This window comes from Mesorhizobium sp. U510 (assembly GCF_059180695.1).
Genome location: NZ_CP180532.1, coordinates 6,756,074 through 6,810,992, shown reverse-complemented (window position 1 = coordinate 6,810,992; position 54,919 = coordinate 6,756,074). Strand labels below are relative to the sequence as shown.

Sequence of the window (54,919 nt, the reverse complement as noted above, 5' to 3'; positions counted from 1 at the left end):
ACATGAATGGTTTTCACGCCGGCCGGATCGGCAATGCTCACGGGACCGGAGACAAGGCGCACATCGGCGCCAAGCCTTGCCAATGCGGCGGCGATGGCGTGGCCCTGCTTGCCGGAGGAACGGTTGGCGATATAGCGCACCGGGTCGATCGGCTCATGCGTCGGGCCTGAGGTGACGATAATCTTGCGACCTGCCAGAGGCCTGGGGCCGGCATCGAGCCGCGCTTCGACCGCGGCGACGATCTCCAGCGGCTCGGCCATACGGCCTTCACCGGCTTCATTGCTTTCGGCCATTTCGCCTCTGGCCGGGCCGACGAAAGCGATGCCGTCCTTGCCCAAGGTCGCACGGTTGCGGCGGGTCGCGGCATGCGACCACATTTTCGGGTTCATCGCCGGCGCCATCAGCACCGGCTTGTCGGTGGCCAGCAGCACGGTGGAGGCCAGATCATTGGCATGGCCGTTGGCGAGCTTGGCCATCAGATCGGCGGTGGCGGGCGCCACGACCAGAAGATCAGCCTCGCGCGACAGCCTGATATGGCCGACATCATGCTCGTCATTGCGATCGAACAGTTCGGTGAAGACGTGATCGGCTGACAGCGCGCCAACCGACAGGGTGGTGACGAATTCCTGTGCAGCCGTTGTCATCACCACCCGAACCGCCGCTCCGCGCTCACGCAACCGGCGGATCAGGTCCAGCGCCTTGTAGGCGGCGATGCCACCGCCAATGATGAGCAGGATGCGCTTGCCGGAAAGCGTCCCCCGCGGAAGGATCTTGCCCGCAGGGGCCGCAACCGAGGTTGCCGCATTGTGCGTGCTGGTCAGTTCGCGCAAGGTCTTTTCGATCTGGTCGATGCGGGCAGGCCCGATCTGGCCGTCGACTGCGGCCCGGATCATCACGCGCGCCTGTTCTTCCATGGAACGGTTGTTTTCCGCCGCTAACCGGCGCAGCAACTCCTTGACCTCATCGTCAAGGTTGCGGATCGTGATGCTTGCCATGTGATTGCACTGTGCTCATGCCGACCGATAGCAATGATAGCAATGCAATCATCTCGCCGCAAGTTGTCAGCTCGAGCTTCGATTTCCAGGCCTAGAGAATCTTCCAGGCGATGTAGACCAGCGTCAATGCGATCACCCACAGCGCGACGCGGCCGGAGCGGCTGTAGCGCGCCTCGGCCTTGCCGATGGCACGCGCCGTGGTCTCGTCGAAACGCAGGCCGTGCTCGGCCATCAGGTCGATCTCGCGCGACAGCCGGTCGGTGCGCGCGGCAAGCTCCGGCGCCTGGCGGGCCAGTGTCAGCAGCGCCTTGGCGCCGTCGCGCGCATCGATCATCATGCTGCGCGGGCCAAGGTTTCCGGCGATCCAGCCGCCGACCACCGGCTCGGCGGTTTTCCACATGTTGAAGGCCGGATCGAGCGTGCGCGCCACGCCTTCGACCACCACCATGGTCTTCTGCAGCAGGATCAGCTCCGGCCGTGTCGCCATGTCGAAGAGTTCGGTCACCTCGAACAGCAGCGTCAGGAGCTTGGCCATGGAAATGGTCTCGGCCGGCTGGCCGTGGATCGGTTCGCCAATGGCGCGGATCGCTTGCGCGAAGGCCGCGACATTGTGCTGGCGCGGCACGTAGCCGGCCTCGAAATGCACTTCGGCGACGCGCAGATAGTCGCGCGTGATGAAGCCGTAGAGGATTTCGGCGAGGAAGCGGCGCTCCTTCTTGCCGAGACGTCCGGCTATGCCGAGATCGACGGCGACGATGGTGCCGTTGGCCTCGACGAACAGGTTTCCCGGATGCATGTCGGCGTGGAAAAAGCCGTCGCGCAGCGTGTGGCGCAGGAACGACTGGATGAGATTGGCGGCGATCGCCTTCAGATCGTGGCCGGCCTCCTCCAGGCCTGCGATGTTGTTCATCTTGACGCCGTCGACCCATTCCATGGTCAGCACGTCACGGCCGGTGCGTTCCCAGTCGACGGATGGCACGCGAAAGCCCGGATCGTCCTTGGTGTTCTCCCCAAGTTCGGAGAGTGCCGCCGCCTCGAGGCGCAAATCCATCTCGATCTTGGTGGTCTGCGCCAGCGTCTCGGTCACCTCGACAGGCCGCAGCCGGCGCGAGGAGGGGATATATTTCTCCTGCAGGTGGGCGGCGAGGAAATAGCTCTCGAGATCCTGGAAGAAGCGGCGGCGCACGCCGGGCCGGATGACCTTCACGGCAACCTTGGTGGCAGTGCCGTCGTGAATGGCTTCGGCGGCATGGACCTGGGCGATCGAAGCGGCGGCGACGGGGTCGCCGAACTCGGCGTAAAGATCGCCCACCTTGCGCCCGAGCGAGGCTTCGATGGCCGCGACCGCCTCGGCCTTCGGGAAGGTATGCATCTTGTCCTGCAACATTGCGAGATCGAGCGCCATGTCGTTGCCGACGACATCGGGCCGCGTTGCCAGGAACTGGCCGAGCTTGACATAGGACGGGCCGAGCCGGACCACCGCCTTGGCCAGCCGGTCGCTGCGCTCATAGGCGAGCGCGCGGCGGCGGGTGAACAGCCGCGCCAGCCGCCAGCCGAATTTCGGCAGGCCGGAGAGTTCCTCGCCCGGCAGGGCGGCGATAACGCCCTCGCGCACCAGCACCCAGCCGGCCCGCGCGAGCCTGAAACCGGCGCCGACGCTGCTCATGGCCGCACCCGGGCCGGTCCTTGAGACCGGCATGAGCCATATCGGGGATGAGAAATGCGGGCCAGCCTCAAAGCTTCCAGCCCGAATGAAGCGCGGCAATACCGCCGGAATAATTGCGGAAGGAAACGCGGTCGAAACCGGCGCGGGAAATCATTGCCGCAAAATTCTGCTGGTTGGGGAATTTCGCGATCGATTCAACCAGATAGGAATAGGGCTCGCCGTCGCCGGTGACCATCTTGCCGATCTTGGGGATGGCGTTGAACGACCAGGCTTCATAGGCCTTGTCGAGCAGCGGCATCTCGACCTCGGAAAATTCCAGGCACAGGAACCGGCCGCCGGGCTTCAGCACGCGGAACGCTTCTGCGAGCGCGACATCGATGCGCGGCACGTTGCGGATGCCGAATGCGATGGTGTAGGCGTCGAAGGTGGCGTCAGTGAAGGGCAGTTCCTCGGCATTGGCCTCGACGAAATCGGTGTTGCCGGACAGGCCCTTCTTTTCGGCGCGGTCGCGGCCGACACCGAGCATCGAGCCGTTGATGTCGAGCACGGTGGCGTGGGCGTTGCCATGGCTGGCATCGACGATCCGGAAGGCGATGTCGCCAGTGCCGCCGGCCACGTCCAGGACCTTCCAGCCCTGCCGCTTCGGCGGATTGAGCCAGGTGACCATGGCATCCTTCCACAGCCGGTGCAGGCCGGCCGACATCAGGTCGTTCATCAGGTCGTAGCGATTGGCGACCTTGTGGAAAACATCGTTGACCAGGGACTGCTTCTCGCCTTCCCCTACACGCTTGAAACCATAGGAGGTTTCCATGCCGCCCGCGGCCGTGGTTCTCTCAACTGACATTTTTTTGATCCGTCATAAAACCGGCGGGACCATAGCCGATCGATGCTGTGGGCGCTATTGTTTAAGGCGCGGTGTTCAGCCGCGCTTCCAGGTGGTGGGTTTTCAAGACCTGGACTGACCGACGGGATGTTTGAATGCCTTTGAAAGCGGAACTGCACTGCCACATTGAAGGGGCAGCGGCGCCTGAGCTCGTCATCCGCCAGGCGCAGAAATACGGCAAGGATACCGCGCCCTATATCCAGAACGGTTCCTTCGTCTGGCACGATTTTACGTCGTTTCTCGCGGCTTACGACTTTTCCGCCGATCTGTTCCGCACCGAAGAGGATTACGCCCGGCTGGCCGACCACTATCTGACCAGCCTTGCGCGCGATGGCGCCATCTATTCTGAAGTCTTCACCTCGCCGGACCATGCGACGAAAGCCGGGCTCTCGCCCAAGGCCTATACCGACGCGCTGGGCGAAGGCATGCTGCGCGCCAAGGCCAAGACCGGCATAGAGGGCCGCATGATCGTCACCGGCGTGCGCCATGTCGGCGTGGAATCGATCGAACGGGCGGCACGCTTCGCGGCGCGCTGCGGGAATCCGCTGGTCACCGGCTTCGGCGTTGCCGGCGACGAGCGCATGGGCGAGATGGAGGACTATGTCCGGGCTTTCGAGATCGCCCGCGAGGCCGGGCTCGGCATCACCATCCATGCCGGTGAACTGACGGGCTGGGAGACGGTCCAGGCGGCGCTTGACCATATCCGCCCCTCGCGCATCGGCCACGGCGTGCGCGCCATCGAGAACCCGGACCTTGTCCGCCGCATCGCCGACGAAGGCATCGTTCTGGAGTGCTGCCCCGGCTCCAACATCGCGCTCAAAGTGTTCGACAGTTTTGCCGACCATCCGTTTCCCGCCTTGCAGGCCGCCGGCTGCAAGGTGACGCTCAACTCCGACGATCCGCCCTATTTCTGGACCTCGCTGAAGCGCGAGTATGATCTCGCGGCGGAGCATTTTGCGATGAACGAAAAGGCGCTTGCCGCCGTCACCAAAACCGCCATCGAAGCCGCCTTTGTCGACAGGAAGACCAAGGCGGCACTTCTTGCCCGGCTGAACGGAGCGGCGCGCTGATTTTCTTCCGACAAAGCTGTGGTCGATGGCGGCCAAGCGGTTCCTTGGCCGGTCCATAGTCGCTAGGGTCGTTCCAGCTGCCTGAAGCGCGTCCGCGCGCCAGGTGACACGCATCAGGAGAACATCATGAAGGGCGTCACCGTCGTCGACCACCCGCTTGTCCAGCACAAGCTGACCATCATGCGCAAGAAGGAGACGTCCACGGCCGGTTTCAGGCGGCTGTTGCGCGAGATATCGCTGCTGCTCGGCTACGAGGTCACGCGCAATCTCGAGCTGACCACGACGACCATCGAAACGCCGATCGAGACCATGGAAGCGCCGACGCTGGAGGGCAAGAAGCTGGTGTTCGCTTCGGTGCTTCGCGCCGGCAACGGTCTGCTGGAAGGCTTGCTCGACCTGGTGCCGGCGGCGCGCGTCGCCCATATCGGCCTCTATCGCGACCACGAGACGCTGGAAGCGGTCGAATATTTCTTCAAGGCGCCGAGCGATCTCGCCGACCGGCTGGTGATCGTCGTCGACCCGATGCTGGCGACGGCCAATTCGGCGATCGCGGCGATCGACAAGCTGAAAGGGCGCGGCGCCACAAATATCCGCTTCCTCTGCCTTTTGGCGGCGCCCGAGGGCATCGAGCGCTTCACCAAGGCGCATCCGGACGTTCCAGTCTTCACCGCGTCCATCGACCGCCAACTCAACGAGAAGGGCTACATCATGCCCGGCCTGGGCGACGCCGGCGACCGCATGTACGGGACGAAGTAGTATCAGGCAAAGTTGCCTGGTACGATTTACCAAGCGTTTACGCAAAGACATGGTTTCGGCGCCCGTTAAAGCGGCGAACACCATCCGGCGATAATGAATCGGCTCTCACAAAGGCCGATCCATGCTGCGCAAGCTTCTCATCCTCAGCGTCTTTGCCGGGACATCGGCATCGATCCCGGTCATCTATCAGTCGAATCCGCAGATATTCGAAAACCTCCTGAAATCGACGGTGGCGGCCAGGCCCGAGGTCGAGGCACAACCGCAGGTCAGCCTGGCCTCGGTTCCCGACAGACCGGCGCCACTGCTGCCGACCGGCCGCAAGGTCGCCGTCACAGCGGACGGGCGCGGACATTTCTCGACCACCTTCAAACTCAACGGCCGTCAGGTCGACGGGATGATCGACACCGGCGCGACGCTGGTCGCGGTCAATACGTCGACGGCGCGCAGGATCGGGCTGTCGCTCAATCCGTCCGATTTCAGCCATGAGGTCAACACCGCCAACGGCTCGATCAAGGCGGCCGTGGTGATGATCGACCGGCTGCAGATCGGCAGCATCAGCGTCGAAGATGTGCAGGCCATCGTGCTCGACGACAGGGCGCTCAGCACCAACCTGATCGGCATGAGCTTCCTCAACCGGCTCGGCAAATATCAGGCCGAAAACGGTACGTTGCTGCTTGTCCAGTAGTCAACCGCGCGGCAGGATCCGCCGCATGACGGTTTTGTCCGCCGGTGGTTTCGAGGCGCCGATCGCATAAGCCGAAAGCACAGTCGCGGCCGCCGCCTCGGCATCGGCGGGCAAGCGGGCGTGGATCAGTGCCAGTGCGTCTCCGGCACGGACTTCAGCGCCTATGGGCATCAGCCTGGTGATACCGACGCTGGGATCGATCTTGTCGTCGGGCCTCGTGCGCCCGCCGCCCAGGCCAACCACCGCAAGGCCGATGTCGCGCGTGGCGATGCCGGAGACGAAGCCGTCCGTCGTCGCCCTCACCACCAATTCCGTTGGCGCCACGGCCAGATATTTCTCCGGCTTCTCGATGAAATCCGCCGGGCCGCCGAGCACCGCCACCATGCGCGCGAAGGTGGCGGCGGCGCGGCCGCTGATGAGCGTCTCTGTGGCGCGCCGCAAGCCGTCCTGGTTGGACGACACCAGTCCCGCCGACTGCAGCATTTCGGCGGCCAGCGCCAGCGTCACATCTTCCAGCCGCCGGTCGCGCAGGCGGCCGGTGAGGAAATCGACGGCGTTGCGCACCTCGACGGCATTGCCGGCGGCCGAGGCCAGCGGCTCGTTCATGCCGGTGATCAGTGCCGAGACCTTCAGTCCGGCGCCGCTGGCGACCTCGACCAGGCTGTTGGCGAGCGCGGTTGCGTCGCGCGACTTCTCCATGAAGGCGCCATTGCCGACCTTGACGTCGAGCACCAGCGAGCCCAGGCCGGCGGCCAGCTTCTTCGACAGGATCGAGGCGGTGATCAGCGGCACCGATTCCACGGTGCCGGTGACGTCACGGATGGCATAGAGCCGGCGGTCGGCCGGCGCCAGATCGGCGGTCTGGCCGATGATGGCGCAGCCGGTTTCCAGCACCGCCTGACGAAACAACGCGATATCGGGCTGGCTGATGTAGCCGGGGATCGCATCCATCTTGTCCAGCGTGCCGCCGGTATGACCGAGGCCACGGCCCGAAATCATCGGCACATAGGCGCCGCAGGCGGCGACGATCGGCGCCAGCATCAGCGAGACATTGTCGCCGACGCCGCCGGTCGAATGCTTGTCGGTGACCGGGCCGGGCAGGTCCGACCAGTCGAGCACGTCGCCAGAATCGCGCATGGCCAGCGTCAAGGCCACGGCCTCGTCGCGGTTCATGCCGTTGAAGAACACCGCCATGGCGAAAGCCGCGGCCTGGCCATCGGTGACGGCGCCCGAGGTAACGCCGCCGATGAAGGCAGCGATTTCGCTGGCCGAGAGCCTGTGGCCGTCTCGCTTGTGGCGGATGATTTCCTGCGGAAGCATCAGCTCTCCAGCAGTCCGTCGCGGAACACTCTGTGCAGGACCGTTGCCAGCCGCGACCCGCCGACTGGCGCCATGTCCTTGGTCTCCTGATGCGAAAGCTCGGCCCCGGTCATGCCGGCCGCCAGATTGGTGATGACCGAGCAGGCGGCGACGCGCAGGCCGAGGAAACGGGCGAGAATGACTTCCGGCACGGTCGACATGCCGACGGCGTTAGCGCCCATGATGCGCGCCATGCGGATTTCGGCCGGCGTTTCGAAACACGGGCCGGAAAACCACATATAGACGCCCTTGTGCAGCGCGGTGCCGGTCGCCTTGGCGGCGCGTTCGATCGCCTTGCGGATGCCGGCATCGTAGGCTTCGGTCAGGCCGACGAAGCGGCGGTCGCTGGGCTCGCCGATCAGCGGATTGCTGCCGGAGAAATTGATATGGTCGGTGAGCATCATCACCGAGCCCGGCGGCATGTCCGGGTCGACCGAACCGGCGGCGTTGGTGAGGATCAGTTTGGTGATGCCGATGCCGGCGAGCACTTCAAGCACCGGGCGCATCGCCGCCGCGTTGCCATGCTCGTAGTAATGGGCGCGGCCGGACAGCATCAGCACCGGCTTTCCGGCAAACAGGCCCGCCACCACTTCGCCGGCATGGCCGCTGACGCCGCTCCGGGGGAAACCGGGCAGGTCGGCATAGGGGACGCGGATCGGGTGCTCGATCCGGTCGACAAGGACGCCGAGGCCAGATCCCAGCACCAGCGCCGTCGACGGCGCCAGGCCGTCCAGCCTTTCGATCAGATGGTCCACGGCCTTTTCGGTCATTGCAGCCCGCTCTTCATTTGAGCCAATTCCTCATTTCAGGATGTCGCCGCGGAAACCATAGGGCAGCATGTCGCCCATGGTCACGGTCTCGGCCACGCCCGTATTGTCGCAGAGGTAGAGTTTTGTGTCCGGCTGGCAGAATTCGGCCAGCCGCTGGCGGCAGCCGCCGCAAGGCGAGCATTTGGCCATGCGTTCGGCAAGGACAGCGATTTCGACGATCTTGCCACCGCCGCCCATGATGTAGTGGCCAAGCGCGGTGGTCTCGGCGCACCAGCCCTCGGGATAGGAAGCGACTTCGATGTTGGCGCCGGTGAAGACGCGTCCGTCCTCGGTGCGCAAGGCGGCGCCCACCGGAAATTTCGAGTAGGGCGCATAGGCCTTGGCCATGGCGGTCCTGGCCGCTTCGAACAGATCATGCGACATTTCAGTTGTTCTCTCCGATGATCGTGTCCAAAACCCGGCGCGAGGCACACGCCGGGCCGTCAAACCTTAAAGCGCGTCGCGTCGAAACGGATTCAGGCGACGCGCTTTAACTCTTTGTTTTATTCATGTCGTTCTCCCAAAACCGAGGTCACTTTTGGGCGACATGCATCAGCGTTCCTTGACGTAGGGCACGCCGCCGGCGCGCGGCGGGATGGCCTTGCCGATGAAGCCGGCGAGCAGGATGACGGTGAGGATATAGGGAAGCGCCTGCATGAACTGCACCGGCACCTTGCCGATGATCGGCAGCGGCGAGCCCTGCAGGCGGATCGCCGCCGCGTCGAGGAAGCCGAACAGCAGGCAGGCGAACATGGCGTTGACCGGCTTCCATTTGGCGAAGATCAGTGCCGCCAGCGCGATATAGCCCTTGCCGGCGGTCATGTCCTTCACGAAGCCGCCATTCTGCACCATCGACAGATAGGCGCCGGCGACGCCGGTGAGAATGCCGGTGCAGATCAGGGCCCGGTAGCGCAGCCAGGCGACCGAAATGCCGGCGGTGTCGACAGCGGCCGGGTTCTCGCCGACGGCGCGCAATCTGAGGCCAAAGCGGGTGCGGAACAGCACCCACCACGTGAACGGCACCATCAGGAAGGCGAGGTAGACCAGCAGCGAATGGCCCGATATCAGTTCCGCATAGATCGGCCCGATGATCGGCACGTCCCTGACCGCCTCGGCGCCGGGCCAGACAATCGCGTCAAACCGCTCGCCCGGCTGCAGCGCCGGCGTGCGCCCGCCCTGCTGGAACCAGGCCTGACCGAGGATGATGGTCGATCCGGCGGCGATGAAATTGATCGCCACGCCGGAAACGATCTGGTTGCCGCGGTGGGTGATCGAGGCAAAGCCGTGCACCATGGCGAAGGCGACCGAAATCAGGATTGCCATGCCGAGGCCGATAAAGGCCGAATGGAACACGGAAGCAGCGGCGGCGCCGGCGAAGGCGCCGACCAGCATCTTGCCTTCCAGCCCGATGTCGAAGATGCCGGAACGCTCGGAAAAGAGGCCGGCGAGGCAGGCGAGCAACAATGGCACCGACAGGCGGATGGTCGAGTCCAGTATCTGCACGATGGCGATAAAGACATCCATCTCAGGCGCCCTTTCCCTTGACCGCTTCCATGCCCACCGACCTCGGACTGAACGAGGCGAACAGCGCCTGGATGTAAGGCCTGAACATGTGTTCGAGCGCGCCGGCGAACAGGATCACCAGGCCCTGGATGATGACGATCATGTCGCGGCTGATCGCCGGCATTTCGAAGGCAAGTTCGGCGCCGCCCTGATAGAGCATGCCGAACAGGACCGCCGCCAGCACGATGCCGACCGGATGCAGGCGCCCCATCAGCGCCACGGCGATGCCGACGAAGCCGGCGCCGGAGACGAAGTCGATCGCGACATTGTGCTGGTCGCCCATCACCGGATTGAGCGCCATCATGCCTGCCAGCGCGCCCGAGATCATCATCGCGGTGATGATGATGCGGGTTTCCGAAATGCCGGCATAGCGCGCCGCCTTGGGGCTATGGCCATAGGTGCGCATCTCATAGCCGAGCTTGGTGCGCCAGATCAGCAGCCAGACCAGGAAGGCCATGAGCAGCGCCAGCAGGAAGGTGACGTTGAGCGGCGCCGAGCGGATCTTGGCGCCGAACAGTTCGATGATCCAGTTGAGTTTCGGCAGTTCGGCGCCGGCAAGGAAGTTGCGGGTCTGCGGTGCCTGCGACCCCGCCGGCTTCAGCGGTCCGACCAGCAGATACACCATGATCGAGGCGGCGATGAAGTTGAACATAATGGTGGTGATGACGATGTGCGAGCCCCGCTTGGCCTGCAGATAGGCGGGGATCAGCGCCCACAAGGCGCCCACAAGCGCCGAAGCGACGATGGCCATCGGAAATGTCAGCCACCAGGGCAGCACGCTGTCGAACGACAGGCAGACGATGGCGATGCCCAAGCCCGCAATATAGGCCTGTCCCTCGGTACCGATGTTGAACAGGCCGCAATGCGCCGCCACCGCCACCGAAAGCCCGGTGAAGATGAAGGTGGTGGCATAGAAGAGGGTGAAGGCGATGCCGGTCCCCTTGCCGAAGGCGCCCTCGACCAGGATGACGGCGGCGCGGAACGGGTTCTCGCCGACCAGGAGCACGACGAAGCCGGCGACGATGAAGGCCACTGCCAGGTTGATCAGCGGGATCAGCCCATAATCGGCCCAGGCCGGCAGTTTGGCGTATGGCGTGCTCAAAGTGCTGCCTCCTGGCGCTCGACGCCCGCCATCAGCAGGCCAAGCTCGCCCTCGGTCGCTTCCGGACCGCGCTCACCGACGATGCGGCCGGCAAACATCACCAGGATGCGGTCGGAGAGCGAGCGGATCTCGTCGAGCTCGACCGAGACCACCAGCACGGCCTTGCCCTGGTCGCGCATGGCGATCAGGCGCTTGTGGATGAATTCGATGGCGCCGACATCGACGCCGCGCGTCGGCTGGCCGACGATCAGCACGCCTGGATCCTGCTCCATCTCCCGCGCCAGAACGATCTTCTGCTGGTTGCCGCCGGAGAAGTTCGCCGTCTTCAGGCGCGGATTGCCGGGCCGGATATCGTATTTCTCGATCTTGTCCTTGGCGTCGGCCATGATGGCATCGACGTTGAGGAATGGCCCTTTGAGATAGCGGGGGTCGTCGTGATAGCCGAGGATGGAATTCTCGTTCTCCTCGAAGGCCAGCACCAGCCCGACATGGTGCCGGTCCTCCGGCACGTGCGCCAGCCCTCGGTCGCGCAATTCGCCGGGATCGGCGGCACCCGTCAGGTCGATCGGCTTGCCGTCGAGCATGACCGAGCCTGAAACGGCATGCCTGATGCCGGAAATCGCCTCGAGAAGTTCGGATTGGCCGTTGCCGGCGACGCCAGCAATGCCGACGATCTCGCCGGCGCGCAGGTCGAAGGAGATGTCGTCGACCATGGTGACGCCACGCGAATCCTTCACCGTCAGGTTCTTGACCGCGAGCTTGACGGCGCCGGCTTCCGCTTCGCCCTTTTCGACCCTCAGAAGCACCCGGCGCCCGACCATCAGTTCGGCCAGTTCGCCCACCGTCGTCTTGCTGGTTTCGCGCGTCGCCACCATCGTGCCCTGGCGCATAACCGAGACATTGTCGGTGATGGCCATGATCTCGCGCAGCTTGTGGGTGATCAGCACCACCGTCTTACCCTGTTCCTTCAATTGCTTGAGGATGCGGAACAGGTGGTCGGCCTCGGCCGGCGTCAAAACGCCTGTCGGCTCGTCGAGAATGAGAATCTCGGCGCCGCGATAAAGCGCCTTGAGGATTTCGACGCGCTGCTGCAGGCCGACCGGCAGTTCCTCGATGATGGCGTCGGGGTCGACTTCGAGCCCGTATTCGCGCTCCAGCCGCTCGAGTTCCGAGCGCGCCTTGGCGATGCTGCTTTTCAAGAGGGCATCGCTTTCGGCGCCGAGAATGATGTTTTCCAGCACCGAGAAATTGTCGACCAGCATGAAATGCTGGTGCACCATGCCGATGCCGAGCGCGATCGCGTCATTGGGGGTCTTGATCGATGCCGGCTTGCCGCCGACGCGGATTTCGCCGCTGTCGGCCTGGTAGAAGCCGTAGAGGATCGACATCAGCGTCGACTTGCCGGCGCCGTTCTCGCCGACGATGCCGTGGATGGTGCCGCGCGCGATCTCCAGATTGATGTCGCGGTTGGCGCGCACGGCGCCAAAACTCTTGTTGATGCCGATCAGTTCGATTGCGGCTTGCGCCATGCAGCCAGTCCCACTCTTATTTTTTTATCGCTTGGTCAAAATGCCTAGCATGACGCCCCGCCCGTGCCAATTGGCCGGAGCAGTATCCACTCTCGGCAAATCCCGGTGCGCTTGTCAATTTCCAACGTGTCCGCAGGCTTCATATTCGCTAATATGACGGCGTCGAAATTCGCATCACGACGCAAGGCATTGTGGTGCAAGATCAGGGACTGCGAATGATCATGCCCGCCGACCGGCTGACGACGCTGGAAATCCGCGCCGCCGAGCAGGAAAGGACCATCGAGGAACTGTCGGGACAGATCGCCGAGCAGTGGACGGTAATCGAGCGCATGCAGCGCAAGCTCGACGCGCTGACCGATCGCTTCCTGGCGCTGGAGGAGCAGGCGGCGCCCGACGTGCCGGTGACCAAGCCGCCGCATTGGTGAGGACGAGGGGAGGGTACAAGCCATGGTCGGTGAAAGGGATCGTATCGCGCGAGCCGGCGACTACGTGCTCGGCCTGATGAACGATACCGATCGCGAACGGGCCGAGCGCGATCTGGAGATAGACCCTGCCTTCCGCGACGCGGTGCTGCAGCTTGCCGAACGCATGCATGTTTTCGACCGCGCCGAAAAACCTGCCTTGCCTGCCAATCATTGGGCGCTGGTGGCGCAACGCCTCGCCGAGTTGCCACAGATGCGCAGCGTTGGGCTCGGCAATGATGCCAAACCGCGAACGGTGATCCGAAGCCTGTCCCGGTCACCATACGGTGTTGGCGTGCATTCACTTGGCGGCCGGCGCGGATTTGTCGTCGCCATTGTGCTGATTGCGGTCTTCGCGCTTGGCTATCTCGTGGGTCGGCTATAGCCGGAGCTCGCGCGCCACCAACAGCATCGGGTGGCCGTCCTGCTCGAACTGCTCGACGACCACCCAGCCGAGCCCGGTATAGAAATCACGCGCTTCCCAGGTATAGAGGTAGAGCCTCTCCACGCCTATCGACGCAGCATGGGCTTCGACGGCCGCGACCAGTGCACGGCCGATCCCTTTATTGCGGTGGTTGCGATCGACGACCAGGCCGGCCAACCATGGCGTGAGGTCGTGCGCCGGTTCCAATTCGTGGCGAACCAGCAGGCATGTGCCGACCGATACGTCGTCGATCCGGGCCACCAGCGCCGTTTCGAAGCCGTCGCCTGCCAGCAGCGTGCGTAAACCGGCGGCGTCCTCGTCCGGCGTCCTTGCGCTGCCCTCGAAAAAGGCGGCAACGCGCAATCGTGCCACCGCCTCGACGTCGCATTCGGTCATCGGTTCAATGATCGGCGTCACTCCAGCCTCGGTGCTCGTCCGTCAGAGTCTTCCAAAAACAAAACCGCCGGGACAAGGCCCGGCGGTTCGCAAATCGGTGTCTGCCGATCAATAGGGGCAGGCGTTGTCGGTCGTATAGTCGTGCACCTGGATCTTGCCGGCGATGATGTCGGCCTTGGCCTTTTCCACGGCAGCCTTCATCTCGTCGGTCACCAGCGCCTTGTTGTTGTCGTCCATGGCGTAGTCGACGCCGCCTTCCTTGAGGCCGAGATTCTCGACGCCACCCTTGAAGGTGCCGTTCTTGCCATCCATGAAGGCGGTGTAGACGGCAACGTCGACGCGCTTCATCATCGAGGTCAGCACCTTGCCGGGCTGCAGGCCATTCTGGTTGGAATCGACGCCGATGCCGAGCTTGCCGGCATCAGCCGCCGCCTGCAGCACGCCGACGCCGGTGCCGCCGGCCGCGGCGTAGACCACGTCGGAGCCCTGGTCGATCTGCGTCTTGGCGATTTCGCCGCCCTTGGCCGGATCGTTCCAGGCAGCCGGGGTGTCGCCGGTCATATTCTGGATGACGTCGGTCGCGCCGGCCGACTTGGCGCCGCCGACATAGCCGCATTCGAACTTGCGGATCAGCGGGATGTCCATGCCGCCGATGAAGGAGACCTTCTTCGACTTCGATGCCATCGCGGCCATGATGCCGACGAGGTAGGAGCCTTCATTCTCCTTGAACACCAGCGAGCGGACGTTGGGCAGGTCGACGGCATCGTCGATGATGGCGAAGTTGAGATCGGGATATTCGGCCGCGACCTTCTTCAGCGCATCCTCCCAGGCGAAGCCGGCCATGACGATCGGGTTGTGGCCGTCCTCGGCGAAGCGGCGCAGCGCCTGCTCGCGCTGCGAGGCGTTGGACACTTCGAACTCGACATAGGGCGTGCCGGTCTCGGTCTTGAACTTCTCGGCGCCATGGAAGGCAGCCTCGTTGAAGGATTTGTCGAACTTGCCGCCCAGATCATAGAGGATGGCCGGCTGGACATCCGCGGCGAAAGCCGGAAGAACCATTGCGGTTGCGGCCAGGAGGCCGAGAACGATACGTTTCATGTGATCCACACCCTGTCGGTTATTTTTTCCGTTACGCCCCGCCTGCCTGCCCGGTTCTGCGGCAGGCATGCGACGTCAGCCAGGAGTGTATTCCCCTCCCGCTCGGCGGCAATCTGGCACGGCCCGAAACAAAATTCACGCGGAATTTTGACCTTTTGGAAAAGCGTGCCAGGGGCAGCCCGCGCCGCAGCTCGATCTTTGCCGAGCGGCCTTTGCCGATCAGTTGGCGGCGAATTGGTCGGTGCGCCGCTGGCGCCTGTAGCCGATGGCGTAGAGCAGGAAGGCCAGCACCGCGAACACGGCAAATCCCGGCTGGTCGAGCACCCGAGCGATGACGCCATCCCACAAAAGCGGACTGGCCTTGGCGCGGACAAAGGTTTCGAAGGCCGCCCGCGTGTCCGGCGAGACCGCCAGCCAGCTGGCGTTGAGCGGGGTCAGCACAAGCGCCGAAGCCGCCACCGTGCGCGTCGTGTCGATCACCGCCATGATGACGGAGACCGACAGCGCGACCATCGCGGCAAGGCGGAAAATGAAGCGAAACATCCAGGTTCTCCCCCGGCCGATCCTGGTGCTTTCCCAAGGGATCTCCGGCACGTGTCCCGAAACGAGAAATAGAATTTGTCTGGCCCGCCCGCAACCGCGATACGCGAATTTGAAGGTCCGCGCTTCTCCGTCCCTATGCCACAGGCTTGCGCCTGCGCCGATGGACGAGCCAGACGGCGAGAATGCCGCCGGCAATGGCGCCGACCACCAGCCCGGCCAGGCCGATGAAGGCGGCGAAATAGCCGCAGCCGCCCTCGAAGCAGCTCACCTCGGCGACATCGGCGATCACCGAGCCGGCGAAGAAGCCGACCAGGGCACCGATGATGGCGCCGAGAATGATGCCGAGCAAGGCGGCAATGATGGAAACGAAGACCGGCGGCGCTTCGGTTTGCGGCCTGGCGTAGATCCCGGCGCCGGAACCGGGGCGCAGCAGGTAGATGCAAAGCAGGCCGATGCCGATCTCGATGGCGGTGATGCCGAGGCTCCTGGCGGAGAAGACGAATTCCGGCACGGTCAGCACATAGGCCTGTCTCGCCAGCACCCAGACGATGGTGGCGATCTGCCAGATGGTGAAATGGTGGGGGAAACGCCCTGAACGGCCAAAGGCGAGGCCGAGCAGATAAAGCCCCCACAGGATGGTGATGACATTGGCGACGAGCCCGCCAACGAGGTAATAGAAGATCTTGTCGGGCAGGCCGGAATTGCCGACCAGCCACCATGCCGACGCCAGGCCATAGACCGACCACGCCATGACGAAGATGAGCCAGCCCACCGGGACGTAAAAAAGGTCGCCGCCCGGCCGGCCGGCCGGCGCCTGCCCTTTGTCCGGTTGTTCGCTGCTCGATGTCATGTCCGGACTATGCCCCCGCAAAGCCTCTGCCTCACTCGACAGGCGGCCGGCGGCGAAGTCAAGCGCGGCGGCTCTTGCGGCCTTGCCTGTGCACATCATTCGGCGCCGGCGCCCCCGGAAACCGGTGCGGCGACCGCATCGCGAACCGCCATGTGGCCGGCAAAGCGAATAGAGTGCCGTTATGGCTTGGCATTCGGCGCGGGATCGACTAGATGAGCCCCGCGCCTGTTGCTTCGACGGCTCAGGTGCCGGGGAAGGATGTCCGCTGGTTGGGCGGCGTCCATGGCGCGGACATTCCGCGCCGCAGCCCCAAGGAGATGCATCTCCCCAACCCGCGCGGCGAAACCGGCTGGCGCGAAGGCAAGGACGGAGAGGTGGCCGAGTGGTTGAAGGCGCACGCCTGGAAAGTGTGTTTACGGGAGACCGTAACGCGGGTTCGAATCCCGCTCTCTCCGCCAGTCTACAAGGTTTCCGATAAAAACTGATTATAAACAGATTTTCTAAATACCCAGATGACCCGGTGCCCCAACTCGGTGCCCCAACAAAAGGCTACCATCGCATTTCCGTTTCCCAACGTGGATTTATAAAAGTATGGCCCTGACACAAATTCAGACCATCCAATCTCTGGCGGAAGCCTTAACGTGGTTTGAGCGTGAGCTGTCTTGGGGAGTCGACCCTGCAAACCTTGGACATCTAACAGGCCGCATAGGCGAGTTGTTCACCTGCGTACTGACACGAGGCCAGATGGCTCTTGAAGTCAACCAGCGCGGCTATGATGTCGTAAGCGCAGACAATGAACGAATTTCGGTGAAGACGATCACTTCGAGCACGAGCGTTTCCTTCAATCCCAACACGTTCGAGCACGTAGACCGAGTCGTCATCTTGCGGATTAACGTTGGGGATGACAACGGCGTTTCGGTCGAGACCTTGTTGGATTGCACTGCAGCCGAAGCGCGTACTAGCAAACTCAACGAACGGCTTGTCTTCTCAGTCGGAACACAGCGCAGATTTGTACAGCCTGTGGAGCATCTAGCGGTTGTCGATTCCTCCGCCTACGGTCCCTATACGATCAAGCAATATGAGAACGGAACGATCCTAGTTTTCGAAGGCGAAACGAAAATTGAACCCGCAAAGCCTTTGCTGCGTAAAATCGCAAGCGAGATCGGCTTCGATATTCTCAATGATCGCGGCGAACAAAAGAACACTAGGCAGATCGGTGCAGGTATCTTGCGGATGCTTGCGGCACGCGCCTAAGCGCTGTGGCCAAGTTACTTGATGATCACCGGAATTTCTTGACCTGAAAGGCGTCTCGCCAACTCCATCATTACCGCTCTTGCAGTCTCCCCATATCGTGACTGCACCATGATGCATTGGCAGGGCCGCTATCCCCATACTCGCTAGCCGAAGCAGGACGGCAACCAATATGCAGCTTTCGGTGAACATCAGGAGCATAGCGATGTCCTTGCCGAAGAGCGCGTTCGCTATAAGAGCCGCAAAGTGGACCGTGCTCTTTGGATTTGAGGACCCACCCCGGCCTAAGATGGCGGCCACATTACGAAGGGACGAAACATGCGCCGCCAGCTTTCAATAGTTTGCCTACTATGGGCATCGCCGGCAAAACGCGGCAGGGAGGCGGGCACCGGGGGCAAAGATCCCCCGGACACCCTGACGAGATGGCCTCTCAAATCAGTGACCCAAAATTTCAATGGCGACGCTTCTCAGCGAGGGCCGTTCCAACCGCCAATCACCCCGCAAAGCCCACCTACCATCGCGGCCAAATCCAAATGGCCGTCCAGATCGGCTCTCTCGGTGAGCTCAGCGACGCGATGTGCGAGGGCAACTTTATCCCCGTTAAATTTGGATAACGCCGACAACTCCGGGACTGAGGCATATTTGCCAATATCCACGGTGATGTCACCCGTCACACGTCGCAGGAGGGGCTGAGATAGATAGTTTTCAACTTCGCGCCCCTCGGTGATCCAAACATAGCCGCCCATAGCGGAAAGCTCGTCTTTCAGCCGAGTCTTGGTGTCATTCAACTTCATCCGGGGCTTTCGGGCGGGCTTCTTGCCGTCAGCGGGCTTCCCGAAGTGTCTGTCACTGTCCATCAAGATAGCCGCGTTGCGATTCAGAGCCAGCAACGAGATTAGCTTATTGGCATCTTCCGGAGGCATCGCATGCAGATGCGAAAGCAGCTTTCCCCCATAGAACATGATCGAATAGTGGACACCTTCCTTCAACTCATCGTCGGACAAAAGCTCGATCCACTTATTCAGGTAAATGCGATCCGAGGGCCCTTCTACCCAAATCACTCCGTTGGCTTGGAGGATGTCAGAAGCGCGGATGTCTAAATCATCCAGTATGTCGCGGCTGCCATTGTATCCTATGGCCACTTGGGCAGAAGCTGAAGCACCGTCGTGCTTAACGTGGATTATCTGGCTATCACTCCGCTTTGTCGACCAATCAATACCGACTGGTGAGTGAGTAGCTATTATTAGACTGAAGCCGTGTTCCGTCCTGCGCTCGGCCAGGAAATTGAGAAGTCGCCTCAACAGAGCGGGATGAAGATTGTTCTCAGGCTCTTCTACAGATAGAATAATATTCTTCCACGCAATGTCCTCTATTTTAGGAAGGAGCCGTAGCGTACAAAGTATGATGAAGACTGACTTCAAGCTGCTTCCGGACTCGGATAGACGGATGTCGCCCTTATTTTCTTCACGAAGAAATATCTCCCATATCTGATCCTTGTTTTCTCGACAGACGATTTCAGTGAAGTGGCTGTCGCCTCGATAAATTTCATTCAGATCGTGAAGAAGACCGACCTCGACTTCCGCACGAGGGAGATCGTCGCTGTTGATAAACGCCCTCACAAGGTTAGTGACGCCGCGACCGTTCGGCGCGAGTGTTCGACCACTGTCTCGGGGTTCCGGCTGAACGTCGCGCTCCGCTGCCACACGCAACAATCGCACATGCTCAAAAATCCGAGGCAACTGCTGCACCAATAAAGTTCGATGACCATCGGGAATTGCGCCCATTCGCCCGTCGCTAGTTGGCAAATCTGCAAACACGGGTTTCCAATTTGGTCCGAATGCGAGAGTAGCGATGGCGCCAAGAAACTGCTTACCGTAGACCCAGTGGTTGCCTGGAAGCGGGCCTCCCGATGTGTTTTCGGGAAACACCCTGCGAAGCGAAGTCTCATCTACTGCGTGTGATAGATAGGCCGTAAAGGGTCGACCGCCCACATTGTGTTTTGACGCGTCGTATTTCTTCCCTTCTGAAGTGAATAAATCTACTAAATCAATAAAGGATGACTTACCGGAGTTATTTCTTCCAATTAGAATATTAATCGGCTGAAAGCTTAACATCGGGAACATCGTATCGCCAAAGCTTTTAAAGTTTGTGGCAGATATGGCAATCCCAGCCAAAGGATGTTGATTCACGTTAATTTCCCGCCCAAGCCAGAACCTCACGAATTTTCCTAGCCATCATGACTTGCAGACGAGCAGAAGAGAAGCAATCCAAACTCCTATCCTAAACTTAACCACTAATTTCGGGGGGATGGGCCGAAAGCAAAACGCTGCTAAGCGGACATCGACGGCAACTTCACGGCCTCCACAAGCGCCTTCCTAGCCTTCTCAGGGTCTTGCCCGCGTAACCGTGCTGGCTTAGGTCAAGGTTCTTGGCCCGCTCGCTGTCGGTGCGCCCTACCACCCACGCGAAGGTCCACTCGTCAAACCCTGCGCTCCCCGCAAGCATGGCATCAGGTGCCTTGTGCATGAACAGCGGCGAAAGGAGTGGAAATCCACATTGCTCTTGGCTTTGTCGTTCGGGCGTTCATCGACCCCCACCTTACGGCGATACCGCGTGAACTGCTTGGCGGCTGGGTCGGAGCGCGTCTCGCGTGACTTTGGGATCGGCGGCAGGTCGTCAAACAGATAGTCGCTGTCCTCCTTTCCCTCGGTACGCCCGCTCTCCGCCAGACTCCCAATCGCCGATTGATCTCGGTGCCAGCCACAAGCGGTCTAAGGCTTGCAACCTAGAGAGTAGCCCCAGGCCTCAGGGGAACGATCCGCTCCGTCATGAGTTAGCACTTCATGATGTACACCCTGGAGCAAAACGGACGCGGTGCGATGGCCGATCTCATGATCTTGGAACTGGCCAAGGCCAGACAGCGAGTCAAGCGGGCGGAGGTCACCCTCAGGCGCGCCAAGGAAATGCTGGACGAAGATTGCGGGGTGGGAATCAATATTGCGCTCTGCGGCAGGATAAGAGCCGCTCAGCGGCGTGTGATCGAGGCCAGAGAGCGCCTGACGAAGATCGACCCAGCGGCATTGTAGAGCTCCATGATTTTGGGATTGCCGCCCCATGATGATCGCGACCTTCAACCCTGATACCGCCAGAAACGGCGACGTCTATCGCGCTGCAAGGCTTGCGATGCTGACGCAGCAAATGATGCGGCACATAGAGCGCACGGAAGCCTCGGGGCGGAGAGTCGAGCAGATGCTGGCCGCGCTGGCTGAAGCAAACGCGCTCATGCGGTAGGCCGCGTGCCACGGCCGGCGGCGTGGTTGGCTCAAATCCTCCCTTAGATCATCGTCGCGGCCTTCCAGCCAAAGCGTCCATAATTTCCGCGCCCGCATGAAGCCAACCTGTCCCAGGGCAATGGCGCGGCGCATCGTGCGCGTCGTGAGGAACCGGTCGTTGCGCATGGGCTCGATGGCTCGGCAGACCGGCGATTGTTCGGTAGCCGCCGCGGGAAAGCATCGGGCGGACCGCGAGCGGCGCTTGTGCCGGCTCCGGGCAAGGTTGCATAGTCCAACAACGCGACTCAGCGCGCTGTGCGCATCGGCTCGGAGCAATCGTGGTTGGACTTTATGACATCTGGCCCGCTTTTGTGGTCGTCGCGCTGCTTTGGCCGCTTGCGGGCATGCCGCTGTTTCAGCGGGTAGGTTTCGGATCGAACTCCTCCAGGGTGCGGGCAATAGACGGAATGCGAGGCTATCTGGCGCTTGCCGTCGTGCTTCACCACGCCGTCATCTACCATGAAATGCTGGTGACCGGCGCATGGAAGTATCCGCCATCGGCTTTCTATGGCCCGCTGGGACAGGTGGGCGTATCCTTGTTCTTCATCATCTCGGCCTATCTGTTCTGGGGGAAACTGCTGTCGGCAAAGTCCCCCGTGGAATTTCCGACGCTGTTGCTCAAGCGGGCTTTCAGGATCGGGCCTCTCTATGTTGTGGCCGTCGGCACGGCGATGGCTTTGGAGGTCGCCGATGGCGCGATCGACTATTCGGCCTTCGCGACTTACGAGCGGGCATTTTTCAATCTGCTGTTCGGTGTCTTCGGCTACGTTCCGCTTTCGAGTTCCCGCATCTGCGTATTGGCCTGCGTAACCTGGACCTTGCCCTATGAATGGCTGTTCTATTTCAGCCTGCCGATCGCGGCGATATTCAGCCGGCATCCGGTGGCCCGCATAGGCTTGCCAGTCGTTCTCCTGGCTTTTTCAATTCTCATGTCAGTGAACGGAGGCAGCCCCGCCTACGGCTATCTGGGACTTTTCGCGGGCGGAATGTTGTGCGCAACGCTTGAAGCACACGGCCTGCTGGTGAAATGGCATCGGCACGCCTTGTCCGCCGTCGCCCTAGCGATGCTGGTGGGTATCTTCGTCATCTATAAGACCGCCTATGCGCCGGGGCCGATGCTGCTGTGTATTGCCACCTTCTTCCTGGTCGTGACGGGCGCTGATTTCTTCGGTCTACTGACGGCCTCCCGCTCAGTGCGGCTGGGTGAGATCAGCTTTGGCATCTATCTCTTGCAAGGGCTTGCCTTCGTCTCGACATTCTCCATCGCGCCCCTGCGGGCCTTCGCCATGGACAACGCCGCCCAATATTGGCTCGTGATGTTGATTGCGATGGTGCTTCTGGTCCTCATGGCGCTGGTCGCGCATCTTGTGGTCGAAAAGCCGGGCGTCTCGCTGGGAAACCGTCTTGCGGCAGTTCTTCGCCTGTCGACGCAGCGCGAGGTGCGTGAGACGACAGCCGCTGACGCAGGGCAGCCCTGGCGCATCCGGGACGTTTCACAAGACAGTCTGCAGGCCGCGCATAACGCCCAGGAGCGATGATTCCCTGGCCATTTGACCGCCCGGCCTGATTGGCCTGGGCTGGCGTGAACGATGGCGGGCATGGCGATCAGAGCACGACCGCCGCATTTCATATGAAAGCTCCCGGCCTGGAACCTCTTGGCCCGCAGCGCGTTTCACGGCGTCCCGTCCGTGGACCAGCCCGGATATTTCTCCTGGCGCTGCTTATAATCAGGAGCCTGCTTCATGCACGACAAGCTGTTTCATTCACCGGTCGCGGTGACCGTGGGCCTCGGCTTCAAGCGCGAGATTGCCTCGCTGGCCGAAATGCACGATTTCCTGACCGATTGGACGACCTCGCGCCGTGGTCCCCTTTACCGCAATGCCGTCGAGGCGTGTGGCCTTGCGCTGGAAGGCTGTATCACCAGGGACGAGGCGCGCCATGCGCTGGTCGAATTCGCACAAGCAACCGGCATCCTCTGGCCCGAGATCGAGCCGGTCATCGTGGCGCGCGCCGTCGCGCGCGGCTATGGCGGCTACGCCGCCTGAGTTTGAGGCCACCTCCCGGCGTGACGACTAACGCCGCCACCACCGAAAGCCCGGCTTGGCCTTCCCGAGCCGGGCTTCGCTTTATTGCAAGACGATCACAAGGATCGCCGTTGTCCACCAATGATGTTTGCCCAGCGGTGTAGGCGATCAACCTTTCGAATGCGCGCGCCGACGCGTCGGCTTGGGCCTCGTCGGATCGGGCTCTTGCGATGACTGCGCTGCGAGGCGCAGCTCTCTCAGCCTGGCTGTTTTTTCCTCGCGGGCCGCCCGCTCGGCATCGATCACGATCTGCGATTCACGCTTGGCGCGCTCATCGCGCTGGGTGTCGACTTTTGCACGGACCATGTGCTGCTAACTCCATTACGAGCCGGCGTTGGTTTGGAACAAATCGCCGCCTCCACATCTTCCGGCCCCGCATGGTGCAGCGTTGCCGCAGGGGCGGCGATTACAAATGATGGTTGGAAAACTTTTGTCATCGATGTTCCGGGATAGAGAGATGTCAGTCACACCAGCCTGATGAGACAACGAGCGATGCCTCGAATACCTGGTGTCCGTCCTCGTCGCGTACCTTGACGGTGATGGCGGTGTGGTCGTTTTCGATGATCTCGTCGCGGACGATGTCGGGCAGAATACGGATCGCTTCGCGCCTTAGGCGTTCGCGCGTCTCGAAGACCTGGCCGTCATCATCGACCGTCAGACCGTCGCCATTGTAGAGGTCAAGATAATATCGAGGCATGATGGGCTGAACCTCAGACTGATGAAATGGCGAGATGTTCAACCGACAATTCGCGGACCAGCCAGTTGTTCCATCAGAGGCGGCATTTGCGTGGAACAAGCAGCCCTAACAAATGTTAATGCCTGTCAGCGGCGAAAGGCTTAGTGCAGCCGAAGCCGCCTTTGCTTCCGACAGAACAAGATGGCGATCGGCTGCCGAAGCCCTTTCGCCGGAGATTGCGGTGCTTGAATCCCTCTATCTGAACCTGGGGCAGCATGACGCGCTGTCAGACGCCGAGAAGGCGCTGCTAGCCGGCGCCATGACGTTCGAGAGGCATTTCGCCACCGGCCAGGACATCGTCGCATCGGGGCTGATCCTCGACGGGCTGGCGGCGCGCTACAAGGTGCTGGAGAATGGCGGCCGGCAGTTCACCTCTTTGCAGGTGTCCGGCGATTTCGTCGATCTCCACGCTTTCCTGCTCAAGACCATGGATCACGGCATCGTCGCTCTGTCGCCCTGTCATGTCATGTTCGCGGACCATAGCCGGCTTCGCACGATCACCGAGCAGGCGCCGCACCTGACCCGGCTGTTGTGGCTGGACACGCTGGTCGACGGCGCCATCCACCGCGAGTGGATCGTCGCCATGGGGCGGCGCTCCAAGACCTCGCATCTGGCCCACCTCGTCTGTGAGCTCTTCGTGCGGCTGCAGGTGGTGCAGCGGACCAACGGCATGAGCTTTCACCTGCCGCTCTCGCAGGCTGAACTGGCCGATGTGCTCGGCCTGTCGGTGGTGCACATGAACCGGGTTATCGGCGCCTTGCGCAAGGTCGGAGTCGTCAACTGGGCAAACCACACCGTGACCATCCTGGATTGGCACCGGCTGCAGGAAATCGCCGAGTTCGATCCCACCTATCTCAGCATGATGCGGGAGCCGCGCTAAGGTATATCGATATTCAGTTGAGGTCGGGCTGCAAACGATAGCTTTCTGCGCTTCCAGTGCTCACGTACTTAAGTACGCTCCGCTCCGGTTCTCGAAAGCCATCGTTTTCGCCGCGACCTGACCTAAATCTCGACACACCTTGGGCCGATCAGTGCGCCCTCCGATCTTGCAGATTTATGCTGCTTCGGCTGCTACGTTGACCGCCGACTCCGCGATCTTGGTCAGGGCCTCGTCCGTGGCCTTCTCTTCCTTCAGCGTTGCTTCGAGAAGCGTCACGGCTTCGTTCAGGCCGAGTTCGCCGGCCCACGTCCTCAGCGTGCCATATCGTGAGATCTCGTAGTGCTCGACCGCCTGCGCGGCGGCCAGCAGACCGGCATCGAGCGCGGGAGATCCCTTGTACTCGTCCATGATCTCGGCGCCCTCTTCTGTGATACCCATGATGGCCGCACAGGTCTTGCCGACCGGCTTCTTGCCGATCACGCCGAAGACTTTCTCCAGTCTCGCGACGTGGCCCTCGGTCTCGGTGCGGTGCTTTTCGAAGGCGGCCTTCAGCTCGGCGCTTTGCGCGGCCTTGGCCATTTTCGGCAGTGTCGCCAATATCTTCTTTTCGGCGAAATAGATGTCCTTCAGCGTGTCATGAAACAGGTCGTCGAGCATTTTCTGCTTTGCCATGGTCATATCCTCTGATGCGTGAACCCTCAGGCCGACAATCTCCCGCAGGATGATTCGTTCCATCCACGCCGCATAGCGCGGTCGAGCGGTCCAACCCGACAAATCCTCATCGGGACGCCATCTCCCCCGACCCCGACGGGCCGGCAAAAACCTTTATAAAATTCCTATTTCTTTCCGCCCCGCGCCGTCTCGAACCTTTATGGCGATCGGGTCCATATTCCGCATGAGAAAAACGTCGGACGCCGCCAATCGGAATGCGGCGCGCCGTTTTCACGTAATTGCAGGTCTGCTCCGGCAGATGCCGATTAGAAAAATCAAAGCAAGGAACAAGCACAATGGACATCATTGTTCTCGGGATAGGGGTTTTGTTTTTTGCCCTATCCTTGGCCTACGTCAAAGCCTGCGACAGAATTTGAGCTGAAGGATCGAGCCATGCTTTTCGATTACATCCTCGGCGGCGGCGTGACCTTGTTCCTGCTCGCCTACCTCACATACGCCCTCGTTCGTCCAGAACGCTTCTGAAGGCACGGAAAGCCACAGCCATGACACTGAACGGTTGGATACAGATCCTTGTCTTCTGCGGGATCATCGTTTTGCTGACGAAGCCGCTTGGCTTCTACATGCACCGCGTCTTCAACGGCGATCGCACGCTGCTTTCACCGATCTTCGGCCCGCTCGAGCGCGGGCTCTACCGCATTTGCGGCACCAGCGAACGCGAGGAACAGCACTGGACCGCCTATGCGGTGGCTTTGCTGCTCTTCAACCTTGCCGGGTTCCTGGTGCTTTATGGCCTGCAGCGCCTGCAGGGCAGTCTGCCCTACAATCCCGCCGGCATGGGCGCGGTCGACCCGGCGCTCGCCTTCAACACCGCCGCCAGTTTCGTGACGAACACCAACTGGCAGAACTACGGCGGCGAAAGCACGATGTCCTATCTCCTGCAGATGGCCGGGCTGACGGTCCAGAATTTCGTTTCGGCGGCCACCGGCATTGCTATCGCCATCGCACTGATCCGCGGCTTTGCCCGCGCCTCGGGCAAATCGATCGGCAATTTCTGGGTCGATATGACCCGCTGCACGCTCTACGTGCTCCTGCCGCTCTGCATCGTGCTCACCCTGGTCTATGTCTGGCTCGGCATACCGCAGACGCTTGGGCCTTACGTCGACGCCACCACGCTGGAAGGCGCCAAGCAGACCATCGCGCTTGGCCCGGTCGCCTCGCAGGTCGCCATCAAGATGCTTGGCACCAATGGCGGCGGCTTCTTCAATGCCAATGCCGCGCATCCGTTCGAAAATCCCGACGCCATCTCGAACCTGATCCAGATGGTGACGATCTTCGCGCTGGGTGCTGCGCTGACCAACGTCTTCGGCCGCATGGTCGGAAACCAGCGCCAGGGCTGGGCGATCCTGGCGTCGATGGGCGTGCTGTTCATCGCCGGCGTCGCCGTCTGCTACTGGGCGGAGGCCGTGGGCAATCCGCTGGTCCATGCGCTGGGCATCGACGGCGGCAATATGGAAGGCAAGGAAACTCGCTTCGGCATCGCCCTGTCGGCGCTGTTCGCGGTCATCACGACGGCCGCTTCCTGTGGTGCCGTCAACGCCATGCATGACAGTTTCACCGCGCTCGGCGGCATGATCCCGCTCATCAACATGCAGCTTGGCGAGGTCATCGTCGGCGGCGTCGGCGCCGGCTTCTACGGCATCCTGATGTTCATCGTCGTTGCCGTCTTCGTCGCCGGCCTGATGGTTGGCCGCACGCCCGAATATCTCGGCAAGAAGATCGAGGCCAAGGAGGTCAAGATGGCGATGCTGGCCATCCTGTGCCTGCCGCTCGCCATGCTGATCTTCACGGCGATCGCCGTCGTCCTGCCGAGCGCCGTGGCCTCGATGGCCAATGGCGGTCCGCACGGCTTCTCCGAGGTGCTCTATGCCTACACTTCGGCGGCGGCGAACAACGGTTCAGCCTTTGGCGGCCTCAGCGGCAACACGCCCTGGTACAACATCACCATCGGCATCGGCATGTTGATGGGCCGCTTCCTGGTCATCATCCCGGCGCTCGCCATCGCCGGCTCGCTGGCGGCGAAGAAGACCGTTCCGGCTTCGGCCGGCACCTTCCCGACCGATGGGCCGCTGTTCGTCGGGCTGCTGATCGGCGTCATCGTCATCGTCGGCGGTCTCACCTTCTTCCCGGCGCTCGCCGTCGGGCCGATCATTGAGCACCTCGCGATGATCCATGGGCAAACCTTCTGAGGCGACCATGCCCTTGTTCAGCAGCAAGCGTCGCAAGACCCGGCCGCCGGCCGGCAGCGAGGGGGAGGCAAAGCCTCCTCCCTTCCCGACCGTGTCTACGTTCCTGGGCATTGCGGCCGTCATGATCGTGATCTGGCTGCTGGTCTATGGCCCACCCTTTTCGGCATCCAATCACCCGGTGCCGCCCAACAACACTGAAGCCGGAGCTTCAAAATGAGCCAGTTAAAATCAACCGCGATCATGGATGCCCGCATCCTGTGGCCCGCCATTGGCGGTGCCTTCCGCAAACTCGACCCGCGCACGCTGGCCCGCAACCCGGTGATGTTCGTTGTCGCCATCGTCTCGGCGCTGACGACGGTGCTGTTCGTCAGGGACCTCATCACCGGCGGCGGCGACCTGCGCTTCACATTGCAGATCATCATCTGGCTGTGGTTCACGGTGCTGTTCGCCAATTTCGCCGAGGCCGTCGCCGAGGGGCGCGGCAAGGCGCAGGCGGATTCGCTGCGCAAGGCGCGCACCGAGACCCAGGCCAAGCTCCTGGCCGGCGAGGATAGGAGCAAGTTCAAGCTGGTGCCCGGCACCAGCCTGAAGGTCGGCGACATCGTCCTGGTCGAAGCCGGCGACATCATCCCGTCCGACGGCGAGGTGGTGGAGGGTGTGGCCTCGGTCAACGAGGCGGCCATAACAGGCGAATCCGCGCCGGTGATCCGCGAATCCGGCGGCGACCGCTCGGCGGTGACCGGCGGCACGCAGGTGCTGTCCGACTGGATGCGCGTGCGCATCACCGCCGCCGCCGGCCACACTTTCCTCGACCGCATGATCTCCCTGGTCGAAGGCGCCGAGCGCCAGAAGACGCCGAACGAGATCGCGCTCAACATCCTGCTGGTCGGCATGACGCTGATCTTCGTGCTGGCCACGGCCACCATCCCGAGCTTTGCGTCCTATTCCGGCGGCTATATCTCGGTGACCGTGCTCGTCGCCCTGTTCGTCACCCTGATCCCGACCACCATCGGCGCGCTGCTGTCGGCCATCGGCATCGCCGGCATGGACCGCCTGGTGCGCTTCAATGTGCTGGCCATGTCGGGCCGTGCCGTCGAAGCCGCCGGTGACGTCGACACGCTGCTGCTCGACAAGACCGGCACGATCACGCTCGGCAACCGCCAGGCGACCGAGTTCCGCCCGGTCAAGGGCGTCACCGAACAGGAACTGGCCGACGCGGCGCAGCTCGCTTCGCTCGCCGACGAAACGCCGGAGGGCCGTTCGATCGTCGTGCTGGCCAAGGAGAAATACGGCATCCGTGCCCGCGACATGGCGACATTGCACGCCACCTTCGTACCCTTCACCGCGCAGACCCGCATGAGCGGCGTCGACATTGACGGTTCCTCGGTGCGCAAGGGCGCGGTCGATTCCGTGCTCGCCCATGTCAACCAGACGACCGTGGCCAGCCACGCGACACGGCCGAACAGCGACTCGGTTCGGGATCTGCAGGCGATCGCCGACGAGGTCGCCAAGTCCGGCGGCACGCCGCTGGCGGTGGAGCGCGACGGGCGGCTGCTCGGCATCGTCCACCTCAAGGACATCGTCAAGGGCGGCATCCGCGAGCGTTTTGCCGAGCTGCGCAAGATGGGCATCCGCACGGTGATGATCACCGGCGACAATCCGATGACGGCGGCGGCCATCGCGGCGGAAGCCGGCGTCGACGATTTCCTGGCCCAGGCCACGCCCGAGGACAAGCTCAAGCTGATCCGCGACGAGCAGGCCAAGGGCAAGCTGGTCGCCATGTGCGGCGACGGCACCAACGATGCGCCGGCGCTCGCGCAGGCCGATGTGGGCGTCGCCATGAACACCGGCACGGTCGCCGCGCGCGAAGCCGGCAACATGGTCGATCTCGACAGCGACCCAACCAAGCTCATCGAGATCGTCGAGATCGGCAAGGCGCTGCTGATGACGCGCGGCTCGCTGACCACCTTCTCTATCGCCAACGACGTGGCCAAGTATTTCGCCATCATCCCGGCCATGTTCGCCGTCTTCTACGTCGCGCCGGGCCAGACCACCGGTCCGCTGCAGGCGCTCAACATCATGCATCTGGCGACGCCGCAGAGCGCCATCCTGTCGGCCATCATCTTCAACGCGCTCATCATCATCGCGCTGATCCCGCTGTCGCTGCGCGGCGTCAAATACCGGGCGATCGGCGCCGGTGCGCTGCTCAGCCGCAACCTTCTCGTCTACGGCCTGGGCGGCATCATTGTGCCGTTCGTCGGCATCAAGATAATCGACATGGCCGTCACGGCCCTTGGCCTTGCATAAGGATCATTCCGATGCTCAAGCAAATCAGACCCGCGATCGTCATGATCGTCTTCTTCACCGTGCTGACCGGCCTGGTCTATCCGCTGGGCATGACCGGCATAGCGCAGGCGCTGTTCCCGCGTCAGGCCAATGGCAGCCTGATCGAGAAGGACGGCAAGGTCATCGGCTCCGAGTTGATCGGCCAGGCCTTCGCCAGCGACAAGTATTTCCACGGCCGGCCTTCGGCGGCGGGCAATGGTTACGACGCCACGGCCTCCGGCGGCAGCAATCTTGGCCCGACCAACCCCAAGCTGATCGACCGCATCAAAGGCGACGCCGAGAAGCTGAAGGCGGAGAATCCGAACCAGCCTGTGCCGATGGACCTGGTGACGACGTCGGGCAGCGGCCTTGATCCGCAGATCAGCCCGGAAGCCGCCTATTTCCAGGTTCCGCGCGTCGCCAGGGCAAGGGGCATCGACGAAGCCAAGGTCAAGGCGCTTGTCGACGGCCAGGTCGAGAGCAGGGAACTCGGCTTCATGGGAGAGCCTGTTGTCAACGTGCTGGCGCTCAACCTGGCGCTGGACGCCGCCAAATAGGTGATGGCGAGGGCCGGGGATCGACAGCATCCCCGGACCTCTCCATGATCGATCCTGATGCCGGACGACAGAAGCAACGAAAACCGACCTTCCCCCGACGCGCTGCTCGAGCATGCCGAGCGGGAGGGACGCGGCCGCCTGCGGATATTCCTCGGCGCTGCCCCCGGTGTCGGCAAGACGTACGAAATGCTGATGTCGGGCCGAGCCAGGCTGGCCGACGGCATCGATGTGGTGATCGGCGTTGTCGAGACGCATGGCCGCCGGGAAACCCAGGCGCTGGTCGAGGGCTACGAAGTCATCCCCCGCCGCAAGGTCGACTACAAAGGACGCGCCCTCGACGAGATGGACATCGACGCCATCCTCGCCCGGCGCCCCGCATTGGTTCTCGTCGACGAACTTGCCCACACCAACGCGCCCGGCAGCCGCCATCCCAAGCGCTATCTCGACGTCCAGGAGATCCTGGCGCGCGGCATCGACGTCTACACGACGCTCAACATCCAGCATGTCGAAAGCCTGAACGACGTCGTCGCGCAGATCACGCGGGTCAGGGTGCGCGAGACGGTTCCCGATTCCATCATCGACCAGGCCGACGATGTCGAGATCATCGACCTGACGCCCGACGACCTGATCAAGCGGCTGGAAGAGGGAAAGGTCTATTTCCCCAACACGGCGCAGCGCGCCATCGAGAACTATTTCTCGTCGGGCAATCTGACGGCGCTGCGCGAACTGGCGCTGCGCCGCACCGCCCAGCGGGTCGACGAGCAATTGCTCAATCACATGCAGTCGCATGCCATCCAGGGCCCGTGGGCGGCCGGAGAGAGAGTGCTCGTCTGCGTCGACGCGCGTCCGGGCGGTGCGGCCCGCATCCGCTACGCGCGCAGGCTGGCCGACCGGCTTCGCGCGCCATGGACGGCGCTGCATGTCGATACGCCGCGCTCGGCCGGCATGTCCGAGGAAGACAAGGACCGGCTCGCCACGCTGATGCGCCTTGCCGAGCAGCTCGGCGCCGAGGTGACGACCATTCCCGGCCAGAATGTCGCGCAGGACATTGTGCGCCATGCAACGGCGAACAATTTCACCCATATCGTGGTCGGCCGGCCGACCCGGTCGCGCTGGCGCGAACTGATCGAGGGCTCGCTCACCTATGATTTGATCCGCAATGCCGGCGATATCAGCGTCCACGTCATTTCGGGGACCGAGCGGGATGCCGAGGCGACCTCCAGAAGGGTCAAGGCGGCGGCCGAGCAGAAGCAATTCCAGATCTGGCCCTACCTGCTCGCCACCACCTATGTCGCGGGTTCATTGGCCGTCAGCGCCGTCCTCGACCAGTTTCTCGACGTCCGCAATCTGGCGATCGTCTTCCTCCTGGCGGTGCTGACATCGGCGGTGGCCGGCGGTCTTTGGCCGGCGCTCTATGCATGCTTCCTCAGCGCCCTTGCCTTCAACTATTTCTTCCTCGAGCCGCGCTACACGCTGACGATCCGGGATCCCGAGAGCATCGTGGCGCTCGCCGTCTTCCTTGCCGTGGCGGTGATCGCCAGCAATCTCGCCGCGCGCATGCAGCGCCAGGCCGTCGCCGCCCGCTCGCGGGCACGGGCCACCGAGGATATCTACCTCTTCTCCAAGAAGCTCGCCGGCGCCGGCACACTCGACGACGTGCTGTGGGCCACCGCCTTCCAGATCGCCTCGATGCTGAAGCTGCGCGTCGTGCTGCTGCTGCCCGAAGACGGCACCATTACCGTCAAGGCAGGCTATCCGCCGGACGACACGCTGGCCGAGGCCGACATCGCTGCAGCCCGCTGGGCCTGGGAACACAACCGCGCCGCCGGGCGCGGCGCCGACACGCTGCCTGGCGCCAAGCGTCTTTATCTGCCTTTGCGGACCGGGCGCACGGCGATCGGTGTCGTCGGCCTCGACAATGACAAGCAGGGCCCGCTGCTGACGCCCGAGCAGCAGCGCCTGCTCGACGCGCTGGCCGACCAGGCGGCGGTGGCGATCGAACGCATCCAATTGGTCGCCGATGTCGACCGCGCCAAGCTCGCGGCCGAAGCCGACCGGCTGCGCTCTGCCCTGCTGACCTCGATTTCGCATGATCTGAAAACGCCGCTCTCGGCGATCATGGGAGCGGCCGGCACGCTCAAGGAATTCGCGCCGGATCTGCCCGAGCAGGACCGTGCGGAGCTGCTGTCGACGGTGATCGACGAATCGGAACGGCTGAACCGCTTCATCGCCAATCTGCTTGACATGACCAAGATCGAGTCCGGGGCGATGGAGCCGAACTATGCCTTGCACTATGTCGGCGATATTGTCGGCACGGCGCTCAACCGCGCCCGCAAGATCACCAGCGAACACAAGATCGAGGTCGATATTCCGCCCGAATTGCCGATGCTGAAGCTCGATCCCGTGCTGTTCGAGCAGGTTCTGTTCAACCTTCTCGACAACGCGTCGAAATATTCGCCGTCCGGCTCGACGATCCGCGTGCAGGGATGGGCCGACAATGGATCCGTCATCGTGCAGATCATGGATGAGGGGCCGGGCATTCCGGCGCATGACTTGGAACGTGTGTTCGACACGTTTTACCGGGTGCGCAAGGGCGATCAGGTGCGCGCCGGCACGGGCCTTGGCCTGTCGATCTGCCGCGGCTTTGTCGAATCGATGGGCGGCACCATCTCGGCCGCCAACCGGACCGACCGCCCAGGGGCCGCGTTCACCATCAGGATGCCGGTGCCGACTGAAGCGCCCGATGTCGGCAATCGCGGCGAGACCAGCTTGGATCGGCCTGCATGACAAATTCGAATGTCAGGATACTGGTCGTCGATGACGAGCCGCCGATCCGCAAGCTGCTTCGTGTCGGCCTCGGCAGCCAGGGCTATGCGATCAGCGAGGCGCCGAACGCCAAGGTGGCGATCGAGCTGATGGAACAGGAAAAGCCGGATTTGGTGCTGCTCGACCTCGGCCTGCCGGGCATGGGCGGCCATGAACTCCTGCGCAAATGGCGGGACGAGGGCCTCGACATTCCCGTCGTCATCCTCTCCAGCCGCACCGACGAGGCCGGCATCGTCAATGCGCTCGAACTCGGCGCCGACGATTATGTCACCAAGCCGTTCGGCATGAACGAACTGGTGGCGCGCATCCGCGTGGCGTTGCGGCACAAATTTCAGCAACAGGGCGAGAAGCCTGTGTTCCAGAGCGGCGACCTCAGCGTCGATCTGGTCAAGCGCATCGTCAAGGTCGAGGGCAAGGAGATCAAACTCTCGCCGAAGGAATACGACATATTGCGCATCTTGGTGCAGCATGCCGGCAAGGTGCTGACCCACCATTTCATCCTGAAGCAGATCTGGGATGATTCGACCGACGTGCAGTATCTCCGGGTCTATGTCAGGCAGCTCCGGCAGAAGATCGAGAAGATCCCCGATCAGCCGCGCTACATCACCACCGAGACCGGTGTCGGCTATCGGCTGCGTGTCGATTGACACAGCTCAAATTGAACCTGTGTCAGCCGATGGCTTCCAGCGGCCGGTTTGCGGCCGCCGACGTTCGCAAGGCGGCGAGACAGCCGAGGATGCCAAGCGGGACGAAGGCAAGGAACAGCCAGCTCGCGACATTGGCCGCGGCGTCGTGGTTCAAGCCTTGCGAAAAGCCGCTGGCATTGGCGACGATGCCGGCAAGGGCCGCCCCCACGGCGTAGCCGATGCGCTGCATGGTCGGCACCGCGGCGGAAGCAATGGTCTGCTCGTCAACCGGGGCGGAGGCGACGATGACGCGGGTCAGGAACGGCCAGGCAATGCCGAAGCCGCCGCCCTGCAACAAGGCGCAAATAAGGATCAGCGGGATGGAGCCCAGGGGTATCGTATAGGCAAAGCCGGCGATGCCCGCCGCGATCATCAGCGCGCCGGTGACAATGATCAGCCGTTCACGCTGCTGCGGCGCGTTGGCGACGAGGATCGACAGGATCGACCAGGCGATCGATTCGGCGGCGATGATGTAGCCGGTGGTCAAAAGCGGAATGTCGTGCAGGCTGGTCAAAAGCAGCGGCCCATAGACGCCGAAGGAGCAGGTCGCGACGGAAAAGGCGGCGACCATGGTCATGCCGGCACCGACCGGCGTGCGCCACGAAAACAGCCGCGCCGGGAACAGCCGCGAGCGCGGCTTCAGCGCGTCGATGGTGAAGAACAGCGCGAGCCCGGCGAGGCCCAGAACGATCAGCAGCGAAGAGCGCAGCAGGGCGATGTCGACGCCGGCCGAGGCGATCAGCACCACGGCGACGGCAAGGCAGGCAAGGGCGGCGAAGGGGAAAGGCGGGGCCTTGCCGGCGCTCGTGCTGGGGTTCTTCGCCTCCGGCGTGTTCAGCACCAGGAAGCTTGCCAGCGCCATGGCGGTGCCGCCGAGGGTGAAGACACCGAAGGCCCAGCGCCACGACAGGAATTCGGTCATGATCGCGCCCAGCAAAGGGCCGCTGAACGCCGCGACACCCCAGATCGCCGACATGATGCCGAAGAGCTGCGGCCAGATGGCCCGCGAAAACAGCCGCTCGACCGAAACGAAGGCCAGCGATACCAGCGCGCCGCCGCCCAGCCCCTCGATCAGCCGGCCGGCGAGGAACAACTGCATGGAAGGCGAGGTGGCGCAGATCAGCGCTCCTGCGGCGTAAAGCAGGGCCGCGACCACCATATTGGTGCGCAGCGCCACATAGCTCACCAGCCGCCCGGCGGCGGCACCGGCGACGATGGCGCCGAGCTCGTAGATCGCCAATGACCAGCCGACGAGCTGCACCCCGGCCAGTTCGCCGACCATGGCCGGCATGACGGTTGCCACCATCGTCTCGTTGGTGGCGTGCAGCAGGATGCCGAGGCTGATGAAGCAGAAGCGCGCCAGGTCGCCGCTCGCCCACAATGCGCGCCAGTCGACCCTGTTTGTGCTGATTTCAGTCATGTCTACCCTTTTGCATATCTCGATGCCAGCGCACGGCACCAGAAGCCAGCAAGGCTTTCCGGCAGGACCATACGCATCAGGGCTGCGCGCCTCATAGACGCGCTGTCCCCGTCTGGGCAGGCTTGTAGGACCTCAACCGCGGTTGAGCTCAAGCGGTTCGTTTCGGTGGACCATCGCAACGGTCGAGATTGGCCGAAGCCTCTCAACTTCGTCATCCCTGGGCGAAGCAGGAGCAAAGCTCCGTCGCGGAGAGCCTGGGATCCATTCCGTGACCTTGGTCGTGGAGTGCCGAGGTGCAGAATTCTGGACTGTGGCGGCGCGCATTCCCCGGCATGGATCCCTTGGTGAGCGAGCACCTTCGTCTTGCGATCAATTCTCGGTGCTGCGCAGCTGGAACTGGCTGACGCCGATGGCGAGATTGATGCCGGTCTGCGTCTGCAGGCTGAGCGGCTGGAGGGTGAAGGCCTGCGAGGAGCCGCCGACCAGGAGATTGGCGCCTGCGCCGACGGCCGCCGTCACCTCGGCGCTGGCGCCGATATAGTCGCCCGCCAGCGCACCCGGCGCGTAGATGTTCTTCAGCGGCGTCAGCACCAGCCAGCCCATTACCGCCTGTTTTGTCGTGCCGATGTCGAGGCCGTATTTGTTGACGGCGCCGAAATAGGCCTCCGGCGCGAAGCTCTTGTCGGTCGGGGTGAAGGTGCAACTCAGATCCTTGGTCGAGCCGAAGATGAAGCCGGTGCCGCCGCCTATGGCGCATTCAAGGGTACCGAGTTCGATGCCTCGGTCCTGCGCCTGCGTCTGTGTCGCGCCGAGCACGAGTGCGATCACGGCAGCGGCGATGGCTGTCTTCGGCATGGCGGTCCCCGCAAAATCAAAACGGCGCGGAACCATCCTATATGGTTCCGCGCCGCAAGGTAGAGAGGAGCGCGTGGCTCCGTTCGATCACTTGAGCGAGTGGATCAGCTGAAGCGAGGTCACGGCCACGGCGAGGTTGACGCCGGTCTGCGCCTGGACGCTGAGTGGCTCCAGCATGAAGGCGCCGTCGAAGCCGCCGACCAGCAGGTTGGCGCCACCGCCGGTGACGACGCTCGCCTCGGCGTTGACGCCATAATAGCTGCCGGCAAGGTCGCCCGCATCGCGGTCACGGGTCGCGGCAAGAACCGCCCAGACAAGCTGGCCCTGATGCGTCTGGCCCAGATCGACACCGATCTTGGAGATGACGCCGGTGTAAATCTCCGACGGGCCGTGGTGGTAGGGACGGAAGACGCAGGACACGCCCTTGTTGGAGGCGACAATGTAGGCGGTGCCGCCGTCGATGGTGCAGTCGAGCGTGCCGAGTTGCAGCTTTCCGGCGCTGGCCGGAGCGGCAGCGAACACGGTCGTTGCAAGGGCAGCGGCGCAGACGAGTTTCTTGATCATGGGAGGGTCCTTTCGCAAATCGCTTGGAATAACGGCTTGAGTGACCAGACCGTTCCGCCGAAAACTTGGCGCGAACAAGGCAAGGATTGACGGCTTAATGCGGGGGTTAACGCGCGGTTGCCGGATCGGCGGCGATCTTCAGCCCTGCGTATCCTTTCGGACACGCAGACGTCCCCACAATGCTTAGCCGGATCTGCTAAGGCCGATATCAGCTGACGCGGGCGAGGCCGTCCTTGGCCGGCTGGTAGCTGGGGTTGAGGCGGACGGCTTCCTTATAGGATTTCGCCGCCTTTGCCTTGTCGCCGCGCCGCTCGTAGATGAGCGCCTGGTTGGCCCAGGCCTCGGCGTTCTGGCCGTCGAGCTTGATGGCCATGTTGAAGTCGGAGAAGGCGTTGTCCTCGTCGCCGGTCGCCAGATAGGAAAGGCCCCGGCCGTTATAGGGCTCGGCCGCATCCGGTGCCAGCGAGATGGCGGTCGAGAAATCCTCGATGGCGAATTTGTGCTGGCCCTGGCTTTGATAGATCAGGCCGCGATTGTGGTAGGCGCGGGCGTCCGTCGTGTCGAGCTGGATCGCCTTCTGGAAGTCGTTGAAGGCGTCCTGGGTGCGGCCCGCTTTGCGGTAGAGATTGCCGCGGCCGATATAGGCGGCGTCATAATTGCCGTTGATCTGGATCGACTTGTTGTAGTCGTCGAGCGCGGCCGCCTGATTGCCGAGGAAGCGCTGGATGAGCGCGCGGTTGGAATAGGCCTGGTAGAAATTCGGATTGAGCTGGATGGCCTGGTTGAAGTCCTTGAGCGCCGCCTGATACTGGCCGCCGCGGCCATAGGCCGAGCCGCGCACATTGTAGCCTTCGGGATCCTGCGGATTGCGCTGGATGACCGCCGACAGCGAGGAGATGTTCTCGCTCGACCCCTGCGCCTTGTCGATGTTGTTGAACTCGCCGGTCGGGCCCGACGTCTGGCAGCCGGCCAGCACCAATCCGGAAAGCAGGGCTGCCGTCAGGGCGAAACCACGCAATGCGGTCCCGCGCTCCACGCTCATTGCGTTCATGTCTGCCCTGTCCTCACTTCAAGCCGCGTCGCTCAGGTCCGGATCCCCCCTCCGGGCCGGGTCACAATCAAAATAAAAAGGTGGCGGCGATTCCGCATCGCGCCACCTTGGTATCCTTCGAAAAGGACGAAATATTGGCGATAATCAGCGCGGCGGACGCGCTGCGCCAGCAGCACCACCGGCAGCTACCGGACGCGGCGTCATCGGCAGCAGGCCTTCGCGCTGGGCGCGCTTGCGGGCCAGCTTGCGAGCGCGGCGCACGGCCTCGGCCTTTTCGCGGGCGCGCTTCTCGGACGGCTTCTCGTAGTGACCGCGCATCTTCATTTCGCGGAAAATGCCTTCGCGCTGCATCTTCTTCTTGAGCGCGCGAAGCGCCTGATCAACGTTATTGTCGCGGACGAGTACCTGCACGGGCAATCCTGTCTTTCGGGTTTGATATCAACAGGCAAGTAGCCATAGCCACTAGCCTCCGCGGCGGTCGACACCACGAATTGTGGCGGCTGATAGCAGAATCAGGCCGCGCTGTCCACAGTCGAAATGCAGGACGACAGCCAAATTGCCACGGTCGCCCCGAGATAGGGCTCCAACTACGCCGTGGCCAGGTGCAGCCGCTCGAAATCCTCGAAGAATTCGCCGTAGTCACAAGTGATCTCTTCGCCGGCGGCGATGTCGCGTGTCGCTGTCGCGCCACCATATTGCGAAAAATCTGTGTTCGGCGTCGCCGAATGGTTCATGAAGCGGCCATTGTCGACCTCATAGACCATGAAGCCCGGCCGATCCGGGCTCGGATAGGCATAGCGGTCGAGCAATTCCTTCAGAGGCTGGGGTGCGGCCTCGTATTTGTCCATCGGGATCAGCCGGTCGAAATCCGGATCAAGCCGCCAGATCGAGGCGCCCTTCCGGATCGGCTCGGCGGCGAACATGCCGACGCCCTCGATTGCGCTGGCGGCCACATAGGTTCGGATCAGCATCATGGTTTCGGGACCCGTTTCGACAGGAAACGGAATCGCCAAATCGCGCGGAAAAAGCAAGACCGGCTGCCTGCGTCAAAGCGGCGAACCGGCCTGTTCGCCGCAAAAAACCTTCACGTCCGGTTGATCGAGACCCCGCCGTCGGCAAACAGCGCGGTTCCCGTGGTGAAGCTCGAAGCATCGGAGGCGAGGTAAAGCGCCGAGCGGGCAATCTCTTCCGGCTGCGCCATGCGTTTCAACGCATGGATGCCTTCGACGAAAGCGCGGGCTTCGGGCGTCGTTGTCGTCGCGCCCGGTGTGTCGGTGCCGCCCGGCAGCAATGCGTTGACGCGCAGGCCTTTCGGGCCGTATTCGGCGGCCAGAACCTGTGTCAGGCCGATCAGGCCGGCCTTGGCGGCGGCGTAGGCGGCCATGCCCGGCATGCCTGCGGTGTAGCCGACAAAGCTCGAGGTGAAGATCAGCGAGCCGCCGCCGCGCTCCAGCATGGCCGGTATCTGATACTTCGCGCCGAGAAAGGCGCTGGTCAGATTGATGTCCATCGTCTCGTGCCATGCCGCCGGCATCATGTCGGGCAGGGGCGCCATCAAGCCGACGGCGCCGGCATTGTTGAAGGCGATGTCGAGGCCGCCGAAGCTTTCGACTGCCAGATCGACAAGCGCCTTCGCATAGGCTTCGTCCCTGACGTCGCCGGCAAGCGCGATGGCCGTGCCGTCCGCGCCCGATATTTCGGCGACAAGCGTATCGAGCTCGGCCTGACGACGGGCAGCGACGACAAGCTTTGCACCTTCGTCGGCGAAGAGTTTTGCCGTGGCGCGGCCGATGCCGGAACTGGCGCCGGTGACGATGGCGATCTTGTTGGCGAGTGCGAGCATTTTGGGCATCCTGTTTTTCGCGCCGGTCTCGCCGGCAATCGGGATGCTTGGTCGCAGATGGGGCAGGTCGGAGCCACCCGATACCTGCGAAGGAGCGCCGTCCTGAGCTATTGCTTCAGCAGCCAGCCCAGCCGGTCGAGCGAAAATGCGTAGCTGATGGCGATGAGCAGGGCGACGACGATGCCCGTGGTCGTGTGACCCGCGCGATAGAATCCGGCAGCACCGCCGAACAGTATGACGAGTTCGAGCGCCAGCCGCACCGTGCCTGGCACCGGCACCGGTGCGCGGCCCGACCGGCTTGGGTCGTTGAGCACCGCGAAAGTACCCCACAGCACGGCCGCAACGAGCGGCAAGGCGAAAGCGAGGACCCAGCGCCACCATCCCTGGGAAAGGTGCCAGCCGGCAATGCCGAGGCCGAGCAGGGCGGCAAGCTCCAGCAGGAAGCGCAATGTCAGATTCCACCAGGCATTGCCCATTTTCGTCCTCCAGAATCGCGCGACGGACAATGTGGCTGAATGCATCCACGGCAGCCAGCCCGCACGGGTCTTTTTCGTCGTGGCGCAAAACGGCAAGCGCCGTCGCAAACAGCGCAAGGGTGGAAGCGCTGTTTCGCTAGTGATACACCTCGCGCGCCGGGCCGAACAAAAGCCCGGCTGCAATCCGCGAGATCTGTTGGCGCGAGGCTGGGACGTTGAAAAAATATTCGGTATTCGCCATCGCCCGCGAGGCCATGCGTGGCCACAAGGGCTGGGAGGAACAATGGTCCTCGCCTGAGCCCAAGAAGGAATACGACGTCATCATCGTCGGCGCCGGCGGCCATGGGTTGGCCACCGCCTACTATCTTGCCACGGTGCATGGCATCACCAATGTCGCGGTGCTGGAAAAGGGCTGGCTGGGTGGCGGCAACACCGGCCGCAACACCACCATCATCCGCTCCAATTACCTCTATGACGAGAGCGCCGGCATTTACGACCATGCGCTGAAGCTGTGGGACGGGCTCTCCCAGGAGCTCAACTACAACGTCATGTATTCGGCGCGCGGCGTCATGATGCTGGCGCACAATGTGCACGACATCCAGGTGCTGAAACGCCATGTCCACGCCAACCGGCTGAACGGCATCGACAATGAATGGCTGTCGCCGGAGCAGGCGAAGGAATTCTGCCCGCCGCTCAACATCTCCAGGGATGCGCGCTATCCGGTCGTCGGTGCCGCGCTGCAGCGGCGCGGCGGCACGGCGCGCCATGACGCGGTCGCCTGGGGCTATGCACGCGGCGCTTCGGCGCGCGGCGTCCACATCATCCAGAATTGCGAGGTCACCGGCGTCAAGCGCGCCGCCAACGGCGCGGTCATGGGCGTCGACACGACGCGCGGCTTCATCGGTGCCAAGAAGGTCGGCGTGGTTGCCGCCGGCCATTCCTCGGTCATCATGAACATGGCCGGCGTGCGCATGCCGCTGGAAAGCTATCCGCTGCAGGCGCTGGTGTCGGAGCCGGTCAAGCCGGTCGTGCCTTGCGTGGTGATGTCGAACACGGTGCACGCCTATATCTCGCAGTCCGACAAGGGCGAGCTGGTGATCGGCGCCGGCACCGACCAGTATGTCTCCTATTCGCAGACCGGCGGCCTGCACATATTGCAGCATACGCTGGACGCCATCTGCGAGATGTTCCCGATCTTCACGCGCATGAAGATGCTGCGCTCCTGGGGCGGCATCGTCGACGTGACGCCCGACCGCTCACCGATCCTGGCCAAGACGCCGGTGCCGGGACTCTACGTCAATTGCGGCTGGGGCACGGGCGGCTTCAAGGCGACGCCTGGTTCGGGCCACGTCTTTGCCCACACCATCGCCAGGGACGATCCGCATCCGATCAACGCGCCCTTCACCATCGAGCGCTTCCGCACCGGCCGCCTCATCGACGAGGCGGCGGCGGCGGCGGTGGCGCACTGATGATGATGGCCGAGATGGCTGTCGCCATGCCGCTGATGCTGGCGGGGGAACAAGGCATGTTCCATTTGCCCTCGGCGGACGAAGTCCGCACGCAACCGATCAGCCGCGCCGGAAACGAGGCCAACTGGCCGTTTTCCGTTGACGACGGCATATTGGCTTGCGTGTGGAGCGGCGGCCAGAAGGTGGTGATGTTCGTGGAGAACAGACCTTCCGATCTGGGCGAGGACGATCCATTCGACCCACGCCGCGTGATCGTCACGACCGATCCGATGCAACTCACCATCGGCAACATGGCGTATCGCGACCTGTTTCGTCCGGCCGCAAGTGTCGAGGAGCGTATCCGGCTCGTCGCGCCGTTTGCGGCTATAGGCCAGAAGCTTTGCGACCAACCCCCCGGCGCCCGCGTCGGCCACGGCGAATTGTAGGAACAAACAGAATGCTTCTCATCCGCTGCCCCCATTGCGAGGAAGAGCGCCCGGAACTCGAATTCCGCAACGCCGGCGAGGCGCATATTGCGCGCTCGGCCAACATGGCGGGCGAGAGCGACGACGATTTCGAGAAGTTCTTCTTCATCCGCTCGAACCCCAAGGGCATCATCTATGAGCGCTGGCGGCACATGCATGGCTGTGCGCGCTTCTTCAACGCTGTGCGCGACACCGTCACCGACAAGTTCGTCATGACCTACAAGGCCGGCGAACCCAAACCCGCCAAGCTCCCGGGAGTTGCCAAATGAGCGGCGCGTTCCGCATTCCGAGAGCCGGTCGCCTCAGCCAGGCCAAGACCGCGCGGTTCAGCTTCGACGGCCAGTCCTATACCGGCATCGAGGGCGACACGCTGGCCTCCGCACTGCTTGCCAATGGCGTGCATCTGGTCGGCCGCTCGTTCAAGTACCACCGGCCGCGCGGCTTCCTGTCGGCCGGCGCGGAAGAACCCAATGCGCTGGTGCAGATCGTGCGTGACGACGCGCGCAAGACGCCGAATGTGCGCGCCACCGTGCAGGAGCTCTATGACGGGCTCGCCGCCAATTCGCAGAACCGCTGGCCGTCGCTGTCCTTCGACGTCGGCGCGGTCAACGACCTGGCATCACCGCTGTTTTCGGCCGGCTTCTACTACAAGACCTTCATGTGGCCGAAGGCGGCCTGGAAAAGCCTTTACGAGCCGAAGATCCGCGAAGCGGCCGGCCTTGGCGTCTCGCCCGACAAGCCCGATCCCGACCATTATTCGTCGCGCTACGCGCATTGCGACGTGCTGGTGCTGGGCGGTGGTGCGGCCGGCCTCGCGGCGGCCTTAGCGGCAGCGGAAACCGGCGTGCGCGTCATCCTCGCCGACGAGCAGGCCGAATTCGGCGGCAGCCTGCGTTTCGAGACAGGGGCGAAAATCGACGGCCAAGACGGTTTCGTCTGGGCGCAAGCGGCGATCGCTAAGCTCACAGCCATGGATAATGTCCGTGTGCTCTCGCGCACCACGGCCTTCGGCTATTACGCGCAGAATCTCGTCGGGCTGGTCGAGCGCGTCAGCGACCATTTGAAGGCTCCCGGCCACGAGTTGCCGCGCGAGCGGCTTTGGCAAGTACGCGCCAAGCGCGTGGTGCTGGCGTCTGGCGCCATCGAGCGCCACATGGTGTTCGCCAACAACGACCGGCCGGGCATCATGCTGGCGGGCGCGGCGCGTACCTTCCTCAACCACTATGGCGTGGCGGTCGGCAGGAATGTCGGCGTCTACACCGCCAATGATTCAGCCTATGCGGCGGCGATCGACCTGAAGAAGGCCGGCGTCAACATCGCGGCGATCGTCGATCTGCGCGACAACCCGACGGGACCGGTGATCGACGAGGCGCGGGCGCTCGGCATCGAGATCAATTTCGGCCGCGCGGTGATCCGTGCCGGCGGCAAATTGCGCGTGTCCTCGATGACCGTGCAGCCGAAGAATGGCGGCGGCGAGCGCACCATTTCCGTCGATGCGATCCTGATGTCGGCCGGCTGGACACCGTCGGTGCATCTGTTCTCACAGTCACGCGGCAAGGTCGCCTTCAACGACGAGACCAAGCGTTTCGTGCCGGGCACCTATGCACAGGATTGCGTTTCGGTCGGCGCCTGCAACGGCACCGACGGCTTGTCGGCCACGGTGGACGAAGCCTATGCGGCTGGCGCCATGGCAGCCAAGGATTCCGGCGCGAAGACCGCCAAGGGCACAAAGCCTAAGGTCGACGCCTCCGAAAGCTGGTCGCGCGGTATGCTGGGCGCGGCGCCTGGCGCCGGGCCGGACACGACGGTGAAGGCCTTCGTCGATTTCCAGAACGACGTTACCGCCAAGGACATCCGCCAGGCGGTGCATGAAGGCATGCGCTCGATCGAGCACGTCAAGCGCTTCACCACCAACGGCATGGCGACCGACCAGGGCAAGACCTCCAACATGCACGGCCTGGCGATCGCGGCGGAGACGCTCGGAAAGCCGATCCCGGAAGTCGGCCTGACCACGTTCCGCGCGCCCTACACGCCGGTCACCTTCGGGGCGATCGTCAGCCATGCGCGCGGCCCGCTGTTCGACCCGACGCGCAAGACGGCGATCCATCCGTGGGCGGAGGCCCAAGGTGCCGTGTTCGAGGATGTTGGCCAGTGGAAGCGCGCCTGGTATTTCCCCAGGGCCGGCGAAGACATGCACGCGGCGGTCGACCGCGAATGCGTCGCGGTGCGCAAGACCGCCGGCCTGTTCGATGCCTCGACGCTCGGCAAGATCGAGGTGGTCGGGCCGGATGCGGCCAAGTTCATGGAGCTGCTCTACACCAATCCGTGGGAGAAGCTGGAGCCCGGCCGTTGCCGCTATGGCATCATGCTGCGTGAGGACGGCTTCATCTATGATGACGGCGTCGTCGGCCGTCTGGCGCCGGACCGTTTCCATGTAACGACGACGACCGGCGGCGCGCCGCGTGTCATGAACCATATGGAAGACTATCTCCAGACGGAGTTTCCGCATCTCAATGTCTGGCTGACCTCGATCACCGAACAGTGGGCGGTCATCGCGGTGCAGGGGCCGAAATCGCGCGACATCATCGCACCGCTTGTCGAAGGCATCGACATGTCGGAGGAGGCGCTGCCGCACATGTCGGTGCGCGAAGGCAAGATCTGCGGCGTGCCGACAAGGCTGTTCCGCATGTCGTTCACCGGTGAGCGCGGCTTCGAGGTCAACGTGCCGGCCGATTACGGCCAGGCCGTCTGGGAAGCACTGTGGGCCGAAGGCCAGAAGCATGGCGCCACCGCCTACGGCACTGAAACCATGCACGTGCTGCGCGCCGAAAAGGGCTACATCATCGTCGGCCAGGACACGGACGGCACGGTGACGCCGAACGATGCCGGTCTCGACTGGGCGGTCGGCAAGAAGAAGACCGATTTCGTCGGCATCCGCGGCATGGCACGGCCGGACCTGGTCGCCAAGGGCCGCAAGCAATTGGTCGGTCTCAAGACCAAGGACCCGAAGGTGGTGCTGGAGGAAGGCGCGCAGATCGTCGAGGATCCGAAGCAGGCAATCCCGATGAAGATGATCGGCCACGTGACGTCCAGCTACTGGTCGCAGAATTGCAGCCGTTCGATCGCGCTGGCGCTGGTTGCCGGCGGCCGCGACCGGATGGGCGACACCCTCTATGTGCCAATGCCGAACGGGGTGATCGAAGTGGAGGTTACCGGCATGGTGTTCTTCGACGAGACGGGAGGCCGCCTCAATGGCTAAGGCTGCTGCAAAGAAGACGGCTGCGGCCGCATCGCCTTCAGTCGACCGCCGTCCGGCATTGGCTGGACGCACTACGACGGCGACCGGCGTAAAGGTTGAAGTGCTGCCGCCAGCCGAGCGCATTTCGCTGCGCGCGCCGGAGGCTTCGGTCGCGGCGCTGTCGAAGGCGCTTGGCCTGACCTTGCCGAAGAAGCCGAAGACTTCCGCGTCGAAGGGCGGGCGCACCGCTCTGTGGCTCGGCCCCGACGAGTGGCTCGTCATCGACGAGGGCGGAAACGATCCACTCGCCGATTGTGCGACGGTCGCCGCGCTTCATTCGGCGGTCGGCATTTCACACCGTAACATCGCGATCTCCGTCACCGGTCCGGCGGCCGAAGCCGCGATCAATTCGGGCTGCCCGCAGGACCTGTCGCTCGACGCCTTCCCGGCGGGCGCGGCTTCGCGCACCATCCTCGGCAAGGCCGAGATCGTGCTGTTGCGCACGTCGAACGACGCCTTCCGGGTCGAGTGCTGGCGTTCGTTCTCGGACTATGTCTTTACTTTCCTGTCCGAGGGAGCCCGCGACGCGGCTGGCTGACCCGGAACGTTTTGCCGCCCGCGTTCGTTGTGCGGCAACAGGTCGAGGGAGAAGTGTCGATGCCGTCGAAGTCCGTGCCGAGGTTGCCACTCAAGAAGACGTCGGCCGTCCGCTCGCTTGAGCACGAGCAGCACGAAGCGTCGAGCGCGGAAGAGGAGCTCGAGGAGGGCCTCGAGGACACGTTCCCGGCCAGCGATCCGGTGTCCATCACCAGTTCGGCGATCCCCGGCGCGCCCGCCAAGCCGGGCAAGGCCAAGACCGTTCCTGGTCGAAAATCCCGCAAGCCCTGATTTTCCGCAATTTTGGCCGAAGGCATCTTTCCAAGGTATCGCCAGTTGGGATATTCAAAGCGCTTTGGAGGAGGAAAAATGCCGATAAAAGCTGTTGTCTGGGGCGAGAACGTCCATGAACAGACCAATGCCGCCGTCCGCGACCTCTATCCCTTGACCATGCATGGCACGATCGCCGCGGCACTCAACCAGGACAAGGGCATCGAGGCGACGACCGCCACCTTGCAGGAACCCGAGCACGGGCTGAGCGAGAAGCGCCTGGCCGCCACCGACGTGCTTTTGTGGTGGGGCCATGCCGCGCATGGCGAGGTCAAGGACGAGATCGTCGAGCGCGTGCAGAAGCGGATCTGGGAAGGCATGGGGCTGATCGTGCTGCATTCCGGCCATTACTCGAAGATATTCAAGCGGCTGATGGGCACGCCCTGTTCGCTGAAATGGCGCGAGGCGGGTGAGCGCGAGCGGGTCTGGGCGATCAACCGCGGCCACCCGATCGCGCAAGGCATCGGCGAATGCCTGGAGATCGGCGAGACGGAAATGTATGGCGAGCCCTTCGCCGTGCCGGAGCCGCTGGAGACGGTGTTCGTCTCCTGGTACGAGGGCGGCGAGGTGTTCCGTTCCGGGCTGACCTACCAGCGTGGCGCGGGCCGCGTCTTCTATTTCTCGCCCGGCCACGAGACCTATCCGATCTATCACAATGAGGGCGTGCAGCAGGTGCTGCGCAATGCCGTGCACTGGGCGCACAATCCGGCGCCCGCATGGTCCGGCATCACCAATGCGCCGAACGTGCCGACGGACAAGGCCAAGGAGAAGATCGTGCAGAAGGGCCTGCGCCTGCATGCCGATGGCGACAAGGGTTTGAGTTGATGGGGGACCTGATCTGATGCATCGCCTGCTCTTGCTCGGCACCGGCTGGATCGCCGGACATCATGTCGAAGAGTTCGCAAAGGTTCCTGGCTGCAGCATTGTCGCCTGTGTCGATCAGCTGCCTGGCCGCGCGGCGGCGTTTGCCGCTGCCAACGAGATCGGCGCTTCTTTCGAGAGCCTTGAAGCGGCGATCGCCTGGGGCGATTTCGACGCCGCCATCAACGCCACTCCGGACGGTGTGCACAAGGCGACGACGCTGGCGCTGCTTGCCGCGGGAAAACATGTCTTTTGCGAAAAGCCGCTCGCGCCGAACCATGCCGATGCGCTTGCCATGACCGAAGCGGCCGAGGCCGCCGGCCTCGTCAACATGGTCAATCTCACCTACCGCAATTCACCCGCGATCCAGGAAGCACGGCGTCTGGTGTTGGCGGGCGCGATCGGCGAATTGCGCCATGTCGAGGCGAGCTACAAGCAGAGCTGGCTGGTCAGCAAATCCTGGGGCGACTGGCGCCTTGAGGACAAATGGCTGTGGCGGCTGTCGACCCGGCACGGGTCGACCGGGGTTCTGGGCGATGTCGGCATCCACATCCTGGACTTCGCCACCTATGGCGCGGCCCAGGATATTGTCAGCCTGCACGCCGATCTGGTGACGTTTCCGAAGGCCGAGGGCAACCGGATCGGCGACTATGTGCTGGACGCCAATGACAGCGTGGCGATGACAGCACGGCTGGCATCCGGCGCACTGGCGACGATCATGGCGAGCCGCTACACGACCGGCCATGGCAATGACCTGTCGCTGGCGCTGCATGGCACCAAGGGAGCGCTCAAGGTCGAGACCGATGGCAAGGCAGCGCGGCTGTCGGCGTGCCTGGGAGAGGACGTCGATGTTCAGCTCTGGCGCGAGCTGGCCCTGCCGAATGTCAAGCGCAACGCCCGGCGGTTTGTCGACGCGCTGGATGCCGGGCAGAATGGTGCCCCGTCCTTCCGGCGCGCCGCCGACATGCAGAAGCTGATCGACGCCGCCTTTGAGAGTTCGGCGAGCAGGCTGCCGATCTCGGTCGGCTGACATCCGGCCATCGCAGCGGTTGGCAGCCTTGGCTCAAAGCGATCAGCCAGGATTGCCGTCGCGCCAGGCGGTCTGCCCCATCAACCGGTTCATGGTCGACAGATACTCGTCTTCCGAGGTCGACCAACGCAACCTCGCCATTTCCTCGGTGTCCGGACCGGCGAGATAGCGCAGGCGGTTTGATGGATCGGTCGCCGCCGCATGGATTGTCGCAACGACCTGTTCTTCATCCGCATCCGGGAGCGGGTAGTTCATCATCGACCGCATCATGTGGTCGAAGTAGGGCTTGTATTCTGCCGGCACGGAAACGGCCTGTGACGCCTCCATGGTGTTGGCGGTGAAACTGGTGGTGCGCATGGCGCCGGGTTCGACCAGCTTGACCAGGATGTTCTGCGATTCAAGTTCGTAGGACAGCGATTCCGACAGGCCTTCGACGGCATGCTTGGTCGCGGTGTACAGCGCCAGCAGTGGTACGGCCGCCAGCCCGACGCCGGAGGTGATGTTGACGATCGTGCCGCCGCCATGATCACGCAGATGCGGGATGACGGCCTGCATGACATTCATCACCCCGAAAACATTGGTCTCGAAAATGCCGCGGATCGTCTCCTTCGCGGTCGCCTCGAAGATCGAAACGACGCTGATGCCGGCATTGTTGACGACGGTGTCGATATGCCCAAATCGCGCGATCCCGGCGGCAATGGCGCTCTCTATGCTGGCTGGGTTGGTGACGTCGAGAGGCAAGACAAGCATTTGCTCGGGATAGCCGGCGGCGAGGCTCTGGTCCGGCTTGCGCATCGTGGCGATGACGTTCCAGCCTTGGGCCGCGAAGTGCCTCGCCGTGGTCTTGCCCAGTCCGGAGGAACAGCCGGTGATGAGGACGGTCTTGGTCATTCACATAACTCCTTGAGGTTATGCGGGTGATCTAGGTAAAACTTTTGGGCTGATCTATAATGGAAAATGCCAGTTAAATTACGGATCGTCTCATTTGGACCCCTTGACTGATATCATCGCCCTGTTGCGCCCAAGGACGCTGCTGCTTGGCAATCTCGCAGCAACCGGTGAGTGGGGCATCCGCTCGCCATACCAGACCGACCCCACCTTCTATCTGGTGACCGAAGGTGAATGCTGGTTCGAGCCAGACTATGCCGAGGCGGTGCGGCTGTGCGCGGGGGATTACCTCCTGGCCGCGCAGCCGTCTTCGGTGTGCTTCGTCAGCCGCCCCGGCGCCAAGCTCGTCCTGTCCGACACCGCGTTCAAGCAACGCAATACGGTCAACAATGAGCTCAGGGTCGGCACACTAGCGGAAGGCCCGACGACGCGCATCGTTGGCGGCCTGATCCTGTGCGACCCGGCCAATGCCGATCTGCTGTTCGGTCTGCTGCCACGCTTCACCCATATACGGGCGGCGGAGGAAGTCGGGGAAAGGCTGGGAAACCTGATGCGCATCATCGTCGATGAGACAAACGCTGCACGGCCGGCCAGGGACATGGTGCTGTCGAGGCTGATCGAGGTGATGCTGATCGAAACGCTGCGGCGGGATGGCGCTCGGCGCGCGTTACAGCCTCAGGGACTGCTTGGCGGCCTTGCGGATCCGAAGCTGGCGAGGGCGCTCGCCCACATCCATGCGGATGTCGGCAGAGCGTGGACGGTCGCCGAACTCGCCAGAAGTGCCGGTATGTCACGCTCGCGCTTTGCGCGGCGGTTCACCGATATCGTCGGGGCGGCACCGGTCGAATATCTGCTGGCGTGGCGCATGGCGCTGGCCAAGGATGCCTTGCTGCATAGCCACAAACCGCTCAGCCAGATCGCCGCCGATGTTGGCTATCAATCGGCTAGTGCCTTCAGCACCGCCTTCAGCGGCAAGGTTGGCTGCGCACCAACTCAATATCAGGCGCAGAACCTGGGGTAGCTATCTCGTCCATGCCCGGGGAAACCCCGGGCGGGTATGCGGTCGACCTTAGAACGCGCTTGGCAGGATCCAGGGATTGATGCTGATGCCAAGGCGCGGGCCCTTGCCTTCGGCGGTATTTTCCGCGGTGCCCTTCTTCTCGACCGAGCCGGTCGAGGCGCAATCCAGCTTCACATTGGTCTTGGTGTCGACGCAGGTCGCGGCCGGCAGGTGCTTGACCGGCTGGGTGGTGCCGGCGGCGAAGGCCGAACCGGAAAGTGCCACCACGGCGGCGAGGGCGAGGAGTGTCTTTTTCATCGTCAGTCTCCGTTTTCGACGGGTGAATTTCTTCCGTACATGTACGGTGCTACGTACAAATACGACTGCCGATCGCGAAGTTCAAGTCAAGATCGTACGCGTACGATAAATTTTTTGTTAACCAAGAATTTGCCCTCGGTTTGGTCCGAAAGGGTGGCTGGAAACGAAGGAGATGTCGTTCAGCAGTTGACCAGTGTATCGGTCAATGGCGGTACGTTCTGGGTGCTCAGTGCGGCCAGTTGGAAATCGCACATGCGTTTCACGAATGCCTGCGGGTCGCCGAAGGGGTAGAAGGGAAAGGTGATCAGCAGCGAGATCGTGCCGTGGCCGACCGCCCACAACATGGTGGCGATGGCGCGCGGATCGCCTTGCAATTTTCCGGCGGCGACGCAGGCTTCGACCCGCGTGATCAGCACCTTCATCGCCGGGTTGGCCTCGTGCATTTCTTGAAAACTCCGACCTTCCGGCGGCCTGGTCTTTTCGGTCATGAAAACGGTGCGGTATTCATTGGGATTGCCGAGGCCGAAGGCGGCATATTCGGTCATCACGGCCTGCAAGGCCTCGACCGGATCGTCGGACGGATGCTCCTCGATACGGCGGGCAAGCGTTTCGAAAGCGTCCTCGGCCAACGCGAACAGAATGTCCTGCTTGTCGGCGAAATAGGAATAGACCGACATCGGCGCGTAGCCGACCCGCTTGGCCAGTTTGCGGATGGTCAGGCCCTCATAGCCTTCTTCCTGAACGAGCTTGTGCGCGGCCGCGACCAGCTCGGAACGCAGTTCGGCCTTCTGTTTCTCGCGGCGTTTCTGCACGCTCAGCGGCAAATCCGGTGCCTTTCGGTCGTGTCTGGGGTTCGTTGTATCTGGCTAAATTATATACGCTGTACGGAAACGGACAAGGGCACGGGAAGTTCCCAAACGGCATGGCTCAGATGGCGCCGACGCCGCCGTCTATGGCCAGCGCATGGCCGGTCATGAAGGAGTTGGCCGGGTCGGCGGCGAACAGGATGGCGGCGGTGATTTCATCGACTTCCGCCACGCGTTTCATCGGCACGCCGCGTGTCAGTTCGGCCAGCGCCTCTACCTCCGGCATACCGGAGGCGCGCACGAAACTGTCCACCATTGCCGTCCTGGTGTGGGCCGGGCAGATGGCGTTGATGCGCACACCCTTGGTCGCATATTCGGCGGCCGCCGATTTGGTCAGCCCGACGACGCCATGCTTGGCGGCGGCATAGACTGAGAGTTTCGGCGCGCCGACCAGTCCGGCAACCGAGGCGATGTTGACGATGGCGCCGCCCCTGGCTGTCGCCTTGAACTGCCGCTCCATCTGCGGGATCTGGTGCTTCATGGCATAGAAGACGCCAAGCAGGTCGATCTCAAGCACACGGCGGGCCTCGTCCGACGGAACCTGCGGCAGGCGCACGAAACTCTGGACGATGCCGGCATTGTTGACGGCGACATCCAGCCTGCCGAATCTTTCGACCGCCAGCCGGACCAGATCCTCGGACAGTTTTTCGTCGGCCACGTTACCGGCCAGGATCGCCGTCTCTGTGGGCAAGGTTGCGGCGAGATCTGCGAGCGCCTTCTCGTCGATGTCCGATAACACCAGCCGCGCGCCCTCGGTGGCAAAGCCTTTCGCGGCACCCTGGCCGAGGCCGCCGGCGGCACCTGTGATCAGCACCGTTGCTCCGTCAAAGCGGCCCATAATTGCTCCCCGTCATGTCTGCTTGTCGATCAGTCTGGCGGCGAGATGCGACAGCAGCTTCACCGCCTCGCCATAGGTCCTGGCCTTTTCGGGATTGGAGGCATTGCCGTCCAGCGCGCGCTTGTAGACACCCTGGCAGATCGCCGCCAACCGGAAGAAGGAGAAGGCGAGGAAGAAGGTCCAGTTGCCGATGCCGCTGAGCCGGCGCCGCCGGCAATAGGCAGCGACGTAGTCTTGTTCGGAAGGCAGGCCGTGCGCGGCGCGGTCGATGCCGCCGAGGCCGCGAAAGCCGGAAGCATGCGGCAGGCGCCATTGCATGCATTGATAGGCGATATCGGCAAAGGGGTGGCCAAGCGTCGACAACTCCCAGTCGAGCACCGCGATGACCCTTGGCCGGTCCGGCGCGAAGATCAGATTGTCCAGCCGGTAGTCGCCATGCACCAGCGATATCAGGCCGTCATCCGCGGGCCGGTGCGTTTCCAACCAGGCGATCAGTCGGTCCATGTCGGCAATGATGCCGGTTTCGGAGGCGCGGTACTGGCTGGTCCAGCGTGCCAGCTGCCGTTCGAAATAATTGCCCTGCCGGCCGAAATCGGAAAGACCCACCGCGTCAACGTCGACATCGTGCAGGGCCGCGAGCGTGCCGTTCATGGCGTCGTAGATGGCGGCGCGTTCATCGTTGTCACGTGCCTCGGGCAATGCCGGATCCCAGAAGATGTGGCCGTCGAGGAAATCCATGACATAGAACATGCGGCCGATCGGCGAGTCCTCGGCTGACAGATGCAGCATTTCGGGCACCGGCACGGCGGTGCCGGCAAGCGCCTTCATCACGCGGAATTCGCGGTCGACCTGATGCGCCGACTTCAGTAACTGCCCCGGCGGCTTGGCGCGCAGCACATAGCGGCCGCTGGCCGCCGTGATGAGATAGGTCGGGTTGGACTGGCCGGATTTGAATTTTTCGATTGAAGCAAGCACGGAAAAGCCGGGGATTTCCGCCTCGAGGTAAGGCGCAAGCGCTGCCTGGTCGAGCGCGTTGGGGTCGTTCATGCGGTCTCGGGCTGGCGTTCGATCAGCGTCAGCGTCAGCCAGCGGGCGGTCAGAGCCGGTTTCTTCGAGCCCTCGATCTCGATCGTCACGTCGTGCGCCGTCTGCACCCAGCCCGAGGGTCTCACCTTGACATCGGCCAGCACGAAGCGGGTGCGGATGCGCGCGCCGGTCTTCACCGGCGCCAGGAAGCGCAGCGAATCGAAGCCGTGATTGACGCCCATCTTGCCGTTTTCCAGCGGCGGCATGGTCTCGAAGGTCATTGCCGACAGCAGCGACAGCGACAGGAAACCATGCGCGATGGTGCCGCCGAAGGGCGTCTCTCGCTTGGCCCGCTCGGGATCGCAATGGATGAACTGGTGATCGTCGGTGGCGTCGGCGAACTGGTCGATCATCCGCTGCGTCACCACTCGCCACGGCGAAACGCCAACCTCCTTGCCGACACTGGCCAGAAGCACATCGAGACTGATCGGTTCCACGCTCATGTCCTCCAGTTCACCTCCGGCTTCTATGGCCGGAAAATGTCATTCCTTGAACAAGGTCAATCCATGCTGCACCGACTGCCCGCCGTCGATCGGCAGGATGGCGCCGGTGACATAGCTGCCTGCACGGCTGCACAAATAGAGCGTTGCGCCGGCAATGTCATCCGGTGCGCCGATACGGCCGATCGGAACATGGCCGCCGACATGTCTGGCCTGCTCATCGGTACCGGTGGCAAAGGCCGTCATGCGGCTTTGGAAAGGGCCGGGGGCAAAGGCGTTGACGGTGATGCGGCGGGCGGCGAATTCGAGTGCGAGCGTACGCGTCAGATGATGCACCGCGGCCTTGGACGCCGTGTAGGAATAAGCGTCGTCGGCCAATGGCTGCGTCCCCAGCACCGAACCCAGGTTGATCACCCGGGCCGGATCGGCGTCGCTGGCGGCGGCTTCGAGCAGAGGCAGCAATTCGCGGGTCAGGTGGAAGACGGCGGTGACATTGACGCCGAACACCTTGGCCCATGCCGAATAGGGAAAACTCTCCAGCGGCGCGCCCCAGGAAACGCCGGCATTGTTGATCAGGATATCGAGTTTGGCGGTCCGCGCCTTGACCTCGGCGACGAGTGCGGCGATGCCGGCCTCGCTGGAGACGTCGCCGGCGAAGCCCTCGGCCCGGCCGGGGGCGCCGAGCCCGTTCAACGCATTGGCAACCTGGATGCAATCCTCGCCCTTGCGCGAAGCGATCATGACGCTGGCGCCGGCCTTGACCAGCGCTGTCGCCGCCATGCGGCCGATACCGGTCGCCGCGCCCGTCACCAGCGCGGTCTTGCCGGCCACCGAAAACAGCTCGTCGAGATAGGCCATTCCAGTCCTCCACGCTTTGCCCTGGGCAAAGAGTTCGCGTTGACAAGGCTATCCGAAGTACGGTCATCCTTGCCACGGGTAAATTGCCGGGCCTCTATGAAGGGTTAGCGACCGATGACGGAGATGAATCTCGGCATGACCGAGCGGCTGAAGCCGATCCACGCGCGCGTCGCGGCCATGGTGCGCGACGAGATCATGCCGCTCGACAAGGAATTCTTGGGCGAGGTGGGCAAGGCGGGCGACCGCTGGGTCTACAGCCCACGCCAGAGCGAAATCCTCGAAGGATTGAAGAAGACCGCCAGGGAGCGCGGTCTGTGGAATTTCTGGCTGACAGGCTCGGAACGAGGCTACGGCCTGTCCACCGTCGAATACGCTTATCTGGCGGAGGAGATGGGCAAGGCGCATCTCGGCGCCGAAACCTTCAATTGCTCGGCGCCGGACACCGGCAATATGGAGGTGCTGGAGCGCTACGGCTCGGCCGACCACAAGAAGGTGTGGCTCGAGCCGCTTTTGGATGGAAAAATCCGCTCGGCCTATCTGATGACCGAGCCTGATGTCGCCTCGTCCGACGCCACCAACATTTCGATGCGCTGCGAGAGGCAGGGCGAAGATTATGTGCTCAACGGCGAGAAATGGTGGGCCT

The 54,919-nt window shown here is 63.1% G+C and carries 60 protein-coding genes and 1 tRNA gene (2 of these 61 cut by a window edge); 29 read left to right on the top strand and 32 right to left on the bottom strand.

The annotated features are described in order from the left end of the window. From coaBC to ubiE, 3 genes are all read right to left on the bottom strand, one after another. On the bottom strand, nt 1-995 hold the 5' portion of the coding sequence (gene coaBC / locus ACLGL5_RS35030; RefSeq protein ID WP_069093123.1) for a bifunctional phosphopantothenoylcysteine decarboxylase/phosphopantothenate--cysteine ligase CoaBC. 475 nt of this gene lie to the left of the window's left edge; only the first 995 of its 1,470 coding nucleotides appear in the window; its start codon is at nt 993-995; the stop codon falls past the left edge of the window. A 91-nt stretch (nt 996-1,086) separates the two neighbouring features. Continuing rightward, nucleotides 1,087-2,661, bottom strand: a complete 1,575-nt coding sequence (gene ubiB / locus ACLGL5_RS35025) for a 2-polyprenylphenol 6-hydroxylase (RefSeq protein ID WP_069093532.1) — start codon at nt 2,659-2,661, stop codon at nt 1,087-1,089. A 67-nt stretch (nt 2,662-2,728) separates the two neighbouring features. After that, nucleotides 2,729-3,505: a bifunctional demethylmenaquinone methyltransferase/2-methoxy-6-polyprenyl-1,4-benzoquinol methylase UbiE gene (gene ubiE / locus ACLGL5_RS35020; protein WP_019861163.1), complete on the bottom strand. Its 777-nt coding sequence runs from the start codon at nt 3,503-3,505 to the stop codon at nt 2,729-2,731. Between the two features lie 134 nt (nt 3,506-3,639). Here ubiE and ACLGL5_RS35015 point away from each other — a divergent pair, with 134 nt between their 5' ends. From ACLGL5_RS35015 to ACLGL5_RS35005, 3 genes are all read left to right on the top strand, one after another. After that, on the top strand, nt 3,640-4,614 hold the full coding sequence (locus ACLGL5_RS35015; protein WP_019861162.1) for an adenosine deaminase: 975 nt from the start codon (nt 3,640-3,642) through the stop codon (nt 4,612-4,614). 126 nt (nt 4,615-4,740) lie between these two features. Then, entirely contained in the window at nt 4,741-5,370 is a 630-nt protein-coding gene (gene upp / locus ACLGL5_RS35010; protein WP_010911460.1) for a uracil phosphoribosyltransferase, read from the top strand. Between the two features lie 121 nt (nt 5,371-5,491). Further along, on the top strand, nt 5,492-6,055 hold the full coding sequence (locus ACLGL5_RS35005) for a TIGR02281 family clan AA aspartic protease (RefSeq protein ID WP_069093122.1): 564 nt from the start codon (nt 5,492-5,494) through the stop codon (nt 6,053-6,055). Here the strand turns inward: ACLGL5_RS35005 and deoA are convergent, their stop codons facing one another. The 6 genes from deoA to ACLGL5_RS34975 form a co-directional block, all read right to left on the bottom strand. Continuing rightward, nucleotides 6,056-7,375, bottom strand: a complete 1,320-nt coding sequence (deoA, locus tag ACLGL5_RS35000; RefSeq protein ID WP_069093121.1) for a thymidine phosphorylase — start codon at nt 7,373-7,375, stop codon at nt 6,056-6,058. Beyond that, nucleotides 7,375-8,184, bottom strand: coding sequence for a purine-nucleoside phosphorylase (locus ACLGL5_RS34995; protein WP_069093120.1), 810 nt, complete (start codon nt 8,182-8,184; stop codon nt 7,375-7,377). Before ACLGL5_RS34995 ends, deoA begins: the two co-directional genes overlap by 1 nt. A 30-nt stretch (nt 8,185-8,214) precedes the next feature. Next, the gene (gene cdd / locus ACLGL5_RS34990; protein WP_010911456.1) at nt 8,215-8,607 is read right to left on the bottom strand and encodes a cytidine deaminase; all 393 of its coding nucleotides are present in this window, start codon (nt 8,605-8,607) and stop codon (nt 8,215-8,217) included. 168 nt (nt 8,608-8,775) lie between these two features. Further along, complete coding sequence (locus tag ACLGL5_RS34985; protein ID WP_010911455.1) at nt 8,776-9,747, bottom strand: ABC transporter permease; 972 nt, start codon at nt 9,745-9,747, stop codon at nt 8,776-8,778. A 1-nt stretch (nt 9,748) separates the two neighbouring features. Then, a complete protein-coding gene (locus tag ACLGL5_RS34980; RefSeq protein WP_019861158.1) occupies nt 9,749-10,888 on the bottom strand; it encodes an ABC transporter permease in 1,140 nt (379 codons plus the stop codon). Next, nucleotides 10,885-12,417, bottom strand: a complete 1,533-nt coding sequence (locus tag ACLGL5_RS34975) for an ABC transporter ATP-binding protein (RefSeq protein ID WP_010911453.1) — start codon at nt 12,415-12,417, stop codon at nt 10,885-10,887. Before ACLGL5_RS34975 ends, ACLGL5_RS34980 begins: the two co-directional genes overlap by 4 nt. A 218-nt stretch (nt 12,418-12,635) precedes the next feature. On the opposite strand from ACLGL5_RS34975, the gene ACLGL5_RS34970 reads away from it, so the two are divergent. Both ACLGL5_RS34970 and ACLGL5_RS34965 read left to right on the top strand, forming a co-directional pair. Further along, the gene (locus ACLGL5_RS34970; protein ID WP_169627215.1) at nt 12,636-12,842 is read left to right on the top strand and encodes a SlyX family protein; all 207 of its coding nucleotides are present in this window, start codon (nt 12,636-12,638) and stop codon (nt 12,840-12,842) included. A gap of 22 nt (nt 12,843-12,864) precedes the next feature. After that, complete coding sequence (locus ACLGL5_RS34965) at nt 12,865-13,263, top strand: hypothetical protein (protein WP_069093119.1); 399 nt, start codon at nt 12,865-12,867, stop codon at nt 13,261-13,263. Here the strand turns inward: ACLGL5_RS34965 and ACLGL5_RS34960 are convergent. The 4 genes from ACLGL5_RS34960 to ACLGL5_RS34945 all read right to left on the bottom strand — a co-directional run bounded on the left by ACLGL5_RS34960 (nt 13,258) and on the right by ACLGL5_RS34945 (nt 16,189). Next, nucleotides 13,258-13,719 carry a GNAT family N-acetyltransferase gene (locus ACLGL5_RS34960; protein ID WP_032931642.1) on the bottom strand — a complete coding sequence of 154 codons (462 nt, stop codon included), beginning with the start codon at nt 13,717-13,719 and terminating at the stop codon, nt 13,258-13,260. The genes ACLGL5_RS34965 and ACLGL5_RS34960 overlap by 6 nt on opposite strands. Nucleotides 13,720-13,806: 87 nt before the next feature. Further along, the gene (locus ACLGL5_RS34955; RefSeq protein WP_010911449.1) at nt 13,807-14,796 is read right to left on the bottom strand and encodes a BMP family lipoprotein; all 990 of its coding nucleotides are present in this window, start codon (nt 14,794-14,796) and stop codon (nt 13,807-13,809) included. A 219-nt stretch (nt 14,797-15,015) separates the two neighbouring features. Further along, entirely contained in the window at nt 15,016-15,339 is a 324-nt protein-coding gene (locus tag ACLGL5_RS34950; protein WP_069093118.1) for a hypothetical protein, read from the bottom strand. A 133-nt stretch (nt 15,340-15,472) separates the two neighbouring features. Next, nucleotides 15,473-16,189, bottom strand: a complete 717-nt coding sequence (locus tag ACLGL5_RS34945; protein WP_245307234.1) for a hypothetical protein — start codon at nt 16,187-16,189, stop codon at nt 15,473-15,475. A gap of 368 nt (nt 16,190-16,557) precedes the next feature. Here ACLGL5_RS34945 and ACLGL5_RS34940 point away from each other — a divergent pair. After that, a tRNA-Ser gene (locus ACLGL5_RS34940) sits at nt 16,558-16,647 on the top strand. A gap of 133 nt (nt 16,648-16,780) precedes the next feature. Next, nucleotides 16,781-17,443 (top strand): DUF6998 domain-containing protein, encoded by a 663-nt coding sequence (locus tag ACLGL5_RS34935; protein ID WP_069093116.1) that lies wholly within the window; start codon nt 16,781-16,783, stop codon nt 17,441-17,443. 464 nt (nt 17,444-17,907) lie between these two features. Here the strand turns inward: ACLGL5_RS34935 and ACLGL5_RS34930 are convergent, their stop codons facing one another. Further along, nucleotides 17,908-19,659, bottom strand: a complete 1,752-nt coding sequence (locus ACLGL5_RS34930) for an ATP-dependent nuclease (RefSeq protein WP_494372848.1) — start codon at nt 19,657-19,659, stop codon at nt 17,908-17,910. Nucleotides 19,660-20,283: 624 nt separating this feature from the next. On the opposite strand from ACLGL5_RS34930, the gene ACLGL5_RS34925 reads away from it, so the two are divergent. From ACLGL5_RS34925 to ACLGL5_RS34910, 4 genes are all read left to right on the top strand, one after another. Next, nucleotides 20,284-20,526, top strand: a complete 243-nt coding sequence (locus tag ACLGL5_RS34925; RefSeq protein WP_069093115.1) for a hypothetical protein — start codon at nt 20,284-20,286, stop codon at nt 20,524-20,526. A 28-nt stretch (nt 20,527-20,554) separates the two neighbouring features. Then, a complete protein-coding gene (locus ACLGL5_RS34920; protein WP_171903313.1) occupies nt 20,555-20,731 on the top strand; it encodes a hypothetical protein in 177 nt (58 codons plus the stop codon). Between the two features lie 319 nt (nt 20,732-21,050). Beyond that, nucleotides 21,051-22,310 (top strand): acyltransferase family protein, encoded by a 1,260-nt coding sequence (locus tag ACLGL5_RS34915; protein ID WP_038649548.1) that lies wholly within the window; start codon nt 21,051-21,053, stop codon nt 22,308-22,310. A 204-nt stretch (nt 22,311-22,514) separates the two neighbouring features. Then, nucleotides 22,515-22,817: a DUF982 domain-containing protein gene (locus ACLGL5_RS34910; protein WP_038649545.1), complete on the top strand. Its 303-nt coding sequence runs from the start codon at nt 22,515-22,517 to the stop codon at nt 22,815-22,817. Nucleotides 22,818-22,964: 147 nt separating this feature from the next. On the opposite strand, the gene ACLGL5_RS34905 is transcribed toward ACLGL5_RS34910, so the two are convergent. Together ACLGL5_RS34905 and ACLGL5_RS34900 are read right to left on the bottom strand one after the other, a co-directional pair. Further along, the gene (locus ACLGL5_RS34905; protein WP_038649543.1) at nt 22,965-23,162 is read right to left on the bottom strand and encodes a hypothetical protein; all 198 of its coding nucleotides are present in this window, start codon (nt 23,160-23,162) and stop codon (nt 22,965-22,967) included. A 154-nt stretch (nt 23,163-23,316) separates the two neighbouring features. Continuing rightward, on the bottom strand, nt 23,317-23,553 hold the full coding sequence (locus ACLGL5_RS34900) for a DUF6894 family protein (protein WP_019861147.1): 237 nt from the start codon (nt 23,551-23,553) through the stop codon (nt 23,317-23,319). Between the two features lie 220 nt (nt 23,554-23,773). On the opposite strand from ACLGL5_RS34900, the gene ACLGL5_RS34895 reads away from it, so the two are divergent. After that, the gene (locus ACLGL5_RS34895) at nt 23,774-24,472 is read left to right on the top strand and encodes a Crp/Fnr family transcriptional regulator (protein WP_069093530.1); all 699 of its coding nucleotides are present in this window, start codon (nt 23,774-23,776) and stop codon (nt 24,470-24,472) included. 174 nt (nt 24,473-24,646) lie between these two features. Here ACLGL5_RS34895 and ACLGL5_RS34890 read toward each other — a convergent pair whose 3' ends face one another. Continuing rightward, nucleotides 24,647-25,144: a YciE/YciF ferroxidase family protein gene (locus ACLGL5_RS34890; protein ID WP_027047390.1), complete on the bottom strand. Its 498-nt coding sequence runs from the start codon at nt 25,142-25,144 to the stop codon at nt 24,647-24,649. Nucleotides 25,145-25,576: 432 nt separating this feature from the next. On the opposite strand from ACLGL5_RS34890, the gene kdpF reads away from it, so the two are divergent. From kdpF to ACLGL5_RS34855, 7 genes are read left to right on the top strand one after another with little or no spacing between them, the layout of a single operon-like run. Continuing rightward, nucleotides 25,577-25,666 carry a K(+)-transporting ATPase subunit F gene (gene kdpF / locus ACLGL5_RS34885; RefSeq protein ID WP_019861144.1) on the top strand — a complete coding sequence of 30 codons (90 nt, stop codon included), beginning with the start codon at nt 25,577-25,579 and terminating at the stop codon, nt 25,664-25,666. A gap of 20 nt (nt 25,667-25,686) precedes the next feature. Beyond that, the gene (gene kdpA / locus ACLGL5_RS34880; protein ID WP_069093114.1) at nt 25,687-27,390 is read left to right on the top strand and encodes a potassium-transporting ATPase subunit KdpA; all 1,704 of its coding nucleotides are present in this window, start codon (nt 25,687-25,689) and stop codon (nt 27,388-27,390) included. A gap of 7 nt (nt 27,391-27,397) precedes the next feature. Then, nucleotides 27,398-27,607, top strand: a complete 210-nt coding sequence (locus ACLGL5_RS34875; RefSeq protein WP_064980853.1) for a hypothetical protein — start codon at nt 27,398-27,400, stop codon at nt 27,605-27,607. After that, nucleotides 27,604-29,697 (top strand): potassium-transporting ATPase subunit KdpB, encoded by a 2,094-nt coding sequence (gene kdpB / locus ACLGL5_RS34870; protein WP_069093113.1) that lies wholly within the window; start codon nt 27,604-27,606, stop codon nt 29,695-29,697. Before ACLGL5_RS34875 ends, kdpB begins: the two co-directional genes overlap by 4 nt. An 11-nt stretch (nt 29,698-29,708) precedes the next feature. Further along, nucleotides 29,709-30,272: a potassium-transporting ATPase subunit KdpC gene (gene kdpC, locus ACLGL5_RS34865; RefSeq protein WP_019861140.1), complete on the top strand. Its 564-nt coding sequence runs from the start codon at nt 29,709-29,711 to the stop codon at nt 30,270-30,272. A 57-nt stretch (nt 30,273-30,329) separates the two neighbouring features. Then, nucleotides 30,330-33,059, top strand: coding sequence for a DUF4118 domain-containing protein (locus tag ACLGL5_RS34860; protein ID WP_069093112.1), 2,730 nt, complete (start codon nt 30,330-30,332; stop codon nt 33,057-33,059). Further along, nucleotides 33,056-33,745, top strand: a complete 690-nt coding sequence (locus ACLGL5_RS34855; RefSeq protein WP_038649532.1) for a response regulator transcription factor — start codon at nt 33,056-33,058, stop codon at nt 33,743-33,745. The genes ACLGL5_RS34860 and ACLGL5_RS34855 overlap by 4 nt, the downstream gene beginning before the upstream one ends. 22 nt (nt 33,746-33,767) lie before the next feature. Here ACLGL5_RS34855 and ACLGL5_RS34850 read toward each other — a convergent pair whose 3' ends face one another. The 8 genes from ACLGL5_RS34850 to ACLGL5_RS34815 all read right to left on the bottom strand — a co-directional run bounded on the left by ACLGL5_RS34850 (nt 33,768) and on the right by ACLGL5_RS34815 (nt 39,993). Continuing rightward, complete coding sequence (locus ACLGL5_RS34850) at nt 33,768-35,204, bottom strand: MFS transporter (RefSeq protein ID WP_069093111.1); 1,437 nt, start codon at nt 35,202-35,204, stop codon at nt 33,768-33,770. A 369-nt stretch (nt 35,205-35,573) separates the two neighbouring features. Continuing rightward, nucleotides 35,574-36,059 carry a DUF992 domain-containing protein gene (locus tag ACLGL5_RS34845; protein ID WP_032920750.1) on the bottom strand — a complete coding sequence of 162 codons (486 nt, stop codon included), beginning with the start codon at nt 36,057-36,059 and terminating at the stop codon, nt 35,574-35,576. A gap of 87 nt (nt 36,060-36,146) precedes the next feature. Further along, entirely contained in the window at nt 36,147-36,623 is a 477-nt protein-coding gene (locus ACLGL5_RS34840; RefSeq protein ID WP_019861134.1) for a DUF992 domain-containing protein, read from the bottom strand. A gap of 208 nt (nt 36,624-36,831) precedes the next feature. Further along, nucleotides 36,832-37,674, bottom strand: a complete 843-nt coding sequence (locus ACLGL5_RS34835; RefSeq protein ID WP_019861133.1) for a tetratricopeptide repeat protein — start codon at nt 37,672-37,674, stop codon at nt 36,832-36,834. 144 nt (nt 37,675-37,818) lie between these two features. Further along, the gene (gene rpsU, locus ACLGL5_RS34830) at nt 37,819-38,085 is read right to left on the bottom strand and encodes a 30S ribosomal protein S21 (RefSeq protein WP_010911429.1); all 267 of its coding nucleotides are present in this window, start codon (nt 38,083-38,085) and stop codon (nt 37,819-37,821) included. Nucleotides 38,086-38,261: 176 nt separating this feature from the next. Next, nucleotides 38,262-38,648, bottom strand: coding sequence for an SET domain-containing protein (locus tag ACLGL5_RS34825; RefSeq protein WP_064981678.1), 387 nt, complete (start codon nt 38,646-38,648; stop codon nt 38,262-38,264). Nucleotides 38,649-38,758: 110 nt separating this feature from the next. Continuing rightward, entirely contained in the window at nt 38,759-39,517 is a 759-nt protein-coding gene (locus ACLGL5_RS34820; protein WP_069093529.1) for an SDR family oxidoreductase, read from the bottom strand. Nucleotides 39,518-39,624: 107 nt separating this feature from the next. Further along, nucleotides 39,625-39,993, bottom strand: a complete 369-nt coding sequence (locus tag ACLGL5_RS34815) for a YrdB family protein (RefSeq protein ID WP_069093110.1) — start codon at nt 39,991-39,993, stop codon at nt 39,625-39,627. A 215-nt stretch (nt 39,994-40,208) separates the two neighbouring features. On the opposite strand from ACLGL5_RS34815, the gene ACLGL5_RS34810 reads away from it, so the two are divergent. The 8 genes from ACLGL5_RS34810 (at nt 40,209) to ACLGL5_RS34775 (ending at nt 47,982) form a co-directional block, all read left to right on the top strand. Continuing rightward, nucleotides 40,209-41,462: a sarcosine oxidase subunit beta gene (locus ACLGL5_RS34810; RefSeq protein ID WP_032931625.1), complete on the top strand. Its 1,254-nt coding sequence runs from the start codon at nt 40,209-40,211 to the stop codon at nt 41,460-41,462. A gap of 2 nt (nt 41,463-41,464) precedes the next feature. Further along, nucleotides 41,465-41,887, top strand: a complete 423-nt coding sequence (locus ACLGL5_RS34805) for a hypothetical protein (protein WP_038653338.1) — start codon at nt 41,465-41,467, stop codon at nt 41,885-41,887. Nucleotides 41,888-41,898: 11 nt separating this feature from the next. Next, nucleotides 41,899-42,195 carry a sarcosine oxidase subunit delta gene (locus ACLGL5_RS34800; protein ID WP_038649529.1) on the top strand — a complete coding sequence of 99 codons (297 nt, stop codon included), beginning with the start codon at nt 41,899-41,901 and terminating at the stop codon, nt 42,193-42,195. Continuing rightward, complete coding sequence (locus ACLGL5_RS34795) at nt 42,192-45,185, top strand: sarcosine oxidase subunit alpha (RefSeq protein WP_069093109.1); 2,994 nt, start codon at nt 42,192-42,194, stop codon at nt 45,183-45,185. The genes ACLGL5_RS34800 and ACLGL5_RS34795 overlap by 4 nt, the downstream gene beginning before the upstream one ends. Beyond that, nucleotides 45,178-45,762 carry a sarcosine oxidase subunit gamma gene (locus tag ACLGL5_RS34790; protein WP_019861125.1) on the top strand — a complete coding sequence of 195 codons (585 nt, stop codon included), beginning with the start codon at nt 45,178-45,180 and terminating at the stop codon, nt 45,760-45,762. The genes ACLGL5_RS34795 and ACLGL5_RS34790 overlap by 8 nt, the downstream gene beginning before the upstream one ends. Nucleotides 45,763-45,821: 59 nt before the next feature. Next, nucleotides 45,822-46,052 (top strand): hypothetical protein, encoded by a 231-nt coding sequence (locus ACLGL5_RS34785; RefSeq protein WP_027047386.1) that lies wholly within the window; start codon nt 45,822-45,824, stop codon nt 46,050-46,052. A gap of 78 nt (nt 46,053-46,130) precedes the next feature. After that, nucleotides 46,131-46,916, top strand: coding sequence for a ThuA domain-containing protein (locus ACLGL5_RS34780; protein WP_069093108.1), 786 nt, complete (start codon nt 46,131-46,133; stop codon nt 46,914-46,916). A gap of 16 nt (nt 46,917-46,932) precedes the next feature. After that, the gene (locus ACLGL5_RS34775) at nt 46,933-47,982 is read left to right on the top strand and encodes a Gfo/Idh/MocA family protein (protein ID WP_069093107.1); all 1,050 of its coding nucleotides are present in this window, start codon (nt 46,933-46,935) and stop codon (nt 47,980-47,982) included. A 42-nt stretch (nt 47,983-48,024) separates the two neighbouring features. Here the strand turns inward: ACLGL5_RS34775 and ACLGL5_RS34770 are convergent, their stop codons facing one another. Then, on the bottom strand, nt 48,025-48,873 hold the full coding sequence (locus ACLGL5_RS34770; protein ID WP_069093106.1) for an SDR family oxidoreductase: 849 nt from the start codon (nt 48,871-48,873) through the stop codon (nt 48,025-48,027). Between the two features lie 103 nt (nt 48,874-48,976). On the opposite strand from ACLGL5_RS34770, the gene ACLGL5_RS34765 reads away from it, so the two are divergent. After that, nucleotides 48,977-49,891 (top strand): AraC family transcriptional regulator, encoded by a 915-nt coding sequence (locus tag ACLGL5_RS34765; RefSeq protein WP_083247001.1) that lies wholly within the window; start codon nt 48,977-48,979, stop codon nt 49,889-49,891. Nucleotides 49,892-49,939: 48 nt separating this feature from the next. Here the strand turns inward: ACLGL5_RS34765 and ACLGL5_RS34760 are convergent, their stop codons facing one another. The 6 genes from ACLGL5_RS34760 to ACLGL5_RS34735 all read right to left on the bottom strand — a co-directional run bounded on the left by ACLGL5_RS34760 (nt 49,940) and on the right by ACLGL5_RS34735 (nt 54,276). Then, nucleotides 49,940-50,188, bottom strand: a complete 249-nt coding sequence (locus tag ACLGL5_RS34760; protein ID WP_019861117.1) for a DUF680 domain-containing protein — start codon at nt 50,186-50,188, stop codon at nt 49,940-49,942. Between the two features lie 179 nt (nt 50,189-50,367). Next, on the bottom strand, nt 50,368-51,012 hold the full coding sequence (locus ACLGL5_RS34755) for a TetR/AcrR family transcriptional regulator (protein ID WP_019861116.1): 645 nt from the start codon (nt 51,010-51,012) through the stop codon (nt 50,368-50,370). A 103-nt stretch (nt 51,013-51,115) separates the two neighbouring features. Continuing rightward, nucleotides 51,116-51,892, bottom strand: a complete 777-nt coding sequence (locus ACLGL5_RS34750) for an SDR family NAD(P)-dependent oxidoreductase (RefSeq protein WP_069093104.1) — start codon at nt 51,890-51,892, stop codon at nt 51,116-51,118. 12 nt (nt 51,893-51,904) lie between these two features. Continuing rightward, nucleotides 51,905-52,939, bottom strand: coding sequence for a phosphotransferase (locus ACLGL5_RS34745; protein ID WP_069093103.1), 1,035 nt, complete (start codon nt 52,937-52,939; stop codon nt 51,905-51,907). Further along, on the bottom strand, nt 52,936-53,421 hold the full coding sequence (locus ACLGL5_RS34740) for a MaoC family dehydratase (protein ID WP_019861112.1): 486 nt from the start codon (nt 53,419-53,421) through the stop codon (nt 52,936-52,938). Before ACLGL5_RS34740 ends, ACLGL5_RS34745 begins: the two co-directional genes overlap by 4 nt. Nucleotides 53,422-53,460: 39 nt before the next feature. Beyond that, the gene (locus tag ACLGL5_RS34735) at nt 53,461-54,276 is read right to left on the bottom strand and encodes an SDR family oxidoreductase (protein ID WP_069093102.1); all 816 of its coding nucleotides are present in this window, start codon (nt 54,274-54,276) and stop codon (nt 53,461-53,463) included. Nucleotides 54,277-54,390: 114 nt separating this feature from the next. Between ACLGL5_RS34735 and ACLGL5_RS34730 the strand changes: the two genes are divergently transcribed. Continuing rightward, nucleotides 54,391-54,919, top strand: the start of a protein-coding gene (locus ACLGL5_RS34730; RefSeq protein WP_069093101.1) for an acyl-CoA dehydrogenase family protein. It continues 713 nt past the right edge of the window; the window shows 529 of its 1,242 coding nt (coding positions 1-529); its start codon is at nt 54,391-54,393; its stop codon lies beyond the right edge, outside the window.

Coding starts and splice junctions, on each gene's coding strand:
- ACLGL5_RS34925 (WP_069093115.1), top strand. CDS start 20,284: ATGATGTACACCCTGGAGCAAAACGGACGCGGTGCGATGGCCGATCTC.
- ACLGL5_RS34780 (WP_069093108.1), top strand. CDS start 46,131: ATGCCGATAAAAGCTGTTGTCTGGGGCGAGAACGTCCATGAACAGACC.
- kdpB (WP_069093113.1), top strand. CDS start 27,604: ATGAGCCAGTTAAAATCAACCGCGATCATGGATGCCCGCATCCTGTGG.
- ACLGL5_RS34735 (WP_069093102.1), bottom strand. CDS start 54,276: ATGGCCTATCTCGACGAGCTGTTTTCGGTGGCCGGCAAGACCGCGCTG.
- ACLGL5_RS35015 (WP_019861162.1), top strand. CDS start 3,640: ATGCCTTTGAAAGCGGAACTGCACTGCCACATTGAAGGGGCAGCGGCG.
- ACLGL5_RS34805 (WP_038653338.1), top strand. CDS start 41,465: ATGATGGCCGAGATGGCTGTCGCCATGCCGCTGATGCTGGCGGGGGAA.
- ubiE (WP_019861163.1), bottom strand. CDS start 3,505: ATGTCAGTTGAGAGAACCACGGCCGCGGGCGGCATGGAAACCTCCTAT.
- kdpA (WP_069093114.1), top strand. CDS start 25,687: ATGACACTGAACGGTTGGATACAGATCCTTGTCTTCTGCGGGATCATC.
- ACLGL5_RS34835 (WP_019861133.1), bottom strand. CDS start 37,674: ATGAACGCAATGAGCGTGGAGCGCGGGACCGCATTGCGTGGTTTCGCC.
- ACLGL5_RS34785 (WP_027047386.1), top strand. CDS start 45,822: ATGCCGTCGAAGTCCGTGCCGAGGTTGCCACTCAAGAAGACGTCGGCC.
- ACLGL5_RS34890 (WP_027047390.1), bottom strand. CDS start 25,144: ATGGCAAAGCAGAAAATGCTCGACGACCTGTTTCATGACACGCTGAAG.
- ACLGL5_RS34945 (WP_245307234.1), bottom strand. CDS start 16,189: ATGACATCGAGCAGCGAACAACCGGACAAAGGGCAGGCGCCGGCCGGC.
- ACLGL5_RS34900 (WP_019861147.1), bottom strand. CDS start 23,553: ATGCCTCGATATTATCTTGACCTCTACAATGGCGACGGTCTGACGGTC.
- ACLGL5_RS34790 (WP_019861125.1), top strand. CDS start 45,178: ATGGCTAAGGCTGCTGCAAAGAAGACGGCTGCGGCCGCATCGCCTTCA.
- ACLGL5_RS34770 (WP_069093106.1), bottom strand. CDS start 48,873: ATGACCAAGACCGTCCTCATCACCGGCTGTTCCTCCGGACTGGGCAAG.
- ACLGL5_RS34935 (WP_069093116.1), top strand. CDS start 16,781: ATGGCCCTGACACAAATTCAGACCATCCAATCTCTGGCGGAAGCCTTA.
- ACLGL5_RS34965 (WP_069093119.1), top strand. CDS start 12,865: ATGGTCGGTGAAAGGGATCGTATCGCGCGAGCCGGCGACTACGTGCTC.
- ACLGL5_RS34850 (WP_069093111.1), bottom strand. CDS start 35,204: ATGACTGAAATCAGCACAAACAGGGTCGACTGGCGCGCATTGTGGGCG.
- kdpC (WP_019861140.1), top strand. CDS start 29,709: ATGCTCAAGCAAATCAGACCCGCGATCGTCATGATCGTCTTCTTCACC.
- ACLGL5_RS34955 (WP_010911449.1), bottom strand. CDS start 14,796: ATGAAACGTATCGTTCTCGGCCTCCTGGCCGCAACCGCAATGGTTCTT.
- ACLGL5_RS34995 (WP_069093120.1), bottom strand. CDS start 8,184: ATGACCGAAAAGGCCGTGGACCATCTGATCGAAAGGCTGGACGGCCTG.
- deoA (WP_069093121.1), bottom strand. CDS start 7,375: ATGCTTCCGCAGGAAATCATCCGCCACAAGCGAGACGGCCACAGGCTC.
- ACLGL5_RS34840 (WP_019861134.1), bottom strand. CDS start 36,623: ATGATCAAGAAACTCGTCTGCGCCGCTGCCCTTGCAACGACCGTGTTC.
- ACLGL5_RS34820 (WP_069093529.1), bottom strand. CDS start 39,517: ATGCTCGCACTCGCCAACAAGATCGCCATCGTCACCGGCGCCAGTTCC.
- kdpF (WP_019861144.1), top strand. CDS start 25,577: ATGCTTTTCGATTACATCCTCGGCGGCGGCGTGACCTTGTTCCTGCTC.
- ACLGL5_RS34775 (WP_069093107.1), top strand. CDS start 46,933: ATGCATCGCCTGCTCTTGCTCGGCACCGGCTGGATCGCCGGACATCAT.
- upp (WP_010911460.1), top strand. CDS start 4,741: ATGAAGGGCGTCACCGTCGTCGACCACCCGCTTGTCCAGCACAAGCTG.
- ACLGL5_RS34950 (WP_069093118.1), bottom strand. CDS start 15,339: ATGTTTCGCTTCATTTTCCGCCTTGCCGCGATGGTCGCGCTGTCGGTC.
- ACLGL5_RS34795 (WP_069093109.1), top strand. CDS start 42,192: ATGAGCGGCGCGTTCCGCATTCCGAGAGCCGGTCGCCTCAGCCAGGCC.
- ACLGL5_RS34905 (WP_038649543.1), bottom strand. CDS start 23,162: ATGGTCCGTGCAAAAGTCGACACCCAGCGCGATGAGCGCGCCAAGCGT.
- ACLGL5_RS34920 (WP_171903313.1), top strand. CDS start 20,555: ATGATGATCGCGACCTTCAACCCTGATACCGCCAGAAACGGCGACGTC.
- ACLGL5_RS34985 (WP_010911455.1), bottom strand. CDS start 9,747: ATGGATGTCTTTATCGCCATCGTGCAGATACTGGACTCGACCATCCGC.
- ACLGL5_RS34815 (WP_069093110.1), bottom strand. CDS start 39,993: ATGGGCAATGCCTGGTGGAATCTGACATTGCGCTTCCTGCTGGAGCTT.
- ACLGL5_RS34740 (WP_019861112.1), bottom strand. CDS start 53,421: ATGAGCGTGGAACCGATCAGTCTCGATGTGCTTCTGGCCAGTGTCGGC.
- ACLGL5_RS34910 (WP_038649545.1), top strand. CDS start 22,515: ATGCACGACAAGCTGTTTCATTCACCGGTCGCGGTGACCGTGGGCCTC.
- ACLGL5_RS34750 (WP_069093104.1), bottom strand. CDS start 51,892: ATGGGCCGCTTTGACGGAGCAACGGTGCTGATCACAGGTGCCGCCGGC.
- ACLGL5_RS34760 (WP_019861117.1), bottom strand. CDS start 50,188: ATGAAAAAGACACTCCTCGCCCTCGCCGCCGTGGTGGCACTTTCCGGT.
- ACLGL5_RS34825 (WP_064981678.1), bottom strand. CDS start 38,648: ATGATGCTGATCCGAACCTATGTGGCCGCCAGCGCAATCGAGGGCGTC.
- ACLGL5_RS34975 (WP_010911453.1), bottom strand. CDS start 12,417: ATGGCGCAAGCCGCAATCGAACTGATCGGCATCAACAAGAGTTTTGGC.
- ACLGL5_RS34855 (WP_038649532.1), top strand. CDS start 33,056: ATGACAAATTCGAATGTCAGGATACTGGTCGTCGATGACGAGCCGCCG.
- ACLGL5_RS34875 (WP_064980853.1), top strand. CDS start 27,398: ATGCCCTTGTTCAGCAGCAAGCGTCGCAAGACCCGGCCGCCGGCCGGC.
- ACLGL5_RS34745 (WP_069093103.1), bottom strand. CDS start 52,939: ATGAACGACCCCAACGCGCTCGACCAGGCAGCGCTTGCGCCTTACCTC.
- ACLGL5_RS34800 (WP_038649529.1), top strand. CDS start 41,899: ATGCTTCTCATCCGCTGCCCCCATTGCGAGGAAGAGCGCCCGGAACTC.
- ACLGL5_RS34845 (WP_032920750.1), bottom strand. CDS start 36,059: ATGCCGAAGACAGCCATCGCCGCTGCCGTGATCGCACTCGTGCTCGGC.
- ubiB (WP_069093532.1), bottom strand. CDS start 2,661: ATGAGCAGCGTCGGCGCCGGTTTCAGGCTCGCGCGGGCCGGCTGGGTG.
- ACLGL5_RS35005 (WP_069093122.1), top strand. CDS start 5,492: ATGCTGCGCAAGCTTCTCATCCTCAGCGTCTTTGCCGGGACATCGGCA.
- cdd (WP_010911456.1), bottom strand. CDS start 8,607: ATGTCGCATGATCTGTTCGAAGCGGCCAGGACCGCCATGGCCAAGGCC.
- ACLGL5_RS34860 (WP_069093112.1), top strand. CDS start 30,330: ATGCCGGACGACAGAAGCAACGAAAACCGACCTTCCCCCGACGCGCTG.